The organism is Nonomuraea sp. NPDC004354 (assembly GCF_053602555.1).
In genome coordinates this window covers 224520-281096 of sequence record NZ_JBSGDV010000010.1, presented here as the reverse complement: position 1 = coordinate 281096, position 56577 = coordinate 224520, and the positions used below count along the sequence as shown (strand labels likewise).

Sequence of the window (56577 nt, the reverse complement as noted above, 5' to 3'; positions counted from 1 at the left end):
GGTGGGGGCCGCGCGGCGCGCAGGGCACGCGCCGGGACCCCCGTAGTGTATCCGCTGGTCAACGGCTTCCAAAGAGTTCGTTGACGCGCGCGTTGGCGGCGGTCAGCGCGGTGGCGGCATCCTTCTGCCCCAGCCAGACCTCCTCCAGCGCCGTCTGCACGATCTGCCCGATCTCGTCGCCGTGGTCGCTGACCGGCAGCAGGAAGGTGCCGTCCTCGGCGTCGGCGACGGAGGTGAAGGCCGACACGTCACGCCCCGCCTTCTCGTGCGCCTTCATCGCCCGCTCGGCAGAGGACGAGATGGCGGGGAAGACCACGGCGCTGTCGCCCACCAGGTCCTGGCAGCCGGTCGAGCCCAGGAACTTCACCCACTTCCAGGCCGCCTCCTGGTGCTGGGTGCCGGCGTAGATGACGTCGGCCAGGCCGTTGAAGGACGACTTCCGACCCTGGGGGCCCTCCGGCAGCGGGGCGAAGGCGAACTTCCCGTCCGCCAGATAGGTGTTGATCATCCAGGAGCCGGTGATGCCCAGCGCGGCCTTGCCCGAGGCGAGAACGGCGTCCGGGCCCAGCGAGCTGGTCTTGTCGTAGGAGGCGGTGTAGCCCTTGTCGGCCAGGCGCTTGAACCACTCGACGGTCTCGGCGAGCTTCGGGTCGTCGTAGAAGTACCTGGTGCCGAACGGGTTCTTGTCGATGAAGCCGAAGCCGTTGGAGACGGCCAGGTCGCCCCAGCCGTTCTGGCCGAGCGCGCCGTCGCGCAGCTCCGGGACGTAGCCGTGGACGGCCACCTTGCCCTTGTCGAACCCGGGCTCGTCACCGCGCCTGCCGGCCGAGTCGACGGTGAGCCGGGCGATCGCCTTCTCGAAGGTGCCGCCGTCGGCGGGGTTCCAGGTGAGGTCCTTGAGGTCGACGCCCGCCTTCCCGGCCTGCTCGACGTTGTAGACGACGGCCATCGTGTCCCAGTCCTTGGGCAGGCCGTACCGCTTGCCGTCCTTGACCCACAGCTCGGCCAGGCCCGCGCGGTACTGCGACAGGTCCACCTTGTCGGCCCGCACCATCGGCTCGATGTCGAGCAGCTGGCCGTTCTTGACGAACTGCGGGTAGTAGGAGGCCTGCATGGTGATCACGTCGGGGGCCTCGCCGGAGACCATCTGGGTGGTGAGGTTCTGCCAGTACTGGTCCCAGGCGCTCTGCTGGATCTTGATCGTGATGCCGGGGTTGGCCTGCTGGAAGGCGTCCGCGCACTTCTGGTAGGCGCCCTGCTGGACGTCGTCCCACAGGCCGTAGGTGAGTGTGACGTTCCCGCCGTCCTGCTGCCCGGAGGTGCCGCAGGCGGCCGTCAGCAACAGGACGGCCAGCGCCGCCGCTCTTCTCATGGGGAAACTCTCCTATTTGAGTCCGCTGAACTGGATGGAGTCCACGAGGCGGCGGCCGAAGAAGACCAGCAGCAACAGGACGGGGATCACCGACAGCGCCGAGCCGGCCATCAGGCCGGTCCAGTCGGGCGCGGTGTTGGGCGACTGCTTGAGGAAGATGCCGAGCGCGGCGGTCAGCACGCGCGTCTCCTCGCCCGGCGCGACCAGCAGCGGCCACAGGTAGTCGTTCCAGGCCCAGACCGCGGTGGTCAGGGCGAGGGTGAGCAGCGGACCCCTGGTCATGGGGAGCACCACCCGCCAGAACAGCGTCCACCTGCCCGCGCCGTCGATCGTCGCGGCCTGCTCCACCTCGCGGGGGAAGCCGAGGAAGAACTGCCGCAGGAAGAAGACCGCGAAAGGGGTCATCAACAGGCTGGGCGCGACCAGGCCCTGGACGGTGTTGAGCCAGCCCAGCTGCTTGACCACGGCGAAGCCGGGCAGCAGCGTGAAGATCGGCGGCACCATCAGGGCGGCGACGAACAGCCCGAACAGCGCGTTCCTGAAGGGGAAGCGGAGCCTGGCGAAGGCGTAGCCGGCCATCGCGCAGAAAAGCGTCTGCACCACCGTGATCAGGCCGGTGTAGACCAGGGAGTTGCGCAGGTAGAGGAAGAAGTCGAGGTTGGCGCCCGAGCCGCCGGCCGCCCTGGTCTCCTCGCGGGAGGCCAGGCCGAGCACGCGCTCGAAGTTGACCAGGGTCGGATGCTCGGGCAGCAGCCCGAGGTTGTCGGCGGCCAGTTCCCTGCCGGGGGTGATGGCGGTGCGCAGCATCCAGTAGAAGGGGAAGAGTGTGATCAGGATGGCCAGGGCGAGGCATGCCCACGCGAGGAGTCTTCTCATGCGGGATCCCATCACGCGAGGTCCGAGGTCGAGGCGCGGAGCATGCGCATCTGGACGAAGGTCAGCACGCCGAGGATGAGCACCAGCGTGAGGGCCATCGCCGAGGCGTAGCCCATCTTGAAGTGGGTGAAGGCCTGCTCGTAGATGTAGTAGTAGACGACTCTGGTGGCGTTGACGGGGCCGCCCTTGGTGGTCACGGCGACGGTGTCGAACAGCTGGAACGACCCGATCAGTGACACGACCAGCACGAACGCCAGGATCGGCCGCATGAGCGGCAGCGTGACCCTGAAGAAGGTGCGCAGCTCGCCGGCGCCGTCGAGCGCGGCGGCCTCGTAGACCTGCTTGGGCACCAGGCACATCCCGGCGTACAGCAGCAGGGCGGTGTAGCCGGTCGAGGTCCAGGCGTTGATCATGGACACGCTCGGCATGGCCAGCTCGGGCGAGGTCAGGAAGCCCTGGTTGTCCAGCCCCATGCCGGTCAGCAGGTGGTTGAAGAAGCCGAGGTTGGCGTCCAGCAGCCACATCCAGAGCAGGCCCACCGTCACGTTCGGCACCAGCCAGGGCACCACGAGCAGCGAGCGCAGCACGACCGAGCGGGTCAGCCGGTGCATGAGCGCGGCCAGGAACAGGCCGCCGAGCAGCTGGACGCTGATCGTCAGCACGACGTAGTAGCCGGTGACCTTGAGCGAGTTCCAGAACAGCGAGTCGTGAAGGAGCGTCACGAAGTTGTCGGCGCCCACGAAGGCGGGCTCGGACAACAGGTTCCAGTCCGTCATCGAGTACCAGGCGCCGAGCAGGGCCGGATACACGTAGAAGACGCCGAAGCCGACCAGCGCGGGGGCGAGGAAGAGCAGAGCCACCCGTCTGTCGTCGCGCCCTCGGTTCGGCAGCGAGAGTGTGGACACGGGGCCAACTCTTGGGAACTTGCGAAAACTTGTCAATACCTTCGCTTCGATTCCTATTTTGAAAGACTTGACAAGTCATCGAAGGCGCTGGGACCGTTCCTGCCCATGGCCACAACAGATTTCGACCTGCTCGTCGTGGGAGACGCCAACCCCGACGTGATCGTGGCGGGAACACCGTCCACGCTCGCCTTCGGGCAGCGCGAGCAGCTGGTCGACACGGGGGAGCTGGTCCTCGGCGGATCGGGCGCGATCACCGCCTGCGGGGCGGCCAGGCTCGGCCTGCGCACCGCCTTCGCCGGCCGGGTCGGCGCCGACGCCGCCGGCGACTTCGTGCTCGACACCCTCGCCAGGCACGGGGTGGACGTCTCCGCCTGCGTCGTCGACCCCGCCAGGCCCACCGCGCTCACCGTGGTGCTCGTGCGCGGCGCCGACCGGGCGATCCTGACCGCGCCCGGCTGCCTGTCCGACCCGTGGCAGGTCCCGCCATCGGTGCTCGCCAGGGCCGCCCACGCGCACGTCTCCTCCTTCTTCCTGCAACCCGGGCTGGACGTCGCCGCGCTGTTCGCGACGGCACGCGAGCTCGGCCTCGGCACCTCCCTCGACACCAACGACGACCCGGCCGGCCGGTGGGAGGGGCTGGAGCGGGTCATCCCCCTCACCGACGTGCTGCTCCCCAACGACGCAGAGGCCGTCGCGATCGCCGGCAGCGCCGGTCCCGCCGGCCACGCCGATAGCGCCGGTCCCGTCGGCCACGACGTGCCGGCCGCAGCGCGCGTCCTGGCCGCGACGGGGACGCTCCCGGTCGTGAAGTGCGGTGCCGACGGCGCGCTGGCCTGGACGCCCGACGGCGCCCTGCGGGTCGCCGCCGCGCCCGCTCCCACCTTCGCCGACGCGGTGGGCGCGGGCGACAGCTTCAACGCCGGATTCCTGGCCGCCAGGCTCAACGGGCTGCCGCTGGAGGACTGTCTGCGCCTGGCAGTCAGGGCGGGCACCCTGTCCACCCGAGCCGCGGGGGGCACCGCGGCGCAACCGACCTGGGAGGAAGCCACCTCATGAGAAACCCCAAGATCGTGTTCGTGGGCGCGGGAAGCGTCGTCTTCACCCAGGGACTGCTGGCCGACCTCCTGCGCCACCCCGAGCTGTCGTCCCTCCACCTGGCGCTGCACGACATCGACCCCGAGCGGCTCGAGGTCGCCGAGGCCGTCGCCCACCGCATCGCGGCCGCGAGGGGCGCCAGGCCGCGCATCACCGCGACCCTCGACCGCAGGGCCGCCCTCGACGGCGCCGACTTCGTCATCAACATGATCCAGGTCGGCGGGCACGACGCCACCGTCACCGACTTCGAGATCCCCGCCCGCTACGGCCTGCGCCAGACCATCGCCGACACCATCGGCGTCGGCGGCGTCTTCCGCGCGCTGCGCACCTTCCCCGTGCTCGACGCGCTGGCCGCCGACATGGCCGCCGTCTGCCCCGACGCGCTGCTGATGAACTACACCAACCCGATGGCCATGAACGTGTGGTACCTGTCCAGCCGGGTGCGCAACGTCGTCGGGCTGTGCCACTCGGTCTACTGGACGATGCGCGGGCTGGCCGAGCTGGTCGGCGTGCCGTACGAGGAGGTCTCCTACCGGGCGGCGGGCGTCAACCACCAGGCCTGGGTGCTCGGCTTCGAACGCGACGGCGAGGACCTGTACGGCAGGCTCGACGCCCGCATCGACGCCGACGCCGAGCTGCGGCGCAGGGTCCGGGTGGAGATGTACCGGCGCCTGGGCCACTACCCGACCGAGACCAGCGAGCACTCGGCCGAGTACGTGCCGTGGCTGCTGCGCCACGGCGGCGAGATCGAGCGGCTGCGCATCCCCGTCGGCGAGTACCTGAGGGTCAGCGAGGAGAACGTGCGCGAGTACAGGCGCACCCGCGACGCCGTCCGGCACGGGGTGGAGCTGGAGATCGCCGGCACCGACGAGTACGCGCCGCAGATCGTCCACAGCATGGTCACCGGCACGCCGCGCGTCGTCTACGGCAACGTGGTCAACGACGGGCTGATCTCCAACCTGCCCGGCGGCTGCGTGGTCGAGGTGCCGTGCGCGGTCGACGGCACCGGCGTGCGACCCACCCGCGTGGGCGCGCTGCCGCCGCAGTGCGCGGCGCTCAACCGCGCCTACGTCAGCGTCAACGAGCTGACCGTCCGTGCGGCCGAGGAGGGCAGGCCCGAGCACGTACGGCACGCCGTCATGGTCGATCCGAACGCCTCGGCCACCCTGTCGCTGGACGACATCTGGCGCATGTGCGACGAGCTGACCGCCGCCCACGGCGACCTGCTGCCCGAGCCGCTGCGGGTCAGGCCGGCGATCTGACCGGCGAGCCGGACCTCCAGCCCCTGCTGCGGGCCACGTCGGCGGCCTAACCGGCGAGCTGGACCTCCAGCCCCCGCTCGCGCAGCCGCGCCACCTCGGCGGGGTCGGCCGACTCGCCGGTGATGAGCAGGTCGACCTCCGGCAGCAGGCAGATGGGGGCCAGCTCGATCCTGCCGAGCTTGGTGGAGTCGGCCACCATGACGCGCCTGGTGGCCGACCGCAGCATGCGCTGCTTCATCTCGGCGTCCGGCAGGTTGACGTTGGTGAAGCCGCTGTCGGCGTGGACGCCGCCGCAGCCGAGGAACACCGTGCCGGCCCTGATGCCCTCGAGGAGCCGGCCCGCCATCGGGTCGACGAGGGAGTGCTGCTGGCGGCGCAGGCTGCCGCCGGTGACCACCACGGAGAAGCGGGGGATGGCGGGCTCCAGCTCCAGCGCCGTGCGCAGGCCGTTGGTGAAGACCGTCACCTCGGTCAGGTCGGCGCGGGCCACCAGCTCCCTGGCCACGTAGGCGGTCGTGGTGCCCGCGCCCATCAGCACGCTCTCGCCCGAGCTGATCAGGCGGGCGGCGGCCTTGGCGATCAGGCCCTTCTCCACGGCGGCGGCGCCGAGCGACATCTCGAACGACGGTTCGGTGAGGGTGGGCCCCGCGGCGACCGCGCCGCCGCGGACCCTGCGCACCTTGCCCTGCTCCTCCAGCGCGTCGAGGTCGGCGCGGACGGTCACGCCGGAGACGCCGAACGCCTCGGCCAGCTCGTTGACCCTGGCGAAGTCCTGCTCGCGCAGCAGGCCGAGCATGCGCTCGCGGCGCACCTCCGTCGGCATCGGCTCCTTCACCGGCGCACCTCCCACGGCCTGGCGGCCGCCCGCCCAGGCCGGCCCCGCCGGACCGGCCGGCTCATCCGCGCACCGCCTCGGGCAGCAGCTCGCCGTGAGCGGCCAGCAGTTCCTCGCACAGCGCCTCGATGGCCGGCAGCGGGAGCGTCGCCGCGGTGTTCGGGTCGAGCATCGCCGCGTGCAGGACGTGGCGCCGGTCGCCGTCGAGCACCGCCCGCACGGTCAGCTCCACCACGTTGAGGAAGGTGCGGTTGAGCGCGGCGAGCTGGATCGGCAGCTCGCCGACCGGTTGCGGACGGATCCCCGTCGCGTCGACCACCGCCGGCACCTCCACGCACGCCTCCTCCGGCAGGTTGCCGATCAGCCCGCCGTTGCGGACGTTGACGTGGACGAGCTTCTCCCGCCCGGTCAGCATGGCCAGCAGCGCCGCCGCCGCCGGCTCCTGGTGCTGCCATCTGATGAGCAGCGGCCGGCCCGCCGCCAGCGCCCGCCTGGTCTCCTCGTAGACGTGCAAGCTCATGCCGGCCCTGCGCAGGTACTCCTCGACCGGCACGCCGAGTCTCGAGGTCTCCTCCGCGTGGCGCATGATCCACGGCACGTACTCGGCGGCGTGCTCGCTGGACTCGGTGGGGAAGAAACCGAAACGGCGGTACATCTCCACCCGCACGTGGCTCTTCAGCTCGGGGTCGGCGGCAAGCGCGGCGTCCAGGTCGGAGTAGAGGCACCGGCCGGCGTCGTCGGCGAAGACGAGCACGAACGACTGGTGGTTGACGCCGGCGCTGCGCAGGGTCAGCTCGTCGAGGTCGCGGCCCACGAGGTCGGCCAGGTAGGCGTGGGTGTCGCAGACCGCGTGGCAGACCCCGGCGAACCTGGTGAAGCCCGTCGCCTCGTGCATCGCCCACCCGGTCATCGCCATCGGGTCGGTGTGGCTGAGCAGCCAGGCGTCGGGGCACAGCGCGGCCATCTCACGGCCCAGCTCGACGGCGGCCGGAATGGTGCGCAGGCCGCGGAAGATGCCGCCGATGCCGATGGTGTCGCCGATGGTCTGGCGCAGGCCGTAGCGGTGGGGGATCTGGAAGTCGCGCAGCGTGGCCTCGAAGCCGCCCACCTCGATGGTGGCGACCACGTGGTCGGCGCCGTCGAGCGCCCGGCGCCGGTCGGCGTGGGCGCTGACGCGCGCCCCCGCGCCCGCCTCCGCGTCCAGCGCCCTGGCGAGGGCCTCGGCGGTGGCCAGCCGGGCGGGGTCCTCGTCGTGCAGGACGATGTCGAGCTCGCCGCGCAGCGGCTCGGACAGGAAGAGGTCGGACAGGATCTTGCGGGTCAGCTCGACGCTGCCCGCCCCGACGAAGACGATCCGCGACATCCGCACCTCCTACCTGGGCGACCAGTATTCCACGACGCTCTTGTGCGCGAAGTTGTTGAAATTCCGGCCGACATGGGCAACTCTAGGCATGTGCTGGCGTGGGCACCCCGCCCTTCCCCCGGGCCGCGCCACCGCCTGCGTGCCGTGGGCCTGGCCGCATGAGCGGAGTGAGGAACAGCATCCCGTGCGCCCTTGCCGATCATCTGCGAGGACAAGCATGAGAGCGTGGAAAACCCTGATCGCCGTCCTGCTCACCTGGGCGGCCTGCCTCGTCGTCCCCGCCTCCGCCGAGGCGGGCACCACCGCGCCGACCCCGACCCCCTGCCCGGGCTGCTGGAAGCCGGCGCTCGACACCAGCTGGCAGTGGCAGCTGTCGTCGGTGCCGAAGGAGCCGTTCCTGAACGTCACGATGTACGACATCGACGGGTTCAACGCCACCGCGGCGACCGTCCGGCGGCTGCACGAGACCAGGGCCGGCCGCAAGGTCGTCTGCTACGTCAGCGCCGGCACCTACGAGGACTGGCGGCCCGACGCCGGCCGCTTCCCCGCCGCGATCCTCGGCGCCAACCTCGACGAGTGGCCCGGTGAACGCTGGCTGGACATCAGGCAGTACGAGGGCGAGCTCGGCACGATCATGCGGTCGCGCCTGGACATGTGCAAGGCGAAGGGCTTCGACGCGGTCGAGTTCGACAACCTCGACGCCTACACCAACGACAGCGGCTTCCCGCTGACCGCCGCCCACCAGATCGAGTACAACGCCTGGCTGGCCAACGAGGCCCACGCGCGCGGGCTGTCGGCGGGCCTGAAGAACGACATCGCGCAGATCCCGCAGCTGCTGCCGTACTTCGACTGGGCGCTGAACGAGCAGTGCTGGCAGTACGACGAGTGCACCACCGCGCAGAACGGCGGCTACGGCTACGACCAGTTCGTCCGGGCGGGCAAGGCGGTGTTCACCGTGGAGTACGAGCTGGCCGCCAAGGCCTTCTGCGCCAGGTCGAACGCGCAGAACTTCAACTCCCTGCGCAAGAAGTACGAGCTGGACGCGTACCGGGTGGCCTGCCGCTGAGGCACGCCCTGGCCGGGGGGCGATCGAGGGCCGCCCCTCGGCCGATAAACCGGGTGAGCGGACCGACACGCGTCGCTATCCTTCCGGCATGGCAGACGACCATGGGGTGACCCCGCAGAGTGAGGACTTCTCGGCCTGGTACAACGAGCTGGTCGCCAAGGCACAGCTCGTCGACCGGGGCCCGGCGAAGGGCACCATGGTCATCCGACCGTACGGCTACCGCCTGTGGGAGCTGCTCCAGGGCGAGCTCGACCGGCGGATCAAGGACACCGGCCACGAGAACGCCTACTTCCCGCTGCTGATCCCCGAGAGCTACCTGCGGCGCGAGGCCCAGCACGTCGAGGGCTTCTCGCCGGAACTCGCCGTCGTCACCCACGCCGGTGGCAAGGAGCTCGAGGAGCCGCTGGTCGTGCGCCCCACCTCGGAGACCGTCATCGGCGAGATGATGGCCAGGTGGATCTCCTCGCACCGTGACCTTCCGCTGCTGCTGAACCAGTGGGCGAACGTCGTGCGCTGGGAGCTGCGGCCCCGCATGTTCCTGCGCACCACCGAGTTCCTGTGGCAGGAGGGCCACACCGCGCACGCCGACGCGGCCGACGCGATGCGGGAGACGATGCTCGCCCTCGACCTCTACACCGAGGTGGCGCGGGACATCGCCGCCATCCCCGTGGTGGCGGGCGAGAAGACCGCGGGCGAACGGTTCGCCGGAGCGGTGCGCACCTTCACCATCGAGGGCATGATGCGCGACGGCAAGGCGCTGCAGGCCGGCACCTCCCACTACATGGGCACCAACTTCGCCGCGGCCTTCGACATCCACTACACCTCCGCGGCCGGCCGCCTCGAGCTGTGCCACACGACGTCGTGGGGCATGTCCACCCGGATGATCGGCGGCGTCATCATGACGCACGGCGACGACAAGGGGCTGGTGCTGCCGCCCAGGCTCGCGCCGTACCAGGTCGTCATCGTCCCGATCGGCCGCGGGGAGCAGGGGGAGCGGACGCTGGCGGCCGCCCGTGACCTCGCGGCGCGGCTGACGGCGGCCGGTGTGCGCGCCCACGTCGACGACCGCGCCCAGCTCTCGCCGGGCTTCCGGTTCAACGACTGGGAGCTGCGCGGGGTGCCGATCCGCCTCGAACTGGGCCCCCGCGACCTGGAGTCGGACACCGTGGTCATGGCCAGGAGGCTGGGCGAGGAGGGCAAGCAGTCGCTCCCGCTGGCCGCCGTGCCCGCGAGCATGCGGGGGATCCTCGCGGAGTTCCAGGAGTTCCTGCTGCGCCGGGCCACCGCGTTCCGCGACGAGCGCACCACGCCGGTCGGCACGTGGGAGTCCTTCGCCGCCGCGGTCGGCTCGGGGTGGGCGCTGGCGCTGCACTGTGGCAAACCCTCGTGCGAGGACGACATCAAGGCGCGCACCGCCGCCACCCCACGCTGCGTTCCGCTCGACGGCGCGGCCGAGACCGGGACCTGCGTGCGCTGCGGGGAACCCTCCGCCTACGGCAAGCGGGTCGTCTTCGGCCGCTCCTACTGAGCCCTGCCCCGGCGGGTCATGGTCAGATCGTGTCCCAGGCGACGTCCTCGTACAGGGCGAGCAGCCGGGCGGCGAACGCCTCGTCGAGCTTGAGGGCGGCCTCCTCGAGCCGGCCGACCATGACCACGCCGTGGGAGTTGGTGAGGAAGACCGCCTCGTAGGCGGGCAGGTCGGCGACCCTGACGGGGCGGCGCTCCTGCGGGATGCCGGCCGGCTCCAGCGCGCGCTCCATCAGCTGCATGGTGATGCCGTGCAGCATCGGCGCGTCGGGCCAGATGACCGCGGTCCCGTCGAAGCAGCCGAGGTTGGTGATCAGGCCTTCGGAGATCAGGCCGTCGGGACCGGTGAGCAGGCCCTCGTCGTAGCCCTCGGCGTGGAGCCGGCTTCCGTAGTACGCCTGGGGGAGGCCGCCCAGGTGCTTGATGTGCGGAAGGAAGCGCTGGTAGCCGACGGGTCTGACGCTGCGCGGCGTGGTGGCGACCGCGATGGGCGGGCGGGCGGTGACGAACACGTGCGGGCGGTCGTCGGCGTCGGCCGCCTGGACGTAGACGCGGACGCTGGCGTCGGTGAGGTCGTCGCCGAGCGCGGTCCTGATCGAGTCGATGACGAGCGCGGTGTCGAGGTCGAGGCCGAACAGCTCGCGGTTGGCCGCCCTCAGGCGGGCCAGGTGCAGGTCGAGGCCGCGGGTGCGCCGGTCGCGCACCTGCATGGCGGTGAAGTGGCCGTAGCGGGCCAGGAGCGGCAGGCCGGCCTCGGGCCCGGCGACCCGGCCGTCGATGACGGTGATCACCCGACCAGCTTACGGGCGGCCGGGACTGTCGTGTGTAGCAAGCGTTTGGTTAGATCCGGGCATGGACGAACGTGAGGTCGCCGACCGGCTGGAGATCGCCGGGCTGCTCGCCCGCTACGCCAGGGCCGTCGACGCCGGGGAGTGGGACCGGCTCGCGGAGGTGTTCACCGCCGACGCCGTGATCGACTACCGGTCGGCGGGCGGGATCGCGGGCGGGCTGGAGGAGGTCAGCGCCTGGCTGGCCGCGGCGCTGGCGCCGTGGCCCGGACGGCTGCACCTGGTCGGGGCGCCGGTCATCGACTTCACCGCCGCGGACGGCGACGCCGATGCCGCGGCTGGTACGGCGGCGGGCACCGAGGCCGTGGTGCTGGCGCCGTTCACCGACACGCTGGCGCCCTCGAGGACGATGCTGGCCGCCGGGGCCAAGGGGGTGTGCCAGGGCGGCGGCTGGTATCACCACCGCATGGTCCGCACCGCCGCGGGATGGCGCAGCAGGGAACTGGTGGAGGAACAGACCTGGCGCACGATCGGCTGACAACGTCGCGGCGGCCCGCCCCGCACGCCGGAGCGGCGTGATGGACGGGCCCCGCCCCGTGACCGCGGTGGCCTCTCGGGGGCTTGCCGTACGAGAGGGGCTGCCGGACGCGGGACTCCTCGCCGACGCGGGACTTCTCACCGACGCCGGGCTCCTCGCCGACGCCGCACTCCTCGCCGGACGGGCAGGGGAGCGAGCCGACGGGTCAGGACGTCGCGGGCGACAGGCGCGACAGCGCGAGCGAGGCGTAGAGCGCCGCGCCGTCCGGCAGGACGGCGTCGTCGAACCGCGCCTCGGGGGAGTGGTTGTACGGCGCGCTCGCCGGGTCCCGGTCGGGCGGGCACGCGCCGAGGAAGACGAAGGCTCCGGGCACGTCCTCGAGCACGTAGGAGAAGTCCTCCGAGCCCATGACCGGCTGCGGGGCCACGAAGAAGCGGCCGGGACCGAAGAGCCCGTCGATGGTCTCGCCCGCGAATGACGCCTCGTCCGGGGTGTTGACCGTGACCGGATAGCCCATGCCGAAGGACGCCTCGACCCGCAGGCCGTGCGCCGCGCCGATGCCCTCGACCAGCTGCACGGCGCGCTGCTTGACGCGGGCCCTGGTGTCCTTGTTGAAGGTCCTGATCGTGGCCGAGAAACGGGCGTCGTCGGGGATGACGTTGTCGACGGTGCCCGCGTGGAAGCTGCCGACGGTCACCACGACCGGGTCGAACACGTCGAAGGCCCTGGTCACCAGAGTCTGCAGGGCGGTGACCATCTCGCAGGCGGCCGGGATGGGGTCCAGCGCCCGCTGCGGGGTGGACCCGTGGCCGCCCCTGCCGATCACGTGCACGTCGAAGGTGTCGGCCGCGGCCATGATGGGCCCGCCGCGCGAGGAGAACGTCGCGGGCGGCAGCATCGCCGAGACCACGTGCATGCCGTAGGCGGCCACGGCCCGCGAGCCGGCCGCGTCGAGCACGCCCTCGTCGATCATGACTTTGGCGCCCTCGTAGCCTTCCTCGCCCGGCTGGAACATGAACACCACGTCGCCGGCGAGCTGCTCCCGCCGGGCGGCCAGCAGGTGGGCGGCCCCGGCGAGCATGGTGGTGTGCAGGTCGTGGCCGCAGGCGTGCATCCTGCCCTCGTGGGTGGAGATGTACGGCAGGTCGTTGCGCTCGGCGACGGGCAGCGCGTCCATGTCGCCTCTGAGCAGGACGGCGGGGCCCGGCCTGCCGCCGCGCAGCACCGCGGTGACCGAGCTGAGCGACTCGCCCGTGCTGATCTCCAGCGGCAGGCCGTCGAGCGCGGCCAGCACCTTCTCCTGCGTGACGGGCAGGTGGAGCCCGACCTCGGGCGTGGTGTGCAGCGAGTGGCGGAGCCGGACGAGCTCGTCCCGCATGTCCTGTGCTGATTCAAGAAGCGACATGGAGCACATTCTTCACACGCCCGCCACTGGCTGGACAAGTGGTCATTTGTAGGATGGCCGCGTGACTGAGCGTAAGCCCATCCAGACCTGGTTGTCCGACATGGACGGCGTCCTGGTGCACGAGGGGCATCCCGTCCCCGGCGCCGAGGTGTTCGTCAAGCGCTTGCGCGAGTCGGACAAGAGCTTCAAGCTGCTCACGAACAACTCCATCTACACCCCGCGCGACCTCGCCGTACGGCTGCGCGCGGGCGGCCTGGACGTGCCGGAGGAGGCCATCTTCACCTCGGCGATGGCGACCGCGCGCTTCCTGGACGACCAGCGTCCCGGCGGCTCCGCCTACGTGATTGGCGAGGCGGGGCTGACGACGGAGCTGCACGAGATCGGCTACGTGCTGACCGACATCGACCCGGACTACGTGGTGCTGGGCGAGACGCGCACCTACAGCTTCACCCAGATCACCAAGGCCATCAGGCTGGTCGAGGCCGGCGCCAGGTTCATCGCGACGAACCCGGATCCGGTGGGTCCGTCGAACGAGGGCTCGCTCCCGGCCTGCGGCGCCGTGGCCGCGATGATCACCAAGGCCACGGGGGTCGAGCCCTACTTCGTCGGCAAGCCCAACCCCATGATGATGCGCCACGCACTGAACGCCATCGACGGCCACAGCGAGACCACCGCGATGATCGGCGACCGGATGGACACCGACATCGTCTGCGGCATGGAGGCGGGCCTCTACACGATCCTGGTGCTGAGCGGCGTGACGCAGCGCGAGCAGGTCGACCGCTTCCCCTTCCGGCCGTCGCTGATCGTGGACTCGGTGGCCGATCTCGTCGACCGGATCTGATTCCTGACGCACCCTGTCAGGTACGGCTGGCAGGCTGGCTCTCATGCACCGCATCTACCTGGAGCTCGGCCCCAAGAAGGTGTTCGCCTGCTCGCTCGACTGGCCCGGCTGGTGCCGCGTCGACAGAAGCGAGGAGCTGGCCATCGACCGGCTGACCGACTACGCCCCGCGCTACCGCGTGATCGCCGAGCGGGCGGGCCTCGACTTCGCGCCCGGCGAACCCGTCGTGGTCGAGCGGGTCAAGGGCTCCAGCACCACAGACTTCGGCGCGCCCGACGCCGAGCCGTCCGCCGACGCCGAGCCCGCCGGCCCGGCGACGCTCGCCCGTGACGTCGCGCTGCTGCGCGCGGCCTGGGCGCTGTTCGACGAGACCGCCGCCGCCACGCCCGAGGAACTGCGCAAGGGGCCGCGCGGCGGCGGGCGCGACCGCACCAGGATGGTCGAGCACGTCACCGAGGCCGAACGCGCCTACGCCCGCCGGCTCGGCGTCAGGTACCCGCCGTACAGGTCGGTCGCCGACCGCGACGCCATGCGGGAGGAGCTGGCGGCGCTCCTGCTGGAGGGCCGTTCGGGCGCCTGGTCCACCCGCTACGCCTGCCGCCGCGTCGCCTGGCACGTCATCGATCACCTGTGGGAGATGGAGGACCGCAGGTCGTTCTCGTAGGCGAGGATGACCAGCTGGACCCTGTCCCTGACGCCCAGCTTGGTGATCGCGCGCGAGATGTGCGTCTTGACGGTGAGCGGGCTGATCACCAGGTGGTGGGCGATCTCCTCGTTCGACAGCCCGGCGGCGATCAGGCCCACGACCTCCAGCTCGCGCGCCGTCAGCGCCTCCAGCGTGCCGGAGGGCCCCGGACGGCCGGCGAAGCGCTCGACGACCTTGCGGGTGACGCCGGGCGACAGCAGCGAGTCGCCCGCGTGGACCACCGCGACCGCCCGGCGCAGCTCGGCGGGCTCCACCTCCTTGGTCAGGAAGCCGCTGGCGCCCGCGCGCAGCGCGGCGAAGACGTTCTCGTCGGTGTCGAAGGTGGTCAGGATGATGATCCGGCACTCGGGCAGCTCGGCGAGGATGCGCCTGGTGGCGGCGATGCCGTCCGAGCCGGGCATGCGGATGTCCATCAGCACCACGTCGGGCCTGAGGTGGCGCGCCTGCCGTACCGCCTCCTCGCCGGTGGCGGCCTCGCCGACCACGGCGATCTCCTCGTCCTTGGCCAGCAGGGCGCGGAAGCCGGCGCGCACCAGCGCCTGGTCGTCGGCAAGTAGCACGTTGATCGTCATACCGGCAATCCTGCCCTGACCGCGAAGCCGTCGTCGGCCTCGATCTCCAGCCAGCCGCCGAGGGCGCCGACCCGCTCGCGCATGCCGGTCAGGCCGTGGCCCTCGGTGTAGGGGACGGGGCCCGTGCCGTCGTCGACCACCTCGAGCCGCACCTGGCGGGAGGAGTAGTCCAGGTGGACGAGCAGACGGCGGGCGTCGGAGTGCTTCAGCGCGTTGGTCATCGCCTCCTGCACGATGCGGAAGGCGGCCATGGCCTGCGCGGCGGGCACCTCGGTGGGGTCGCCGCGCTCGTCGAGGGTGACGTCGAGCCCCGCCTCCCTGGCCCTGGCGACCAGGTCGGCGATCGAGGAGAGCTCGGGTTGCGGCTCGCCCGACACGTCGCGCAGCACGCCGATCAGCGACCTGAGGTCGGCCATCGCCTTCTTGCGGACATCGGCGGCGACCCCGATGGCCGCCCGCGCCTCCGGCAGCGTGTCGGCCTCGGCGGCGACGTTCAGGTGGAGGCCGACGACCGTGAGGGTGTGCGCGACGACGTCGTGCAGCTCGCGGGCGATCTGCAGCCGCTGCTCGGCCAGCCTGGTCGTGGCGGCCTCGCGCAGCCTGGCCTCGTGCTCGGCGCGCCAGCGCAGGTGCTGGCGGTAGCCCTGGGCGAGAGCCAGCACGAGAGCGAGCCACAGCAGCTCCGCCCCGCCCCTGGCCAGGTCCATCGTGGGGGCGACGCCCGCCGCGAGGGTGAGCGTGCAGATCACGCTCGCCCACGGCAGGTTCGCCAGCCCCGCGGAGAAGACCGCGACCGACATCGGCCAGATGACGCCGCCCTCGAACAGCCCGCCGTACTGGGCGCCGACCAGCACCGCGGCCGACAGCGCCAGCACGGTGACCGGCGCGTACCGCCTGCCCAGCAGCAGCAGCCCGAGCGAGATGGAGACGGGGACGGTGCCGTTCCAGGTCAGCGGGGCGCCCACGGAGGCCAGCGAGGTGAGGGCGCAGACCGTCGTCAGGACGGCGAGCGCGGCGTCGAGCCGCAGGAAGGAACGGGACATGCCCCGAACGGTAGCGAGGGCGGCGTCCGGCGGTCGTCCTCCGTCGTGAGTCACCCGGCTACTTCGATCGATGTATGAGGCGGGGCAGCGAGGTGATGTGCGCGGCCAGGTAGTCGCCCAGGGCCTCGGGAACCAGGTGCCGCGAGGTGATCTCGGCCGGGTCGAGGGGCAGCCGCTCGACGTCGTAGGCGCCGCTCGAGGGGTCCTCGCACTCGGGGCCGTGCCGCAGGGCGGGATCCATGCTGACCAGGCGGCAGCCGTACACGTGCTGGGTCTTGACCCCGCCCTGGTGGGGGTAGGTGAGCGTGGTCAGCGGGGTGACCGCGGAGACGACCGCGCCCAGCTCCTCCAGCAGCTCCCTGTGGAGCGTGTGCTCCAGGGTCTGGTCCTCCGGCTCGACATGGCCGCCGGGGACCGACCAGTACAACGCCTTTCCGGGGACCGTGCGCCGGAAGACGATCAGCCGTTCGTCGTCATCGAGCAGGACACCTCGGACACTAGGTCGCATAAAGACCCTCCAATTTCTTGGGGTAGCCTAACTTACGGTTGCGTAGCTTGAAGGAGATGAACTTTATGGTGATGAGTCAGACGGAGCTGCTGCACGAGCTCGAGCCGGTGGTGGCGAACGAGCTGGACCGCCATCTCAAGGTGGCCAAGGAGTGGTTCCCGCACGAGTACGTGCCGTGGAGCCAGGGCCGCGACTTCGACGGCGTCCTCGGCGGCGAGGCCTGGCAGCCCAGCGACTCGACCATCCCGGAGGCGGCCCGCATCTCGCTGATCGTCAACCTCCTCACCGAGGACAACCTCCCCAGCTACCACCACGAGATCGCCACCACCTTCGGCCGCGACGGCGCGTGGGGCACCTGGGTGGGTCGGTGGACCGCCGAGGAGGGCAGGCACGCCGTCGCCATCCGCGACTACCTGACCGTCACGCGTGCCGTCGACCCCGTCGCCCTCGAGCGCGCCCGCATGGTCCACATGGAGGGCGGGTTCCAGACCGAGTACACCAGCATGCTGGAGCAGCTGGCCTACGTCTCCTTCCAGGAACTGGCCACCCGCATCTCGCACCGCAACACCGGCAAGGCCGCGGGCGACCCCGACTGCGACCGCCTGCTCGCCAAGATCGCCGCTGACGAGAACCTCCACATGCTCTTCTACCGCAACCTGCTCAAGGCGGCCTTCGAGCTCGACCCCAACCAGACGATGCGCGCCATCACCGACGTCGTGACGACCTTCCAGATGCCGGGCACCACCATCGAGGGCTTCACCCGCAAGGCGATGATCATCGCCAACGAGGGGATCTACGACCTGCGCCTCCACCTCGACGACGTGCTCATGCCCGTGCTGCGCCAGTGGGGCGTCTTCGAGAAGACCGACCTGGACGGCGACGGCGCCAAGGCTCGCGACGAGCTGGCCGCCTTCCTGGCCAGGACCGAGACGACGGCCACCAGGTTCGTCGAGCGCAGGGAGGAGCGCAGGGCACGCGCCGCGGCCATGCGATGATCTGCGGGTGTACCTGCTCATCACCCCCTCGCTAGCCGTCGTCGTCCTGCTGCTGGCGACGGCTACGCAGCGCCTGCTCGACGTCAGGTTCGGCCCGGTCCGCATGGCGCTGGCCGTCCTGCTGGGGATGACGCTCGCCCCGGTGTTCCTGGCGCCGGTCTTCCAGTCGTTCGAGAAGTTCGACCCCAGCCGCGACCCCAGCCTCGGTCCGCTGTGGATCGTGATCCTGGTGTCGATGTGCGTCGTGCTCATCCCCATGGTCATCCTGGTGCTCGGCGAGGCGCTCGTGCCGCCAGGCTCCATACCGGGGCCGATCGAGCTGATCAGGTCGCTGCGCGGGCGACTGGCCCGCGCCCGCCGCTACTCTCAGATCACCAGGATCGCCTTCCGTCACGGCCTGGGCCCCTACCTGAGAGGGAGGGGCGACGACCCCGGCGACCGGAGCGGCAGGGTACGGCTGGCCGCCTCGCTGCGCGAGGCCCTCGACGAGGGCGGCGTGACGTTCGTCAAGCTCGGGCAGGTGCTGTCCACCCGGCGCGACCTGCTGCCGCCCGAGTTCGTCGACGAGCTCGGCAAGCTGCAGGACCACGTCAAACCAGCCTCGTGGGAGGAGATCGCCCAGGTCGTCGACCTCGCCGCCTTCGCCTCCTTCGACCGCACGCCGCTGGCCGCCGCCTCGATCGCCCAGGTCCACGCGGCCCGGCTGCACAGCGGCGAGGAGGTCGTCGTCAAGGTCCAGCGGCCCGGCATCGCGCCGCTCGTCGCCCGGGACCTCGACATCGTCGCGCGGCTGGCGGCCACGCTCGAGGCCAGGACGAGGTGGGGCCGCTCGCTCGGCCTCAAGGAGCTGGCCGCGGGCTTCGCCGTGGCGCTGCGCGAGGAGCTCGACTTCCGCATCGAGGCGGGCAACATGGCCGCCGTCGCGGCCACGGCCACCGGTGCGGTCACCTATCCGACCCCCTACGAGCCGCTGTGCACCGACCGGGTGCTGGTGATGCAGCGCCTGTCGGGCAAGCCGCTGGCGACCGCCTCCCCGGCCGAAGGCCCGGCGCTGGCCCGCACGCTGCTCGAGTGCCTGCTGCGCCAGATCCTGCTCGACGGTGTCTTCCACGCCGACCCGCACCCCGGCAACATCATGCTGCTGTCCGACGGCGAGGTCGGCCTGCTCGACTTCGGCTCGGTCGGGCGCCTGGACGCCTCGCTGCGCGCCTCGCTGCAGCGCTTCCTGCTGGCGATGGACCGGCAGGACCCCCTCGGGGTCACCGACGCGCTCCTCGAGGTCGTGCCCAGGCCGGAGGACATCGACGAGGCGGCGCTCGAGCGCGCCCTCGGCCAGTTCATGGCCCGGCACCTGGGCCCCGGCATGGACAGCGTCGCCATGTTCACCGACCTGTTCAAGATCGTCTCCGCGTACGGCCTGTCGATCCCGCCGGAGGTCGCGGCCGTCTTCCGCGCGCTGGCCACGCTGGAGGGCACCCTCGTCCGGCTCTCGCCGGGCTTCAACCTCATCGGCGAGGCCAGGGCGTTCGCCGGGCGCTACCTGGCCGAGCAGATCAACCCCGCCACCGTGAAGGAGGCGGTGACGCAGGAGGTCACCGCGCTGCTGCCGATGCTGCGGCGGCTGCCCCGGCGGATCGAGCGGATCGCCAGCGCGGCCGAGCACGGCAGGTTCACGATGAACGTGCGGCCGCTGGGTGACGAGCGCGACCGCGCGTTCGTCACGCACCTGCTGCACCAGACGCTGCTGACGGTGCTCGGGGCGACGGCCGGGCTGATGGCGGTGCTGCTTCTCGGCACCGAGGGCGGGCCGGTGGTGATCGCCGGGCAGATGTCGCTGTTCCAGCTGATCGGCTACAACCTGCTGGTGGTCAGCTCGGTGCTCGTGCTGCGCGTGCTCATCCTCATCTTCCGCCGCAGACCACCCGCGTAGCGCCGCGGCACCGGTTCGCGCGGGTCGCGGCGCCGGCCCGCGCGGGGCTCGGGGGTTCCGCGGGTCCGTGGATCGTCGAGTCGTGCGGGTCCGCGGGGTTCGGCGGCGAGGGGGTCGGGGGGGCAAGGGCTCGGCGGCGCGGGGCTCGGGGGCAAGGGTTCGGGGGCCCGGGGTTCGGGGGCCTGGGGTCGGGGAGGCGGGGGGTGCGCGGGTCGGCCGGGTAGCGCCTGAGAGGGACCCGCGAAGATCACGCCGAGGGGCGACGCCCGGCGACGGCCGCGATTCCTAGCGTTCGCCGCATGGTCAGGAAATCCCTCGCAGCCGGTGCGCTGCTGCTCGGCGCCGCCGCGTTCGCCGTCCCATCCTCGCCCGGCGAACGGCTGGTCAGGGTCTACGGCGATCTCGCCACCGCCGACCGCGTCGCGGTCATCGTGCCGGGCACCGACACGACCGCCGCCACCTTCGAGAACGGCACCCACCGCCCGGGAGGAGCGGCCAGGGCGCTGCTGGCCGAGGCGCGCGCGATCGACCCCGGCACGAGGCTGGCGGTCGTCGCGTGGCTCGGCTACGACAGCCCGCGCCTGTGGAGCCTGGGCGCGATCACGCGCGGGGCGGCCGAGAGCGGCGCGGAGGAGCTGCGCGCGTGGATGCGCGGCCTGCCGAAGGTGCCGGTATCGCTGCTGTGCCACAGCTACGGCTCGGTCGTCTGCGCGCGCGCCGCGGCCCGACCACAGGCCGCCGACCTCGCTGACCTCGTCGTCGTGGGCAGCCCCGGCATGGGTGGCGCGCGTACGGCGGCCGCCGTCGGGCCGCGCGTCTGGGCCGGGCGGGGCGCCCGCGACTGGGTGGCCGACGTGCCCCATCTCACGGTGGGCCCGTTCGGGTTCGGCGCCGACCCGATGGGCCCGGCGTTCGGCGCCCGGATCTTCGCCACGGGCCCCGGCGGGCACAGCGACTACTTCGACCCCGGCACCGCCTCCCTGCGCAACCTCGCCCTCATCGCGCTCGGCCGCGGCGCGGAGGTCGGCGGTGCTTGACGTCCGCGGGATCGAGGCCGCCACGCCGGTCGGCCGCGACAGGGGCGTCGACGCCCTGCGGGCGGCGGCCATCGTGGGCGTCGTGTTGGGCCACTGGCTGGTCAGCGCGTGGGAGCGGAACCCGCACCTGGCCATCTCCTCGCCGCTGGCGTACATGCCGGAGCTCGCGCCCGTCTCCTGGGTGCTCCAGACGCTCGCCCTGTTCTTCTTCGTCGGGGGCTACGCGGCCGCCCAAGGACTGCGTGCGCCCCACCGTTCGTGGATCGTGACGCGGCTGGGCCGCCTGGCCAGGCCCGTGCTGCCGCTGCTGCTGGGGTGGGCCGCCCTGGCGGTCATGGTGACGGTGCTGAACGGCCAGCCGATCACGTCGGTCCGCGCGCTGGCCAGGTCCGCCCTCGGCCCGCTGTGGTTCCTCGCCGTGTTCGCCGGGCTGAGCGCGCTCACGCCGTGGCTGGTCAGGACGCGGGCGGTGGTGGTCGGCGTGGCGGTCGCGGTCGTGGCGCTGGTGGATCTGCTGCGGTTCGGGCTGGGCGCCCCCGCCGCGGTCGGGTGGGTGAACCTCGGGGCGGCGTGGCTGGTGCCGTACCTGCTGGGCATCCTGTGGGCCCGCGGCGAGCTGCGCCCGCGCAGGGACGGGGCCTGGCTGCTGGCGGGCGGCGGCGCGGCGGCGTTCGCGCTGGTGGCCTGGGGCGGCTACCCCGCGGCCATGATCGGGATCACCGGGCGGCCGCTCTCCAACCTCAGCCCGCCCACGCTGGCCGCGGTCTGCTTCGGCCTCGCCCAGGTGGGCCTCGCGCTGCTGCTGCACGGGCCGCTGGGCGCGCTGATGCGCCGGCCGCGGCTGTGGGCGCCGGTGGCGCTGGCCAACCTGGGGGCCATGCCGATCTTCCTGTGGCACCAGACGGCGCTGGTGGTGACCGTGCTCGCCGGCGGCCTGTACGGCAGGCCCGACACGCCCGCCTGGCTGCTCGAACGGCTGGCCTGGCTGCCCGTCGTCGCGGCGGTCCTGCTTTTTATGACATGGTGTCACCAACGGCTTGACGTGAGGCGCCGATTTTGGTGACACTATGTCATGACCTTCTCCGAGACGCTGCGCAACGCCACCTGGGGCGACCACGAGTCCGCCGAGGACGAGAGCTACCTCAAGGAACTCATGGCCGGGCGGCTCAGCGCCGAGGAGTACGGCGAGATGGTCGCCCAGCACTACTTCGCCTATCTCGCCCTCGACGGCGTCGCCGAGCGCCTGGCCGACCACCCCGTGGCGGGAGCCTTCGTCTTTCCTTCCCTGTACCGGCAGGCCGCACTCGAACGCGACCTGACCGCCATCTACGGCCCCTCCTGGCGCGAGCGCATCGCCCCCTCCAAGGCGACCAGGACACTGGTGGCACGCATCGAGCAGATCGCCGACTGGCCGGGCGGCTACATCGCCCACCACTACACGCGCTACATGGGCGACCTGTCCGGCGGCCAGTTCATCAGGATGGAACTGCAGAAGATCTACGGGTACGGCAAGGGCGGCGGCGTCGACTTCTACATCTTCGACGAGGTCGGTTCGCTGCCCCGGTTCAAGAACGAGTACCGGGCCAGGCTCGACGCCCTGACCGCCGACGAGGCCGAGCAGCAGCGCATCATCCGCGAGGTGCGCCTCGCCTACCAGCTCAACACCGAGGTCCTGACCGAGCTGCTGCGCGCCATCCGGCCCGCGGCCTAACATGGGCTCATGCCCAGGATCTCCGCCGCGACGATCGGCGAGCACCGCGCCCAGACGCAGGACAGGATCCTGCAGGCGGTCTCCCGGCTGTCGCGCGTCCAGGGCATCCAGGAGATCTCGATGACGGACGTGGCGCAGGAGGCGGGCATCACCCGCACCGTGCTCTACAACTACTACCCCGACAAGGCGGCGCTGCTGCTGGCGTTCACCGAGCGGGTGACCCACTACTTCATCGAGTCCTACACCAGGGAACTGCCCGCCTCCGCCACGCCCGCCGAGCGGCTGCGCGCCTTCATCCGGCTCCAGCTGGCCGGGCTCCTCGCACACCCTCACCCGGGAGCGGCGGGGCTCAGCGCCGCCCTCGGGCCCGACGCCTACCAGCGGCTGGCCGAGCACGTGGCGCCGATGCAGCGGATCCTGGTCGAGATCCTCGACTCCGGGGCGAGCTCCGGCGACTTCCAGATGCAGGACGTGGCGGCGACGGCCCGCATGATCCTCGCGGTGATCGGCGCCGAGCGGGAGTCGTTGATCAGCGGCCGGGTGAGCGTGGAGGCGGCCGAGGAGATCGTCTCCGGGTTCGTGCTACGCGCCCTGAACAGCACCCTCTGACCTGTCCCCAGACCCTTCTCTTCACGCGGCGTTTGTGGGCCGCGTCGGGCTCCTGCGGCGCGCCGGGCGGCACCGCCTCACCCCCCGCCGTCGCGCCCAGCGGGGCTATGTCTCGTCCTCCGCCGTCGCGCCCAAGGCCGGTGTGCTGCCCGCGGTGAGCAGGTAGCAGCCGTTGACCTGGCCCCGACCCGCCCAGCACCGGCTGGTCCGTGTCTCTGGACGCCCGCCCAGTTCTGGCTCGTCCGGGACTCTGGACGCCCGGCAGGTACCGGCTGGTCCGCGGCTTCGGTCACCCGCCCCGTACTGAGGTCCCGGGCTCTGGACGCCCGCCCGGCAGCGGCTCGTCCGTGGCTTCGGCCGCCCGATAGGCGCCCGTCGAGGGCCGGACTCCCACACCTCCGAATCTGTCGGTCCCGTCGGATAGCTTCCGATCACCGATCCGACGAGGAGGTCCACGTTGTTCCGTCAGGGAGACATCCTGATCGTGCCGGTGGCGGAGGAGTCCGTGCCCGCACGGGTCAAAACCCTCCCCCCGGCCCCGCGCGACTCCCGCGGCCGCCTGGTCCTCGCGCTGGGTGAGGCGACCGGCCACGCCCACGCCATCCCCGGCCCTGGCACCCTCCTGCTCGACGACGCCTACACCGGTGCCGACTACCTCCACCTTCCCGCCGGCACCCGCCTCGTCCACGAGGAACACGACGCGATCATGCTGCCGAAGGGCTGGTTCCGGGTGGTGCGGCAGCGCGAGTACGTCCCCGGCTCCTACCGCACGGTCGCCGACTGACCGACCGGCCGGCCGACGCCCGAGACATCCCCCTCTCCCAGGAAGCCTCCGACCCTGATGACGACCCCCGCAGCACCCGCGCCCCTGCCGGCTGAGCTGGCCGGCCACCTGACCGCAGCTGCCCGCCGCTGGCGCGACATCGCCCGCACCGCGGGCCCCGCTGATCGCACCGCCGCCGAGCTCGGGGTACGGCGCGCCTACCGCAACGCCGGTCTTCCCGAGCCCGAGGCGATCGTCTGGCTCGCCTCCCCCGCGCAGGGCGCGCTCGCCGCCGCACTCCTCGTCGGCGACGCGAACACGGTCCGCACGTTCCACGAGGTCGGCCTCACCGCCCACATCGGACCGGTCCTCACCGCCCTCACACCCCGGACGCCCGGCGATCCCACATCCGAGCCGCCCTCCACCCTCACGCCGCCACACTCGTCATCGGCGTCCCCAGGAAACGCCCCGAACCCCATCGCGGCCCCAGGCACCGTTGCCGCCCCAGGCGTCATCGCCGCCCTGGAGACCGTTGCTGCTCCGGATACTGTTGCCGCTCCGGACCCCATTGCGGCCCCGGGCATCATTGCCGCCCTGGAGACCGTTGCCGCTCCGGGCACTGTTGCAGCCCTGGACCCCATTGCGGCCCCGCTCACCGTTGCCGCTCCGGGCGCCGTTGCTGCCTCGGGCGCCGTCGCTGCTCCGAACACCACTGCGGCCCCGGGCACTGTCGCTCTTGCAACCACTGCCGCTCCGGAAGCCAATGCCGCTCCTGCAACCACTGTCGCTCCCGAAACCACTGCTGACCCGGACATCCTGGTCGCGCAGCTGAACGATCTCCGCGCCATCGCTGGTGCCTCCGTGCGCCACGCCGTACGGAACCTGCCATGGGAGCGGGCCCGCGCCGCGGCCGCCACCTCCCTGGGCACGGTGGCGTGGCCGCGCGCCTGGGCGCTCACCGGCGACCTGCTGTGGCCGGAGGTGAACACTCTCGCCGCTGACCTGCGCCGCGCGATCGGCAACCTGCCCCAGTCCGCCACCACCGGCGACACCTACAGCGCCCCTCGGGTCGACGGCCGCGACACGGATGACGACGCCGCCGCGCTCCTCCGTGAGCAGGCCGGGTCGCTCCTCCGCCAGGCCACGCTCGACGCGGTCCTCGGCCAGCACGAGGCGCCTTGGCTCGCCCTGTTCGACGGTCTCACTGCCCACGCGACGGCCGGGCCGGACGGCGGGACAGGGGCGCCGGGCAGCTCGATGGGGTCGCTCGACGGCCTGGCGCAGGTGGCGAAGGCGGCCGGGTGGTGGTGGCCGTTCGAACGGCTGGCGATCGTGTGCGAGCGTCCGGCCGACCTGCACCTTGACGACCTGGGACGGTTGCACCGCGCCGACGGTCCCGCGATGGGGTTCCCCGACGGGTTCGCGCTGCACGCGTGGCACGGCATGCCGGTGCCCGCCTCGTTCGGCGTGGCCATGGCCGGGCTCGACGCCAAGCGGATCCAGGCCGAGGAGAACGCCGAGCTGCGCCGGGTGATGCTCGAGCACTACGGCTACGAACGATATCTGGCGGAGTCAGGCGCCAAACCCACACACGAGGACGAGACCGGTGTGCTGTGGCGCATCGACCTGGCGGACGACGAGCCGGTGGTGATGGTGGAGGTGGTCAACTCCACTCCCGAACCGGACGGCACCAGCCGCACGTACTTCCTGCGCGTGCCGCCGTGGGTGACTCGGGCGCGTGAGGGCGTGGCGTGGACGTTCGGGGTGTCCGAGCAGGACTACCAGCCCGAGAAGCAGACCTGACCAGGCCTGACGCGAGCCATCCGGACCTCGCGCCCCAAGACCTGCCGGGGTACGGGGCGCGCGGTCGCACGTAGCTCACCGCCGGAGCGCGCTACGAACTGTTCCGATCGCAACCGCGACTGCCCTCTCGGCCTGAGGGGTGCTCGGGCCGGGTTCCAGAAGTGCGGGGCCCGAAGTGATGGCCAGATGGCGCGGAGACAGGAACGTGGGCCGGCTCCCCGCCTGCGGGGTGGGCGGACCCGGTCCAGGGGGTCGGGCGGTGCGTGGTTGGAGGCGGCGGTCGGAATCCAGGACGGCAGGTGATCCATGGCACGTGGTCGGAATCCAAGGGGCGGGTGGTTCATAGGACGTGGTCGGAATCCAAGGGTTAGTGGGACGTGGTCGGAATCCGGGAGGGTGGGCGGCTCGCTGACCTAGGGGTGGGGGGACACACTCCAGAAGTGCGGGGCCGTGGCTCATGGAGGTGGTCTGCGGTCCAGGAACGCAGGCGGCCTTCTCGCCGAGGGACCGGCCGCGGTCTCACCGTGGGGAAGTCCATCCGTGCCGGGGGAAGAGCTGAGGGTGGGCCGGCCTCATGAGCGGCGGTTTCCGGTTCAGCGGGGCGGACCCGTCGATACCGAAGCGCGTCCGGTGGTGACCGGATCAGTGTGGGGCCACATGGCCGGGATGCGTTCCAGGATGCCGCCGCTGAACGTGTCGTACAGCCCCAGCGGCTCCAGGTGCACGTAGCCGATGTGGCAGTCGCACACCTCCAGCGGGCATCCGCGAGGAGCGAGCGCCCGCAGGGCGGTCCCGTCGTACAGGTTGCCGAGCACGGCCGGTACGAAGTGGCAGCGGCGCACGGTGCCCTCCCCGTCCACCGACACCACGCTCTCCCCGGTACGGCAGGCCAGCCCCAGGCTCCGGTGCGGGAACCTGCTGTGGCGGAACAGCGGGTCGACGCCGGTCCACGCGGCCGCCTCGTCGTCGGTGTAGGTGTGTCCCTCGGCCGCGTTGATCCACACGTAGACGGAGGGCGGCAGTGCCTCCCGCAGGGCGCGCGCCTCGGCGAGGTGTTCGGGCAGGCCGACGACGCCGACGCTGAAGCGCACGCCGAGTGCGCTCAGTTCCGCGCATCTGGCCAGGAACCGCTGCCTGGTGACCTGCCCCGGGTGGTAGGTGGTCCAGAGGGCGAGCGTCGTGAGGTCGGCGGTGGGCAGCCAGGACGTCCGGAAGCTGAGGTTGGTCTGGATGGCGACGCGTGGCACGTGCGGGAGATGGCTGAGCTCGATGAGCGCGCGCCGGTACCAGGATCGGACGGCGCCCTCGCCCCACGGCGTAAACAGCACCGACACCTGGAAGGGCTGCTCGGCGACCCATGCGGTGAAACGTTCGAGGGCGGCCCGGTCGGCACGCAGTTGCTCGGGCGTGTCGCGGCGCTTGGCGAACGGGCAGTAGGGGCAGTCGTAGTCGCAGCTGGCCAGGGGCCCGCGGTAGAGGATCGTCAGGTGTTCAACGCTGGTCATAGCTCTCCATCAGCGCCTGGACCTCGGTGGAGAACAGCGCCGGCCCGATGGTGTCGGAGTGGGCCAGCCCGTCGGCGGTCAGCCAGGCGCGTGCCGTGTCGGTCTCGATCCAGCCGCGGGTGACGAACGGCGTGAGGTCGAAGTCGTCGAGCGCCTCGGTGCCGAACTCCTGCCGGTATCCGGCCAGGGATAGCCCGGGGACCTGGAGCAGCGACTGGATGAGGTGGCGGCGGCGGCGCTCTGCGGCGTCGAGGAGGAAGCCGACGTTGGCGTGGTCGAAGCTTCCGGCTCGGACGTACTCGTCGATGATCGCGCGGACGTGTCGGACGCCGACGGCGTACTCGAAGGAGTAGTGCAGGTGCGAGGTGTAGGAGCGCGCGCCGCAGCCGAGGCCGATCATCCCGTCGGTCTGGCAGCAGTACTCGGTCGAGGCCTCCACCGGGGTCGGCGCGGCCGGCACCGGAGGACCCGCCAGGGCCGATCCGAGAGCCTCCGCCGCCGCCGTCGCGCTCCTCGCCAGGCGGAACATGCGCATCGACACCTGTTCGTACCCGCTGGCCAGCAGGTGGTCGCGTCCGATCCGGTACAGCGTGAGCCGCTGGTCGTCCCACTCCTTGCCGAGCAGCCCGAGGCCGGTCAGCGGCCGGACGTACAGCGGATACAGGTAGATCTCTTCCGGTTTCCAGTCGAGCGCGGCGTTCAGCGAGTAGAGCCACGACCGCGGGGTCTGCCCGTCGATGCCGTAGATCAGGTCGATGTTCAGCGTCGGGATCCCGGCCGCGCGGATGGTCGCCAGCGCCCGCTCGACCTCCGTACGGCGCTGCGGCCGGACCGCCGCGCGCGCCTCGGCGTCGATGAAGCTCTGCACGCCGATCGACACCCGCGTGGTGCCGCGTTCGGCGAGGACGGCCAGCCGGTCAGGGGTGGCGGTGGCGGGCGACGTTTCGACACCGAGCGGGATGGCGGTGAAGTCGGCCCCCATGGCCCGAGCCGCCAGGTCGAACAGCCTGGTGAGTTCGGCGGCCGACAGGTAGGTGGGGGTGCCGCCGCCGATGGCGGCGGTCGCGAAACGCGCGTCCGGTACGGCCCGCCGTACGGCGTGGGCCTGCCGTTCGAGCGCGGACAGGTAGGCGGCGACGAGCTCCTCGGGCGCGCCGGTCCTGGTGAACAGGTTGCAGAAGCCGCAGCGCATCTCGCAGAACGGGATGTGCAGGTAGAGGAAGAGCGCGTCGGTGCGCTCCCGCTCCCACACCGACGCCAGCGACGGCCGCGGATCGAGCGGCCGGTAGGCGGTCTTGTGTGGGTATGCGTAAACATATCCCTGGTATGGCGAACCCTGGTGCGGCGCGCTCACGCCCACGCCCCTTTCTCCAGCACGAACTCCCCGTAGGGGACGGTCCACACCACCGGATGGCCGATGCGGTGCCCCACATGTCCGTCTTCGCCGTAGGCGGTGCCGTGGTCGGAGCACACGATCGCCAGGCACGGCCGCCGCGCCGTCATCACCGCGAACAGCCTGGCCAGCTGCCGGTCGACGTACTCCAGCGCCGCCGCGTGGCTGTCGATCGAGTCGCCTGGCCCGCCGGAGTAGAACCAGTTCGGCTGGTGCAGCGCCGACACGTTGACGAACAGGAAGACGGGCCGTTCCACCCGCTCGACCGCCGCCGCCGCGCACGCGATCTGCGCCTCGAAGGACGAGGGCGACGTCACCCCGAAGGACGGGTCCCAGTGCGACTCGGCGAACAGGGACGGCAGCGCCGAACCCAGTGGCGTGAGCTTGTTGAAGAACCCGACGCCACCGACGCACACCGTGTGATAGCCGGCCGCGGCCAGCCCGGCCGGCAGGTCGGCCGCCTCGAACCGCCACGTGCCCGGCGCGGTCGTCTCGCTGCCGGGGAAGGCGGCGGCGAACAGCCGTGGGTGCGGGCCCGGCGCGACGGGGGTCGGCAGGAACCCGGCCAGGATCGCGGCGTGCGCGGCGTAGGTGAAGCTGCCCGGCGTGTGGCGCTCCTCCCACACCCCGCCGGGCAGGACGGCGGCGAGCGTCGGCAGCCGTCCCGCGGCCAGCAGGTCGGCCGCCACGTCGTAACGCAGCGTGTCGAGCGTCACCAGCAGCAGGTCGTGGCTGCCGATGACGGCGTTCATGTCACGCACGCGCGCCCGCCTCGACCTCGTCGTCACGCCCGGCGGCCACGTAGGGGAGCGTCCGCGTCTCGTAGGGGAGCGTCCGCGTCTCGTTGGGGAGGGTCCGCGTCTCGTTGGCGAGCGTCCGAGTCTCGTTGAGGAGCGTCCGAGTCTCGCCGGAGAGCGTCCGCGCCTCGTAGGCGCGCACCTGCGTCTCGTAGGTGTCGAGCCCCTCGGCGCCGCTGCCCGGCAGCCCGGTCAGGCCGGGCAGAAGGTCGCCGAACGCGTTGACCTCCGCCACCGCGAAGCGCCGCAGGCTCGCGCCCACCATCAGGTCGACGCCGACCGCCGGGCTGCGCGGGAAGCAGGCCGCCGCCCGCGCGCAGATCTCCAGCGCCCTGGCCCACCCTGCGGGGCCGAGCGCCGCCATGACCGTCTCCAGCGAGCCGCGCGCGCCGCCCAGGTGCAGGTTCGTCATCGGCGCCCGGCTGGTGCGGACGACCGCGTGAGTGGGCCGTCCGGCCACCACGACCACCCGCAGGTCGAACACCCGGCCGCCGACGGCCGCCTTGGGGAACCACTCCTCGACGTGCAGCCCGTCGGGCGCCAGCGCGTCGACGATCGCGGCGACGGTGGTCTCGTCGTGGTAGTCGCGCACCCGCAGCGAGTTGTGCAGCTCGCCCCCGGCCGGCTCGACCGACGTCGTCGCCTTCACCAGCGAGCCGTTCGTCTGGAAGGCGACGACGCCCGAGGCCGACGAGCCGTGCGCGGGTTTGACGAACACCCTGGCCATCCCGCGGTCGGCCATGAGCCGCCGCAGGTCGGCGTAGCCGCCGACGGGCGCGGGGCCGAGCGCCGCCGGGACCGGCACCCCCGCGGCGGCGAGCCGCGCGTGCGTGCGCCGTTTGTCGAACATCTCCGCGATCTCGCCCACGTCGCCCAGCACCCGCGCCCCCGCGGCCGACGCCGCGTCCGCCACCCTGGCGAGCCCGGCTACGAGGCGGGAGTGCCACAGCGCGCCGCCGCCCACCCGGGTCGGCGCGCCGGGGCCGCGCAGCAGCGCGTCGGCGGCGGTGTCCTCGCCCGGCGAGTCGATCCGCACCCGGGCACCCGGCGGGATGGCGATCTGACCCGCCAGCACGTCAGGCCAGGCGACCACCTGGGGCGGGCGCAGGCCGTACCGGGTGAGGGCGGCGGCGAACATCGTCACCCGCCGGTCCCCGGGGGTGCCGACGACGACGTAGGTCATTCCGGCACCGCGACGTGGCGGGTGCCGGGTGACCAGTCGTAGCTGCGGCCGGTGGTGCCGGCCACCGGCTCGACGCCGGGCAGCGCGGCCCGCAGCCGCGCGACGTGCGCGAAGACCGTCATTCGGACACCGCCACGTAGCGCCACTCGTCGTCCTCGTCCTGCCGGTCGGACAGGTCGACCTCGACCCCGGCCAGCGCGGCGCGTACCCGCTGCTGCATGGCGTCGCTCAGATAGTGGTGGCTCAGGTCGAGCGAGCGCAGGTGGGTCAGCGGCTGGCCGGACAGCAGCGCCTCCGCGCCGGTGTCGCTCAGCGTGCCCATCGACAGGTCGAGCGACTCCAGCCTGGCCACGATCGGTGCCGCCGCCACCGCGGCGGCGACCTCGTCCTGCAGCTCGCTGTCCTGCAACCCGAGGTGGCACAGCGCGGGCAGCCGCTCGCCGCGCAGGATCCGCGCCCAGTCGGCGGGGCGCGAGTCGCCGGAATAGTTCTCCTCGCCCAGCCACAGCTCCAGATGGCGCAGCGCGGGCAGCGAGCTGTCGCCGACCGCGCGCACCACACCGGCGGGCAGCCCGCCCGACTCGAAGCGGAGCGTCTCCAGCGACTCGTGGACCACGGGGGCGAGCTTCAGCCCGGTGCCGCCGCGCACGTCGAGCCGCCGCAGCCGGGGGAAGGCGGTCAGCAGAGGGGTGACGTCGCCGTGCTCGATCCAGGAGATCTCGCACTCCTCGGACACGATGTCGCCGACGAAGACGGCCTCGAGCGCGGTCAGGCGGTCGGCGGCGGCGGTGATTGCCGCGATGGGGATGTCGGAGCGCTGCCCCTCCCACCCCGCGCCCCACCAGCCCACGACGAGCGCCCTGATCGAGCCCGGGTCGACGGTCGCCAGCAGCCGCTCGAAGCTGTCGGCGAAGGCGGGCTTCTCCTCGTCGAACGGCGCGGCGGCCACCCGCCAGGCCACGTTCCCCGGGTCCTCGCCGGACGGCACGGCGCCGCGCAAGGCCGCGTCCCCGGGCGCGTCCTCGGCGACGTCCCGAGGATCGTCGCCCAGCTCGCGGACGGCGAGCCCATAAAAGGACTCCAGGTGCTGATAGATGCTCAACGGGTCTCCTTGAAGGGGGGAGTCCAGTCCTACCAGAGCCCTACGACAAGATTGCTGTCATGGACGTCCAGCTCAAATCCGCACGGGGGAGGTGGATCCTGGCGGCGACCGTGCTCGGTTCCGGCCTGGCCCTCCTCGACAGCACGATCGTCAACGTCGCCCTACCGGCGCTGCGCGCCGAGCTGAACGCCGACATGGCCGGCCTCCAGTGGACGGTCAACGCCTACACCCTCACCCTGGCGGCCCTGATCCTGCTCGGCGGCTCGCTCGGTGACCGCTACGGCCGCCGCAAGATCTTCCTCATCGGCACCGTCTGGTTCGCGCTGGCCTCCGCGTTGTGCGGGCTCGCGCCCAACATCGAACTGCTGGTCCTGGCCCGCGCCCTGCAAGGCATCGGCGGCGCGCTGCTCACGCCGGGCTCGCTGGCCATCATCCAGTCGAACTTCGCCCCGGGCGACCGGCCGCGGGCGGTGGGCGCGTGGTCGGGCATGACCGGCGTGGCGGCCGCGATCGGCCCGCTGGTGGGCGGCTGGCTGGTGGAGCACGCGGGCTGGCGCTGGGCGTTCCTGGTCAACCTGCCGTTCGCCGTGCTGGTGGTCGTCATGACGATCAAGCACGTGCCGGAGACGAAGGACGAGCAGGCCGCCGGCAGGTTCGACGTCCTCGGCTCGGTCCTGGCCGCGCTGGCCCTGGCCGGCATCACCTACGGGCTGACCGAGGAAGGCCAGGTGCTGCCGCTGATCGGCGGCCTGGTGGCCGGGATCGCCTTCGTGGTGCTGGAGATCCGCCGCTCGCCCGACGCGCTGGTGCCGGTGGGCCTGTTCAGGAACGCCGTCTTCAGCGCGGTGAACGTGGTCACGCTGATCATGTACGCCGCGATGGGCGTGGTCTTCTTCCTGCTCACCCTGCAGCTGATGACGGTCGCGGGCTTCGACGCCGTCGCCGCCGGTTCGGCGCTGCTGCCGGTGACGATCCTCATGCTGCTGCTGTCGGCGCGTGCCGGCGAGACGGCCAAGAGGTACGGCCCGCGGCTGCCGATGACGGTGGGCATCCTCGTGGCGGGTGCCGGGTTCCTGCTGATGAGCACGATCGACAAGGGCTCCAGCTACTGGCTGCACGTCCTGCCGGCCGTCTCGGTCTTCGGCCTCGGCCTGTCGGCGGCGGTGGCGCCGCTGACCGCGACCGTGCTGGCCACGGCCGACGACCGCTACGCCGGTACGGCGAGCGGCATCAACAACGCCGTCGCCAGGACCGGCAGCCTGCTGGCGGTGGCGGCGATCCCGCCGCTCGTCGGCCTGACGGGCGACGCGGTCAGTGATCCCCGGATGTACGCCGCGGGATTCACCAGGGCGATGCTGATCAGCGCCGGCATGATGGCCGTCGCCGCGCTGATCACCTTCGTCACTATCAGGACGAACGTGCTGGCGCCGGACAACCGCCAGCGCTCTCAGAACGTGAAGGACTGACTGCGCACGCTGTTGTCGAAGTTGGACACCAGCAGCTCCGGCTCGCCCACCGACCTGACGCCGGGCAACCTGGTCAGCAGCTCGCGGAACATCGTCCGCATCTCCTGCCTGGCCAGGTTGGCCCCGAGGCAGAAGTGCGGCCCCGGGCCGCCGAAACCGACGTGCGGCTTGGTGTCGCGGGTGATGTCGAAGGCGTCAGGGTCGGGGAAGACGTCCTCGTCGCGGTTGGCCGAGCCGTAGAACAGGACCACCCGGTCGCCCTTCCTGAGCCGCAGGCCGCGCAAGGAGTAGTCGTCGGTGACGGTCCTGCGGAACTGGATGATCGGCGAGACGTGCCTGACCATCTCCTCGATCGCCCCGTTGATGTGCCCGTCGAAGTCGCTCATCAGCAGCTCGCGCTGGTCGGGGTGGTCGGTCAGCAGCTTGATGCCGTGGGCCATCGTGTTGCGCGCCGTCTCGTTGCCGGCCACCAGCAGCAGCGCGAAGAACGAGCCGAGCTCCTTGTCGGTGAGCTTCTCGCCGTCGGGGTTGGCCGTGACCAGGGCCGAGACCAGGTCGGTGCCGGGGTCGGCGACGCGCTGGTGGCCGAGCTGGATGACCATGCGCTGCAGGGCCAGCAGCGCGACCACGTTCTTGCCGGCCAGGCGGGCGCTCTGCAGCACGCTCGGCCGCACGCCGCTGTAGGCGGTCGAGGCGTCGACGTGCTCGTGGACCTTCGCCCGGTACTCCTCGGGAATGCCCATCATGTCGCAGATGACGTGGATGGGCAGGCGGGCGGCGACCTGCGAGACGAAGTCGCGGGGCCCGGAGGCGATCACGTCGTCGACGATCCGCCGGCACGCCTTCTCGATGTCGGCCTGCAGGTTCTGCAGCATCTTGGGACTGAAGGCGCGCGAGACGATGCGCCGGAGCCTGGCGTGCCGGGGGTCGTCCATGTTGACCATCGACTCGCCGAACACGTGCTTGACCCAGCCGGGCGGCTCGGGATTGGTGACCGCGGGCTCGCTGGAGAAGATCTTCGCGTTACGGCTGGCCTCGACGACGTCGGCATGCCTGACCAGGGCGTAGAACCCGGTGCCCGACCGTAGCAGCGGGACCTTCTTCTCCGGGAAGAAGACCGGATGCTCCAGCTGCCGGAGCCTGGCGAACGCCTCCTGCCGTTCCTTGAGTGGCTTGCGCCAGAAATCCAGGTCCGCGAGGTCGATGTCCACCCGTCTATCCTGGCACGTTCCCGAGGTGTTAAGGCCGGGTTCGGCGGGCCTGGGGACCATCCGGGCATGAACGTCTCGCGCACCGCCCTGCTCGCCGCCGCCTGCCTCAGCGCTCCCTTCCTTCCCGCGAGCACCGCCACCGCGACGATCGCCACCGCGACGATCGCCACCGCGACGATCGCCCCGGCGACGATCGCCACCGCGACCGCCCCTGCGGTGATCCCCGCGGCTGTCGCCGCGACCGCCCCCGCGCCTGCCGCCGCCCCCGCGGGCTCCTGCGGCGGGCGCCCGTCGGACTTCGACGGCGACGGCCTGCCCGACCTCGCCGTCGCGGCGCCGTACGAGAGCGTGGCGGGCCACGCCCGCGCGGGCTCGGTCACGATCATGTACGGCTCCGGGCAGCAGGCCAGGCTCTCCCAGGCCACCCCCGGCGTGCCGGGCGACCCGGAGAACGGCGACTCCTTCGGATCGGCGCTCGCCGTCGGCGACTTCGACGGCGACGGCTGCGCCGATCTCGCGGTCGGCGTGTCGGAGGAGTTCTTCGGCACGCCGGTCCCCGGCTCCGACGGCCACGGCGCCGTCCAGCTCTTCCACGGCTCGCCGCGCGGGCTGGTCCCGGGCAGGCAGCTGTCGTCCTCGCGGCCCGGCTCCGACCGGTACGGCGCGGCGCTGGCGGCCGGCGACCTCGACGGCGACCGGGCCGACGAGCTGGTCATCGGCGCGCCCGCGATGGGCGCCGGCGGCACGGTCGTCGTCCACGGCTTCAAAGGCCGCGCGCGGTACCGGATCACGCAGCGCGGCCTGCGCCAGACGGGCCTGGTCACCGACCAGTTCGGCGCCGCGCTGACCACCGGCGACTTCGACGGCGACGGCAAGGACGAGATCGCGATCGGCGCCCCCGCCGACACGGTCCGCCTCGACGGCCAGGGCTCGGTGACGGTCGTCGACCCGCGCGACCGCCGTGCCGTGCAGTACACCCAGTCCTCACCCGGCGTGAAGGGCGCCGCGGAGAAGTGGGACGCCTTCGGCGCCGCGCTGGCCGCCGCCGACTTCGACGCCGACGGACGCGACGACCTGGCGATCGGCGTGCCGGGCGAGGGCCTGAGCGCCAACCAGCGGGCCATGGACTACGGCGACGGCATGGTTCACGTCCGCTACGGCACCGGCCGCTGGGAGGCCTGGACGCAGCGCCTGCTGAAGGGGACGCCGCGGTACTACGACAGGTTCGGCGCGGCACTGGCGGCGGGCGACTTCAACGGCGACGGCGACGCCGAGCTGGCGGTCGGCGTACCGGGGGAGAACTCCGTGCAGGTCCTGGTCGGCGCCAGGAAGGGCGGCCTGGCCAGGCACGGCGACGTGCTGATCAAGGGCAGGGGCCGCGACTTCGGCGCCTCCCTGTCCACGCTCGCCGTCGGCGGGCGCTACCGCACGCTGTCGGCGGCCACCGGCGGCGTCAGGGGTCTCACCGTCAAGGGACGCAGCGTCAAGGGACACAGCGTCAAGGGACACAGCATCAAGGGGCGCAGCGTCAAGGGACGCGGCGTCACGAGCGGCGGCGTCGACGGGCTGGTGGTGGCGGCGCCCGGCACGGGCGTGGTGACCTACGTGCCGGGCTCCCGCCGTCCCGGGCACTACCACGGGCTGCGGCCGAGCCGGGCGCGCACGCTGGCCAGCGGCGACGGCCTGTTCGGCTACGCCTTCGGCTGACCGGGGCTCATCCCACCTGTCGTGGCAGGGCCGCCAGGTCGCCGGGCCCCCTGAAGTGGACGCCGGTGATGCCGAGCCGCGCGGCGGCCTCGACGTTCTCCAGCCGGTCGTCGACGAACGTCACCTCGTGCGGGCGGGCGCCCAGCCCGTCGAGCACGGCGAGATAGATCTCCGGGTCGGGCTTGACCAGGCCCATCCTGGCGCTGTAGAAGCGCGGCCCGATGCCGGCCAGCCAGGGCAGGCCGTCGATCCCCTCGGCGACGCATTCGGGGGCGTTGGACAGCAGCGCGACGCGCGGCAGCCGTTCCATGACGGCCACGGTGCCGGGGTTGGGGTACGACCAGCTGGCGACGTCCAGCCCGACGAGGGTGGCCAGCTCCTCGTCGCCGACGTCGCGGCCGAGCGCGAGGGACCAGAAGGCGCGCGGGGTCAGCGTGCCCCGGTCGAAGTCCAGGCGGTGCGCCCAGTAGCCACGCTCGAAGGACTCCAGGTCGGCGCCCGCGGCGCTCGCCATGGCGGCGACGTCCGCCTGCGGCTGGGGGAGGGACAGGACGTTTCCGTAGTCGAAGAGCACCCACGTCATGACGAAGACGCTAACCCACCGATCGATCACGCGTGGGCGGGCGCCGCCGGGGCGGGTCAGCGGCCGGGCGGGGCGGCGGGGATGGTGAGCGACCTGGCGGTCCTGGCGGGGGCGCCCTTGCGGGAGATGTAGTCGAGGGTCCTGAAGTCGACCGACAGCTCCGACGCGGTGAGCCTGGCGGCGATGTAGCCGCGCCGCTGGTCGATGTAGGAGATGTGCGGGTTCTCGGCCAGCGCCTCGGCGATCCACGCCTTGTCGCGGTAGCCGTCGCCGTCGCTGGCGACGGAGGAGGTCACCAGCTCGCGGGCGACCACGGGCGAGGAGGGGTCGTCGAAGTCGAGCTTGAGCTCGCCGCGTGGTGCATGTGGGCGTCGCCGGTCAGCACCACCGGGTTGGCGCTCTCCCGCATCCACCCGAGCAGGCGGTCGCGCTCGGGCGCGTAGCCGTCCCAGGAATCCAGGTTGACCTCGCGGCCCGGCCCGACCTTGTAGTCGCGCTGCGCCATGATGATCTGCTGGCCGAGCAGGTTCCACCGGGTGGGCGACGTGCGCAGCCCCTCCGCCAGCCAGCGCCGCTGCGCATCGCCCAGGAGGGTACGGCCCGCCGACAGGCGCTCGTCGCAGGAGGCGCGCACGCCGTCGAGGCAGGCCTGGTCGTCCCTGAACTGGCGGGTGTCGAGCAGATGGAAGCGGGCCAGCGTGCCCCATGAGACCCGCCGGTTGACCCGCAGGACCGCGCCCTGGACGCTGGCGCGGCGCAGCGGCATGTTCTCGTAGTAGGCGCGGAAGGCCATCGTCCTGCGCCGGGCGAAGTCGGGGGCGCCGGTGCTGGAGACGGGCCCCGCCCAGTTGTTCTCCACCTCGTGGTCGTCGAAGGCCACCAGCCACGGCGCGACGGCGTGCGCCTTCTGCAGGTCACGGTCGCTCTTGTACTGCGCGTGGCGCAGCCGGTAGTCGGCCAGGGTCTCGCACTTGCCGGGGGTGTGGGTGCGGACCCTTCCGGCCAGCGCGGTGTAGCCGCTCGGGCCGTACTCGTACATGTAGTCGCCCAGGTGCACGACCAGGTCGGGCTCCTGCTCGGCCAGACGGCGGTAGGCGGTGTAGTAGCCGTGCTCGTAGTGGGCGCAGGCGGCCACCACGAAGTTGAGCGGCTGGGCGCCCTGCGGCGTCGTCCTGGTACGGCCGGCCCGCGACAGCCTGCCCTCGGTCCTGAACCGGTAGAAGTACTCCCGTCCCGGCTCCAGCCCCTGCGCCTCGACGTGGACGCTGTGCGCGGTGTCGGGCGTGGCGCTCGCCGTACCGGACCGGACGATCCTGGAGAAGCGCTCGTCGGCGGAGATCTGCCAGTCGACGTCGAAGGAGCGCGAGGGCATGCCGCCGCGCCCGTCTCCGCTCAGCGGGTCGAGCGCGAGCCTGGTCCACAGCACGAAACCGTCGGTGGTGGGGTCTCCCGAGGCGACGCCGAGCGTGAACGGGTCACCGGCGAGGGCCCGCGAGGGCGGCAGGAAAGGCTGCGAGGGCGGAAGGAGGAAGGAGGCGGCCGTGGCGGCGAGGAAGGTTCTGCGTTCCACGCCCCAGGTATGTCCTCCTCCGCTGACCCGGTCATGACAGCCGAGTCAAGCGGAGGTGAACATCACTCCTCCAGCCAGGTGAGCAGCTCGTTCGCCATGTCGGTCGCGCGCTCGTCGCCGAGCTCGGTGAAGCGGCCGACCGCCTCGCGGGAGCGCCGCAGCGCCTCCTCCCGCCTGCCGAGGGCGTTCAGGACGCGGGCCTCGTCGTAGGCGAGGGCGGCCAGCTGGAACGGGTCCCCGGTCAGGGACCGCGCCTCGGCCAGCGCCTCGGCGGCGTCCGCGCTCCGGCCCGACCAGTGCAGCGACATGGCGTGGCGGCGGGTCGTCCTGGCCTGGTCGTCGGTCTCGCCCGCGGCCCGGTAGCGGTCGGCCGCGACGGCGAAGCTCTCGGCGGCCTCCTCGTCGCGGTCCAGCTCGTCGAGGATGCCCGCCGCGGACTCCGCCGCCCTGGCCGACTGCAGCGGATGCGCGTACATCGCGACGAGGGCGGTGAAGTCGGCCAGCGCCGCCTCCTGCTCGCCCATCAGGCGCAGGGCGTTGGCCCGCGTCCACCTGAGGCCGGTGATGTTGTCGAGATCGTGGGCGTCCCCGCCGTCCGTGCCGCCGTCGTCGGTGCGGCCGTCGTCCGTGCGGTTGGGGGCCGGGTCGCCGGCGTCGAGTACGGCCAGGGCCTCCTCGGCCGCGATCGCCGCCTCCATGGGCCGGTCGGTCGCCAGGTAGGCGGCGGCCAGGTCGACCCTGGCGAGGGCGGCGGCGTGGGCGTCGCCGAGCGCGGTGAACAGGGCCACGGCCTCGATCAGGTCCTCGACCGCCTCCGCGGCGCGGTCCACCATGACCAGCACCTCGCCCCTGGAGGCGTGCGCGAACGCGCGCAGCCCCGCCTCCGTGCGCGGCGCCACGGCCAGCGCCTCGCCGAAGGCGCCGAGAAGCTCCTCCAGGTTGCCGCCGTGCCGCCGGATGAGCCGGCCGTGGAACAGCGCCGTCCTGGCCAGGGTGAGCACGTCGCCCTCGGCCCGCAGCGCCTGGCGTGCCGTACGCGCCGCCTCGGCCGCACGCCCGGGGTCGCCGTCGTCGGCGTGGAGGTGGGCCAGCAGCGCCAGCAGCCCGCCCTCCCGCGCCCCTTCCAGCAGCGTGATCGCCTCGCCGGCCCGGCCGGCGCCCGCGTACGCCTGGGCCAGCCGTGACCGCGCGCCCGCCCGCTGCCGCTCGTCGCCGTGGGCCGACAGCCACCGGTACGACTCCTCCACCAGCGGCAACCCGTCCTGCGTGAGCAGCCCGAGCCTGCCGAGCGCGACCTGCCTGCGCGCCTCGTCGCCGGCCTGGGCGTGGAGCTCGGCGGCGCGGACCCACAGCTCCCGCGCCCGCTCCACGTCGCCGGCCATGAGCGCGGCCAAGCCGAGCCCGTCGGTGCGCCGCCCGCCGGCCGGGCCGCCGACCTCGTCGTAACGCTCCCACGCGGCCAGGGCCGCGTCGTGGTCGCTGCGCCGCCACGCGTCCTCGGCCAGGTCGAGCAGCTCGTCGGGACCCGCGCCGGCGGGCGGCCGGGCGGGCGCTGCGGACGGGATCGTGACCCTGCGCGCGTGCGGCGTCAGCGGCAGGTGCTCGACCAGCGGCTCGGCCGCCAGCCTCGCCTCCAGCCTGCGGGTCTGCTCGCCGGTGCCGTTGCGGGCGTCGAAGCGGGCGGCCAGGTCCCGTGCGGTCGTCTCCAGCTCCTCACGCAGGCGGCCGACGGGCACGTCCGCGCCGCTCCTGCGTACGGTCAGCCCGCCGTGGCCCAGCTCTTCCAGGCGGCGCAGCAGCAACGCGGCGCACCCGGCGAAGTACATGTGGTCGCTCGGCGTGGGGGAGCGGTCCAGCAGCGGCAGCTCGCGCTGCAGGATCTCCAGGCCGCGGGTCTCGTTGCCGGTGAGGGCGCAGAACTCCAGGTGGTCGCCGAAGTCGTCGACGTAGTTGGCGTCGCCCTGGACGATCCGGTAGGCGCGCAGGTGCGCGGCGGCGGCCTGCTCCAGCCGCCCGGTCCGCACGTACGGCAGCAGCAGGTTGCCGAGAATGCCCTGCGGCTGGACGTGGCAGGTCAGGTGCCCCGCGACGACGGGCGCGGCCAGCTCGATGGCCTCCTCGTCGCGTCCCATCCAGGCCAGGTACCACACCTTGCCGCTGGGGTCGCAGCCCTCGCAGTCGGACATGTCGTCGCGCGGCGTGGTCTGCCACCGGTGGAACCACTCCTCGGCCGCGGCCCTGTCGCCGATGTGCTCGGCGACATAGGTGCGCTGGGTGTGGACGGCGTGCGGGCCGTAGCCCGCCGCGGCGTAGCGCCGCTCCATCTCCGCCAGCGCGTCGTAGGCGCGCTGCAGCGGGATCTCAGGGAAACGGCGCATGTCGCTGACGATCCACTTGTACTGCCACAGCAGGCTGTAGGTGTGCCAGGCCGACCAGCGCCCGGGATCGGCGTCGTACTCGGCGACGGAGCGGGAGAAGGTGGCGAACGACTTGGCCGGCTCGGCGCCGTACTGGTAGGCCTCGGTCAGCTCCAGCCGCACCTCGAAGGCCAGCTCCGGGTCGTGCGCGCAGGCCTTGAGCGCCTGTTCGAGCAGCACGGACCTGGCCTCGCCGTACGGCATCTGCCTGGCCTGGTCCAGCATCTCCTCAACGTCGGCCATCGGTACTCACTCCTTGCCCAGCACGGCCCAGTCGAGCAGGCCGAGGAACGAGCGGTTCAGCGCGGCGGTGTCTGCCGCGCGCAGCGGGTGGTGTCCGTGCAGCAGCGCCATGCCGTACAGCGCCTCCACCGCGGTGGCGGCCAGCGACAGGTCCTTGAGCAGCACCACGCGGCGCACGAGCGGGTTGCGGTGGTTGAGCACCAGGCGGGGGCGGTCGGCGGCGACGGTCCGCTCCATGGCGCCGAGCACGTCGGCCCACAGGTCGTCGGCGGCCTGCCGTGCCTCGCGCAGCTCGGCCTGATGCTCGGCGGCGCGGCTGGTCAGGTAGAGGGCGGGCAGCGAGGCCGGGTCGAAGTCGCGCAGCACCAGCTCGCAGCCGAGAGGGTCGAGGACCCGGGCGGCCGCGGCGACGAACGGCCTGGCGGCCAGGTCCGCGCCGGGGTCGACGGGGCCGAGGTGGGTGGCCAGCTCGCCCGGGTCGAGGCGGTCGAGACGGGCGTCCGGGTCGATCCTCGGCAGGCGCCGCAGGATGTCGCTGTCGTAGACGTAACCGCCGTTGATCAGGCCGACGCCCTGGGCGCCCGACACGGCCGACAGCTGGCGGAACTCGTCGACGCTCGCGGTGAAACGGCCCTGCGGATGGCGGGTCCTGAACTGGGCGAGCGTCATCGGGCCGTCGCTGGTCTCGAACTCCAGCCACCTGTCGACCAGGCGCAGCATGTCGTCGTCGTGCAGGGCCAGGGCCTTGACGCCCAGGTGGTGCAGGCGCAGGAAGGCGCGCAGCCGGGCCGGGTCGGTCTCGGCCAGCCGGACGAGCCATTCGCGCAGCTGGCGGCCGAGCTGCTCGCGGGTGTGCTCCAGGAGGTCGTCCTCGTAGAGGGCCTCGCGGCTGGCGGTGGGGCGTAGCTCTCCCGCGTCCACGACGCAGCGGGCGAAGAACGCCCAGTCGGGCAGCACACCCTCGGCGCGCTCGGTGAGCAGCATGCGCTTGAGGTAGACCCGGTGGCCGGCGCGGGCGGTCGGGTTGGCGGGGCTGGGCAGCACGAACGCGACACCGGTCAGCGCCGCCTCGGGGACGTCCAGGTCGACGACGTCGAAGGGGGTGAAACCGAACAGCTGCCTGCCGTACTCCAGCAGCGCGGCCCGGCGCGCGTCAGGGCTGTCGTACCGGGCCAGCCACGGCGGGTCGGTGGTCGTCACGACGCCGTCGACCGTGACGGTGATCGGCAGCAGCGAGCCGTACAGGGCGGCCAGCTCGGTGACGGTGCGGGCGTCGACCCATTCGGCGGCGTCCCTGCGGGCCCGCAGGGTGACCGTGGTGCCGGGCGCGGCCCGCTCGGCGGTCGCCGGCGCCACCCGGTAGGTGCCGTCGGACCTGCCGGTCCAGCTCACGGTGGGTGTGCCGGTCACCGACCTGGTCTCGACGTGGATCTCGTCGGCCACCAGGAAGCCCGACAGCAGCCCGATGCCGAACTGCCCGAGGAACTCGTGCCTGGCGAACCCCAGCTCGTCGCGCTTGGACGAGCGGCCGATGGTGGCCAGCAGGGTGTGCACCTCGTCCTCGGTCAGGCCGACGCCGTCGTCGTGGACGCGCACCTGCCCCTCGGCGACCTCGATCGCGACCCGGCCCCCGCCTTCCCCGCGGGCGGTGATGGCGTCGGCCGCGTTCTGCAGCAGTTCGCGCACGTAGACCCGCGGACTGGAGTACAGGTGACGGCTCAGTAGATCGACGACACCCCGCAAATCCACCTGAAAGGCATTTTCCACGCCCGACACTATGCCAGGTATGGCCGCAGATGCTCATGTAACGCGGCACAGCCGAGGTATTTCTCCGCGGTGTGGAAGTCCAGCCAGTCCAGATTCACCAGCGCCTCGACGTCCACCCCGGTGAAGCAGTCACGCAGGGCGGGTGGGATGGCCGCGATGTCGTCCTTGTCGGCGATGTTGACCCAGCGCCGCACCCCCTTCGGCCGCTCGCCCAGGCCGGCCACCGGAGCCGGCAGCAGCCGCTCGAACACCACGTTGCGCATGCCGAGCGGGCTGCCCAGGGTGACCAACAGGTCCACCTCGATGTCCGGATGGGCGTGCAGGGTCTCGTAGGCGACGACGCTGCCGAGCGAATGGGCGACCACGACCCGGGGCGCGTGCCGCCTGAGCACCTCGGCCACCGCGTCCTGGCACCGCTCGCGCCGTATCTCATCGGTGAGATAGGCGGCCACCTCGGGGCAGAACAGGGCGGCGAAGGCCGCGGCCCTGGTGTCCAGCCGGTTCAGCAACCATCCCGTGAACGCCTTCAGCGCGCCCGTGAAGGTCTCGCCCACACCCGACTGCTTGGCCCAGTCGACGAAGACCTGCTGCTCCCGGGCGCCCATCGTCTCGACCCGCTTGGCCTTGCCCTGGTCGTTGAGATGGTGGGCGTAGTAGGCCACCTCCGCGAAACCGGCCGGTCCGGCGCCGAGATAGCGGTTCCACTTCGCCCGCATCGCCTCGGCCGCGCCTTCCACCGACCGGCCGGCCTGGAGGTAGTAGTTGTACTTGCCGATGCCGTGCACACCGACGATCACCGCCATGATCACTCCCCACGTTGTGCGGGACATGGTGCCATGGCGGGCTTGCGGATGGATGACCGGAAAAACCTTGTTGCTCGGGGTATGGGCCATCCGGATACGGTTTGCAGGGGTTCCTCGCGAGTTGCTGGGGCTTTCACGAGGGGAGGTGTCCCGATGGCCGGCCTGTTGATCGTCAACGACTCGATCGCCATTCCCGGCGACGAGCTCGTCTGGCGTTTCTCCCGTTCCTCGGGCCCGGGCGGTCAGGGGGTCAACACCACCGACAGCAGGGTGGAGCTGCTGTTCGACGTGGCCGCGAGCACGGCGCTGCCGCCCACGCTCAAGGCCCGCGCGCTGGAACGGCTGCCGTCGCCGGTGATCACGGTGGTGGCGTCGGAATACCGCTCCCAGCTGCGCAACCGCGAGGCCGCCGCCCACCGGCTGGCCCAGCGCGTCCGCGAGGCGATCGCGCCGCCGCCCAAGCGACGCCGTCCGACGAAGCCCAGTAAGGGCTCCATCGAGCGCCGCCTGGCCACCAAGAAGCACCGCTCCGACGTCAAGCGCCTGCGCCGCGACATCTGAGCTTGGGCCGGCGGCCCCTCCGGCACGGCGCGTCGATCCAGGTCGACCTGACCGCGCCGCTCCTGGCGTCCCAGCGGGCGCGCCAAGACGCCGTCCGACGGGACTTCGCGATCGGACGGGCCGCGTCAGCTCCCACCTCAGCCACCCGGGGTGACGGTCGCCCGGCTACCGTCGCTTGTGTCGAACATGTGATCTAAAACTCTCCAAGTCAAGGTTACGATCTTGGTGATGGCCGGCCGTGCCGATCGGCCGGCTCTCCATGCTGAAGGGGCGTGAAGACGCCCCACGACCCGATGGGAGATCGACCTTGAGGCGTGCGCTGATCGCGTTAGGCGTCGGCTTGAGCGTGCTGGGTTCCGCTGTCGTCACCGAGCCGGCCCAGGCCGCGAGCGGGGTGGTGGTCCCGCTGGCCGCCAACGTGACGGCGGCTCAGCAGATCGCGAGATTCTGGCTCGCCGACGGAGCCGCCAACCTGAAGAACGCCACGCCGTACACCGTGCGGACCGAGGTCGGCGGGGAGCGCCTGTCCACGGACGTCGTCCCGGACGGCCTCCCTGGGGCCGTCGCACCGGTGGAGGGGCCGCCCTCGTCGAAGGGGAAGACGCCCACGACCTCGGGCAAGGTGTTCTTCATCGGCAGCGACCTCCAGCCGCACTGGTGCACCGGCACGGCTGTGCAGTCGAACTTCAAGAACCTCGTCGCCACGGCAGGTCACTGCCTGTTCGACACCGAGGCCCCGGACGGCCCTCTGGCCAAGTGGGTCTTCGTCCCCGGCTACTCCGAGGGCACGACCCCGTTCGGCCTGTACGTCGGGAAGCAGGCAAGCGCTCACTACGACTTCGACGTCTACCGGGACTACGACCGGGACTTCGCCTTCGTCAACGTGTACAACGGCGTCGTCTCCCCTTCCCCGGACGTGCTGACCAATGTCGGGAGGCTGGTCGACAACGTCGGCGGCCAGGGGTTCGCGTTCAACCAGCCGCTCGCGCCCACGGTCGACGTCTTCGGCTACCCCGCCGGCCCCCACCCCGACGGCAGGCGGCCCTACACGGGCGAGACCCTCGAATGGTCGACCGGCTCGACGTTCACGATGAAGGTCACGGGCCTGCCCGCGGACCGGCTCATCGGCGTGGACTCCCCGCTCACCGGTGAAGGCGCTCTCGGGTCCTCCTGGCTGACCCATTACGGGAGCGACAGCCGTCTCGGCTATCTCAACGGCATCACGATCAGCGTGTCCGACACCGATGGCGACAATCGGTACGACACCGGCGTCTCGCCGTACTTCGACGGTGAGGTGAAGGCGGTCTACCGGGAGGCCGCCAATTTCTGGGCCGGCCCCATCGCCTAGACAGCCGCCGTCCCCGCCGCGCCCGCCCCGAGTGGCGGGCGCTGTGGCTGTACGTGATCTTGTATTCGGCGACCGCATCATTCCCATCACCTCGGAGACCGCCGAAGAATGGGGACGCCTGAACGCCATCCGCCCGCTCCCGAGCACGGGCGGCCTGATCGCCGCGACGGCCAGAGCGAACGGGTGGACCCTGGTGAGCGGGAACGTCGAAGACTTCGAGGGGACGGGCGTATCCGTGGTCGACCCCTTCGAACCGCCGCGCTGAGATCACGCCCGCGTGTAGCGGTGCTTGGCGCCGGGCGGGAAGTACTCGGGGTCGCCGGTCTCCCGCAGCCTGATCTCCGGCGCCTGCCTCTCCCGGGGGACGTAGGCGGCGAACTCGCTGTTGAGCCTGCGCAGCTGCGTCAGGATCGAGCTTCCGACGGCCCGCGCGGTCCGCTCGTCGGGCCGTAGCCCAGGCATCAGCTCGACCGTGACCGTCAGCCGCCGGTCGCGCTGTTCGTCCTCGACCACCTCCAGCACGAACTTGCCGCTGACCATCCCGCTCACCTCCGGCTGCTCCAACCCGACGGCGATGTTCTCGGGGTAGACGTTCGCGCCGTAGTAGGACACGGTGAAGTGGCTGCGCCCGAAGACGTAGACGAACGGCCGCTCGGGGCCGGGGGCCGACGGGGTGAAGCCGTGCCCGGCGAGCAGGCCCAGCATCCTCTCGTACGGCAGCAGCCCGCCCTCGTCGGCGATGTGGTAGCGGACGAGCGGGATCCCGTTGTCGCCGGAGAACAGCAGCGTGCCCTCGTGCTCCTCGAAGAAGCGCACCTCCGGGTCGTACTGCACGAGCGTCGGCAGCCGCGACTCGCCGAAGATCTCCCTGGCGGTGCCGGGGTGGGCGGCCAGGAAGCGGCGGATCTCGATCGACAGCGGCGTCTCGTTGCCGAGGACGCCCGCGTCGGCGGTGCCGTACAGGGAGGCGGTGTCGCGGGTCGGGTCGGTCATGCCCGCGCGCTCGGCCACCAGCGACCGCCATTCCTCGCTGAAGACCTCGCCCGCGGTGACCATCTTGATCGCGTAGTCGCGCCACGGCAGGCCGCCGGTGTCGATGACGTCCTTGAGGAAGGGCGGGTAGCCGAGCAGGACGACCTGGTCGAAGTGCGGGGCCAGCTCGGGGATCACCCGGACGATCTCGCGCTTGTCGCTGCCGGGCGCGATCGAGGTGATCGGGTAGCCGCGTCCGGCCAGGTGGCGCAGGCAGGCGAGGGTGAACAGGCCGCCGACCCAGGTCCCGAGCGCGAAGCACACGACGGCGAGCGTGCGCTTGTCGCGGGCGCCGAACGCGTCCCTGAAGATCTCCTCGAACCTGGCGGCGATGACCCGCTCGTCCTCGGCCGACCGGGGCCAGAAGGACGGCGTGCCGGTCGATCCGGAGGAGACGGCGATCATGTCGCCGATCGTGCCGCCGCGGCACAGGTCGGGCAGCGGGTAGCGGCGAGTGTAGTTCTGCTTGGTGGTCATGGGCAGCCTGGCGAAGTCACGCAGGCTCGTGACCCGCGCCGGGTCGATGTCGTGCGCGGCGAGGAAGGCGCGGTAGGCGGGGACCGTCGCCGCCGTCCGCCGGAAGAGATCCACCGGGTCCATCAGCCGATGGTACGGCGCAGCGGCAGCCTGGCCCGCACCTCGAAGCCGCCGTCGGGGGCCGGCCGCGCCTCCAGCGTCCCGCCGAGCAGGTCGGCCCGCTCCCGCATGCCGGTGATCCCGTGCCCTCCCGCGCTCATGGGCGCGGAACGGCGCGGCGCCTCGTTGGCGACGGCGACCACGAGCTCGTCGCCGGTCCGGTCGACGTCGACGCGCACGGCCGCGCCGGGCGCGTGCCGCATCGTGTTGGACAGCGACTCCTGGAGGATCCGGTAGGCCGCCTCGCTGACCGGCGCGGGGACGGCGCCGGCGGCGTCGGCGGCGCCGGTCACCGTCACCGGGTGCCCCGCCGCGCGGACCGTCGCGACCAGCTCGTCGAGACGGTCGAGGCCGGGCGCTGGCGCCTGGCGCAAGGTGCCGACGATCTGCCGCATCTGCGACATCGCCTCCAGCGACATCTCCCGCACCTCGGCGAGACCGGTGTCGAGGACGGCGGGGTCGCCGCCGGCGCGCAGCCGTACCGCCTCCGACTGGATGGCGATGGCCGACATGTGATGTGCGACCACGTCGTGCAGCTCGCGCGCGATCCGCAGCCGCTCCTCGGCCACCGCCTGCGCGGCCATGGTCTGCTCGGTCTGCGCCGCCAGCTCCACCTGCGTACGGCGCCGCGCCCCGACCACCTGGCCGAGCACCAGCACCACCGGCAGGAGCAGCAGTTCCAGGCCGAACGGCTGCGGCCGGAACAGGACCTCGGCCAGCGTCGTGCCGATCCACACCGCGACGGCGCCCGCCACTCTGACCCGCGTCGCGATCGTGTAGGCGCACAGCACCAGCGCGAGCCCGCCGACCCGAGACGACCCCGATGCCGGGGTAGGGGTTGACCAGCAGCGTGGTGGTCGCCAGTGCCCACGCGGGGATGGGCGCCGGCCTGCGCAGCGCGACGGGCACCGAGGCGACGGCCGCCACCAGCGTGATGATCCCGTCGTGCGTGGGCACGTCGAGGCCGCCCGGCTGGAGCCGCATCGGCCCGCTACTGGAGATCATGTCGCCGGTGGTGAACCAGAACAGCACCAGCGCGGTCACCACGTCGAGGAGCAGCAGCATCCGCGGCGACAGGTGCCACTTCGGGTCATTCACCGGGACGGACCAGCCCCGTCTCGTAGGCGTAGACGATCGCCTGGGCCCTGTCGCGCAGGTCGAGCTTGGTCAGCACCCTGCCGACGTGCGTCTTCACCGTCTGCTCGGCGACCACGAGCCGTTCGGCGATCTCGAGGTTGGACAGCCCCTGCGCGATCAGCGTCAGCACCTCGGTCTCCCGTTCGGTCAGCTCCGCCAGCCGCTTCACCGACGGCGCCCGCGGCCCGCCCAGCCGCGCGAACTCGTGGATCAGCCGCTTGGTGACCGCGGGCGCGATCAGCGCCTCCCCGGCCGCCACGACGCGCACGGCCTCGGCCAGCTGGGCGGCGGAGGCGTCCTTCAGCAGGAAGCCGCTGGCGCCCGCCCGTAACGCCTCGTAGACGTAGTCGTCGAGGTCGAAGGTGGTCAGGATCAGCACCTTGGCGTCACCGGCGGCCATGAGCCTGCGCGTGGCCTCCAGGCCGTCCATGACCGGCATCCGGACGTCCATCAGCACGACGTCGGGCTTCAGCTCGGCCACCCGCTCGACCGCCTCCTGGCCGTTGGCCGCCTCGCCCACCACCTCGATGTCGGGCTGGCTGCTGAGGAAGACCGTGAAACCCGTGCGGACCATGCCCTGGTCGTCGGCGATCAGCACCCGGATCATGAGCCTGACTCCACCGGCAGCACGGCCTCCACCTCGAACCCGCCCCCTTCCGTGGGACCCGCCTCCAGCGACCCGCCGAGCAGGGTGGCCCGCTCGCGCATGCCGATCAGCCCGTGACCGGCGCCGGGCGCGTCGCCCGGCCCGCGCCCGGGGCCGTTGGCGACACGGACCCGCAGGCCGCCGCTCCAGGCGACCTCGACGGCGACGGCCGAGCCCGGCGCGTGCCGCATGGCGTTGCTGAGCGATTCTTGCACGATCCTGTAGGCCGAGACGGCCATGGCCGTGGGCACCTCCTCCAGCTCACCCGAACGCTTCACCCGCACGGTCAGCCCCGCCGAACGGGCGTTGCCGACCAGGTCGTCGAGCCTGTCGAGGGCGGGCGGCGGCGTGGTGTCGGCGCGGCCCTCGTGGTCGCGCAGCACGCCGAGGACCTGCCGCAACTCCTTGATGGCCTCCAGCGACAGCCCGCGGATCTCGGCGAGGCCCGCCTCCAGGCGCGCCACGTCCCCTCGGGCCTCCATGGGTACGGCCTCCGCCTGGATCGCGATGACCGACAGATGGTGGGCGACGACGTCGTGCAGTTCCCTGGCGATCCGTGCCCGCTCGGCCATGACGTATCGTTCCCCGATCGCCTCGTCCCTGCTCGCGGTGGCGCGGCGCCGTACCCGGACGTTGTAGCCGAACAGCAGGATCACCGTCATGGCGACCGAGGCCAGCGCCATCGACTTCGAGTCGACGATCCAGACGGTCAGCACCGAGGTCAGCCAGCCCACCGCAGTGACGCGCCGGTCCGACCGGGCGGCCAGGGAGTAGAGCACCAGCAGGTACATCACGATGGCCGGCTGGAGGTACGGCGGCTGCATGTCGGTGATCTGCCTGACGACGTGCAGGGACGGAAGGATCAGCACCAGTGCCAGCCGCCACGCGGCCAGGGGCCAGCGCGCCCGCATCGCGACCGGCAGCGAGAAGGCGACGGCCGTCAGGTAGACCTGCGCCATCGGCTGCCGTCCGGACGGGATGAGCTCCGTGAGCGTGATCCAGAACAGCATTCCCGCCACGACGAGGTCGGCCAGCTGCACCAGGTCGTAGTGGTCGAAGGGCACCAGTGGCCGCAGCGCCCGCGGCACCCGGCGGCGCAGGCGGGGCGAGCGGGCGGGCGGGGGATCGGCCTCGCCGCTGAAGAACGCGAGCACGAACGGCTGGAGGACGGCCGAGATCACCGCCCCAGCCTAGGTGCGGCCTGACCAGGCACGCATCACCCCTGGGAGTGATGGCCCTCAAGAGCTACTTACACAATTACGATCGCCGTGAGCGAACATCATCAAGGAAGGGAACATCGGCGGGCTCCGATGAATTGAGTGTGTATAACTCAACCCCATTGGAGTTCAGATGAGTGAGAGCTTGATCCTCCCGGTCCTGCCGCTCGACGACGAGGTGGTCCTGCCGGGCATGGTGGTCCCTCTGGACCTGTCCTCCGCGGAGGTCCGGGCTGCGATCGACGCGGCTCAGGCTTCTGGTCTCAACAAGCCGCGCGTCCTCCTCGTTCCCAGGATCGACGGCCGTTACGGGGCCGTCGGCGTGCAGGCCGTGGTCGAGCAGGTCGGCCGGCTTCCCGGCGGCGAGCCGGCCGCCGTCGTGCGCGGCGTCAACCGGGCGCGCGTCGGCAAGGGCACGACCGGCCCCGGTGCGGCCCTGTGGGTGGAGGTCCACACCGTCGACCGGGTGCCGGCGGGCGAGCGGGCGCAGGAGCTGGCCAAGGAGTACAAGGCGCTGGCCACGACCATCCTGCAGAAGCGCGGCGCGTGGCAGGTGGTCGACCAGGTCAACCAGATCGACGACCCCTCCGTCCTGGCCGACAGCTCCGGCTACACCCCCTGGCTGAGCACGGCCCAGAAGGTCGAGCTGCTGGAGGCGCCCGACCCCGCCGACCGCCTGGCCAAGCTGGTCGAGTGGTCGCGCGAGCACCTGGCCGAGCTCGACGTGGCCGAGACGATCCGCAAGGACGTCCAGGAGGGCATGGAGAAGCAGCAGCGCGAGTTCCTGCTCCGCCAGCAGCTCGCCGCGGTCCGCAAGGAGCTGAAGGAGCTCAACGGCGACACCGCCGAGACCGAGGAGGAGGACTACCGCGCCCGCGTGGAGGCGGCAGACCTGCCCGAGAAGGTGCGCGAGGCGGCGCTCAAGGAGGTCGACAAGCTGGAGCGCACCTCCGACCAGTCACCCGAGACCGGCTGGATCCGCACCTGGCTGGACACCGTCCTCGACATCCCGTGGAACACCACGAGCGACGACACCTACGACATCGCCGGCGCCCGAGCCGTGCTCGACGCCGACCACACCGGCCTCGACGACGTCAAGGACCGCATCATCGAGTACCTGGCCGTGCGCAAGCGCCGCCAGGACAAGGGCCTCGGCGTGGTGGGCGGCCGCCGCAGCGGCGCCGTTCTCGCCCTCGCCGGTCCTCCCGGGGTCGGTAAGACGTCGCTGGGCGAGTCCGTGGCGCGCGCCATGGGCAGGAAGTTCGTCCGCGTCGCCCTCGGCGGCGTCCGTGACGAGGCCGAGATCCGCGGCCACCGGCGCACCTACGTCGGCGCGCTGCCCGGCCGCATCGTTCGCGCCATCCGCGAGGCGGGCTCGATGAACCCCGTCGTGCTGCTCGACGAGATCGACAAGGTCGGCGCCGACTACCGGGGCGACCCGACCGCCGCCCTGCTCGAGGTGCTCGACCCGGCGCAGAACCACACCTTCCGCGACCACTACCTGGAGGTCGAGCTCGACCTGTCGGACGTGCTCTTCCTGGCCACGGCCAACGTCCTGGAGGCCATCCCCGGGCCGCTGCTCGACCGCATGGAGGTCGTCACCCTCGACGGCTACACCGAGGACGAGAAGGTGGCCATCGCCCGCGACCACCTGCTGCCCAAGCAGCTGGAGCTGGCGGGGCTGACCGCCGAGGAGGTCACGGTGGAGGAGGCGGCGCTGCGCAGGCTGGCCGCCGAGTACACCCGCGAGGCCGGCGTCCGCTCCCTCGAGCGCTCGATCGCCAGGATCCTGCGCAAGGTCACGGCCAAGGACGAGCTGCCCGCCACGGTGACCGCGGACGACCTGGTCGAGTACCTGGGCAGGCCGCGCTTCGTCCCCGAGGCGTCGCTGCCCGAGTCCAAGCAGCGCACCTCGGTGCCCGGCGTGGCCACCGGCCTGGCCGTCACCGGTGCGGGCGGCGACGTCCTCTACGTCGAGGCGTCGCTGGCCGACCCCGAGACCGGCGACACGGGGCTGACCCTCACCGGCCAGCTCGGCGACGTGATGAAGGAGTCGGCGCGGATCGCGCTGTCCTACCTGCGCTCCCACGGCGCGGAGCTGGAGCTGCCGGTCACCGCGCTGAAGGACCGCTCGGTGCACGTGCACTTCCCCGCGGGCGCCGTCCCCAAGGACGGGCCGTCGGCGGGCGTCACGCTCACCACGGCGCTGGCCTCGCTGCTGTCGGGACGGCTGGTCCGCAACGACGTGGCGATGACAGGGGAGATCTCGCTCACCGGGCGGGTGCTGCCCATCGGCGGCGTCAAGCAGAAGCTGCTGGCGGCGCACCGGGCGGGCATCACCACCGTCCTCATCCCGGCCCGCAACGAGCCCGACCTGGACGACCTGCCCAAGGAGGTGCGCGACGAGCTGACCATCCACGCGGTCGGCGACGTGCGTGAGGTGCTCGACATCGCCCTCACCCCGGCCAAGGTGGCCCAGACCGCCGCGGCCTGACCTCCCACCCGAAGCCGCCCCGCCATCCGTACGGCGGGGCGGCTTCGCCGTTCCCGAGGGGCTTAATGGACAAATCATTCAAGCGCCGTACCCGCTACCAGCTCGACGAGGAGCTCAGCCAGGGGCAGGCCGCTCGTGACCTGCGCGATCTCGCCGCGAAGGGGTGGCTCAAGCCGTACGGGGCGACGAAGGGAAGGTTCTACGCCCCTGGGCCGCGCATGGCGCGTATCAAGGCGGACTTCGCCGACCGGATGACTCCCCTCAAAGACCCTTACCGGCGTGTCGGGGGCGCCTGACAGGATACGGTCACTGCCCGTGATACCGACAGTGAGGCCGCCCCTGGACGTGGCGCTCGGCAAGGTGCGCCGCAGGATCCTGCCGTTGATCGTCGCCGCCTACGTCGTCTGCTACGTCGACCGCACCAACATCGGCATGGCCCAGTTGCGGATGGGCGAGGAGATCGGCCTGGGCGCGGCGGGGTTCGGGCTCGCGGCGGGGATCTTCTTCGTCGGCTACGCGCTGTTCGAGGTGCCGAGCAACCTCATGCTGCACCGGTTCGGCGCCCGGCTCTGGATCGCCCGGATCATGGTCACCTGGGGCCTGCTGTCGGCCGCGACCGGGCTGGTGACCAGCCCGGAGACGCTCTACCTGGTGCGGTTCCTGCTGGGCGTGGCGGAGGCGGGGTTCGCCCCGGGGATCATGCTCTACTTCACGTTCTGGTTCCCGCAGCGGGAGCGGGCCAGGATGGTCGCGATCTACCTGGCGGGCATCCCCGTGTCGTTCCTCATCGCCAACCCGCTGTCCGGCTGGCTGGTGGAGCACGCGGGCTGGCGCGTCATGTTCGTCGCCGAGGCGCTGCCCGCGGTGCTGCTCGGCGTCGTGGTGTGGCTGTTCCTGCCGGACGGCCCCGCGCAGGCCAGGTGGCTGACCGGTGAGGAGAAGGCGATCGTCCAGGCCGAGGTCGAGGCGGAGGCGCGGCCCGAACGGTCGGTCCGCGCGACGCTGACCGATCCGCGGGTGCTGCTGATCGCGCTGGTGTCCAGCGGTGGCATCTTCGCCGCCTACCTGCTGAGCCTCTTCCTCCCGCAGATGATCGAGCGGTTGTGGACGGGCGCGGGCGAGACCGGCATCGGGCTGATCTCCGCCGTCCCGTACGGCGTGGCCGTCGTCGCGATGCTCGCCTGGAGCCGCCGCTCGGACCTGACGGGGGAGCGGACCTGGCACACGGTCATCGCGTACCTGGTGTCGGCGGCCGGGTTCGCGGCGGCGGCGGTGGCCGGGCAGCCGCTGCTGGTGCTGGCCGCGCTGACGGTGGCGGCGGCCGGCAAGTTCGCCTCGGTGCCCGTGGTCTACGCGCTGCCCACGGAGTTCCTGTCGGGCAGGGCGGCCGCCGCGGGCATCGCGATGGTCAACTCGGTCGCGCACGTCGCGGCCGTCTTCGGCCCGGTGCTGACGGGGTGGCTGCTGCAGCGCACCGGCGGGTTCGACGCCCCGATGCTCGTGGCGGCCGGCTATCTCGTGCTCAGCGCGTTCGTCGCGGGACTGCTGGGCCAGGCCGGGCGGCGCGACCGTGAGCCACTTCACATCGGCGGCAGGGAATAGGCCCGTACCGGGCGATCGTTGGCCAGAGCGTGAACGAGATGCGAATGCGCATGTGTATGGGCTGTCCGGCCCGCTAGAGCGCACCCTTCCGCCCCCTCTCGTTCAAAGGTATGCCCCGATGATCCGACCCAGCTTCGTGCTGCGCCGCCTGAGTCACCTGCCGTTCCACCCCGGCAGCCGCTGACGTCTCCCCCGACGCTGACCTTCCGTTACCGAATCCGTTGTGGGGAAATTTCGTGATCCAGGCTGCAGGCCTGCGCAAGACGTACGGTGACACCGTCGCGCTGGACGGTGTCGACCTGCACGTGCGCCAGGGTGAGATCTTCGGCGTGCTCGGCCAGAGCGGCGCGGGCAAGAGCACGCTGCTGCGCTGCGTCAACCTCCTCGAGCGCCCGGACCGGGGCACCGTCGCGGTCGCCGGGCAGGAGCTGACCACGCTCGGCGAGCGTGACCTGCGCGCCGCCCGGCAGCACATCGGCATGATCCACCAGCATTTCGCGCTGCTGTCCTCGCGCACGGTCGCGGGCAACGTCGCCTTCCCCCTCGAGGTCATGGGCATGGGCCGGGCCGAGCGGTCGGCCAGGGTCGCCGAACTGCTGGAGCTCGTCGGCATCGCCGACAAGGCCGACGCGCGCCCCTCGCAGCTGTCCGGCGGGCAGAAGCAGCGGGTGGGCATCGCCAGGGCGCTGGCCGGCAACCCCAAGGTGCTGCTGGCCGACGAGGCCACCTCGGCGCTCGACCCCGCCACGACCTCCTCCATCCTGGCCCTGCTCAAGCGGCTCAACGCCGAGCTCGGGCTGACGATCCTGCTCATCACGCACGAGATGAACGTCGTCAAGAGCATCTGCGACTCGGTGGCCATCATGGCCGGCGGGGCGATCCTGGAGTCGGGGCCGATCAGGCAGCTGCTGACCACGCCCGGGTCCAGGCTGGCGGCCGAGCTGTTCCCGCTGCCCGCTCCCGAGGCGGGCAACGTCACGATCACGTTCACCGGAGCGGCGGACGAGCCGGTCATCTCGACGGTCGTGCGCAAGTTCGACGTGGACGTCAGCATCCTCGGCGGCGCGCTGGAGGAGGTCGCCGGCGGCTCGGTCGGCCGCCTGCGCGTCTCGCTGGACGGGGCCGACACCTCGGCCGCCCTCGCGTACCTGCGTGAGCGCGGCCTGATCGTGGAGGTGGCCGCGTGACCTGGGAAGAGATGGTCCCGCTCCTCGGGCAGGCGACGTGGGAGACGGTCCAGATGGTGTTCTGGTCCACGCTCTTCACCGTCGTGTTCGGGCTGCCGCTCGGCGTCGCCCTCGTCGGCACCTCACGTGCCGGCCTGTTCCCCTCGCGGGTGGCCAACCAGCTGCTCAGCCTGATCGTCAACATCGGCAGGTCGCTGCCGTTCATCATCCTGATGATCGCGGTGATCCCCTTCACCCGGCTAGTGGTCGGCACCACGATCGGCCTGTACGCGGCCATCGTGCCGCTGACCATCGGCGCCGTGCCGTTCTTCGCCCGGCTGGTGGAGATCGCGCTGCGCGGCGTCAGCCCCGACGTCGTGCAGGCCGCGCATGCCATGGGCGTCAGCCGTACGTCGATCGTGGCCAAGGTGCTGCTGCCGGAGGCCAGGTCGGCGCTGGTGGCGGGCATCACGGTCACCGTCATCACGCTCGTGTCCTACTCCGCGATGGCGGGCGTCATCGGCGCGGGCGGCCTGGGTGACCTGGCCATCAGGTACGGCTACCAGCGGTTCGAGACGCCGCTCATGATCGCCACCTGTGTGGTCATCATCGTCCTCGTCCAGCTGGCCCAGACCCTCGGCGACGCGCTCGCCGACCGTCTGGCCAAGCGCTAGACACTCCCACCCCTTTTCCGCCCGGGTCCGCCACGAGCGGGTCCTGCTTCCTCATACCCAGACGCTTCCTCATACCCAGACAAGGAGCACAGCCGTGCGCAAGTTGTTCGGTCTCGTGACCGCCGCCGTCCTGGCCGTGACGCTGGCCGCCTGCGGGTCGTCCGCGGCCGGCTCGTCGGCCTCCGGCGCGCCCAGCGACACCCTCAAGGTCGGCGCCACCCCCACGCCGCACGCCGAGATCCTCAAGTACATCTCGGACAACCTGGCCGCCAAGGAGGGCCTCAAGCTGGAGATCGTCGAGTTCAGCGACTACGTGCCGCTGAACCCGCAGCTCCAGGAGGGCCAGCTGGACGCCAACTACTTCCAGCACCAGCCGTACCTCGCCGACTACAACAAGGAGAAGGGCGCCAAGCTCACCTGGGTGCAGAACGTGCACCTGGAGCCGCTCGGCCTCTACTCCACCAAGGTGAAGGACGTGGCCGCCCTTCCCTCCGGCGCCACCGTGGCGGTGCCCAACGACGCCACCAACCTCGGCCGCGCGCTGAAGCTGCTGGCCGACAACGGCGTCATCACCCTGAAGGACGGCGTCGGCACCGCGGCCACCGAGCGCGACGTCACCGCCAACCCGAAGAACATCACCTTCAAGGCGCTCGACGCCGCCCAGCTGCCCCGCTCGCTCGCCGACGTCGACGCCGCGGTCATCAACGGCAACTACGCCCTGGAGGCCAAGCTCAACCCGGCCACCGACGCGCTCGTCGCGGAGAAGG

Annotated in this window: 53 protein-coding genes (1 of these 53 cut by a window edge); 26 read left to right on the top strand and 27 right to left on the bottom strand. The window is 71.9% G+C overall.

From position 1 onward, the window contains the following. Positions 1–58: 58 nt before the first annotated feature. The 3 genes from ACWENQ_RS27005 to ACWENQ_RS26995 are packed head-to-tail and all read right to left on the bottom strand — an operon-like array spanning position 59 to position 3108. Positions 59–1372, bottom strand: a complete 1314-nt coding sequence (locus ACWENQ_RS27005; protein ID WP_452416765.1) for an ABC transporter substrate-binding protein — start codon at positions 1370–1372, stop codon at positions 59–61. 12 nt (positions 1373–1384) lie between these two features. Next, positions 1385–2248 (bottom strand): carbohydrate ABC transporter permease, encoded by an 864-nt coding sequence (locus tag ACWENQ_RS27000; RefSeq protein WP_449925853.1) that lies wholly within the window; start codon positions 2246–2248, stop codon positions 1385–1387. An 11-nt stretch (positions 2249–2259) separates the two neighbouring features. Then, entirely contained in the window at positions 2260–3108 is an 849-nt protein-coding gene (locus ACWENQ_RS26995) for a carbohydrate ABC transporter permease (protein ID WP_449925856.1), read from the bottom strand. A gap of 150 nt (positions 3109–3258) precedes the next feature. Here ACWENQ_RS26995 and ACWENQ_RS26990 point away from each other — a divergent pair, with 150 nt between their 5' ends. Continuing rightward, positions 3259–4209 carry a carbohydrate kinase family protein gene (locus ACWENQ_RS26990; RefSeq protein WP_452416764.1) on the top strand — a complete coding sequence of 317 codons (951 nt, stop codon included), beginning with the start codon at positions 3259–3261 and terminating at the stop codon, positions 4207–4209. Then, complete coding sequence (gene melA, locus ACWENQ_RS26985; protein ID WP_452416763.1) at positions 4206–5510, top strand: alpha-galactosidase; 1305 nt, start codon at positions 4206–4208, stop codon at positions 5508–5510. Before ACWENQ_RS26990 ends, melA begins: the two co-directional genes overlap by 4 nt. Before the next feature lie 46 nt (positions 5511–5556). Here the strand turns inward: melA and ACWENQ_RS26980 are convergent, their stop codons facing one another. Both ACWENQ_RS26980 and ACWENQ_RS26975 read right to left on the bottom strand, forming a co-directional pair. Then, entirely contained in the window at positions 5557–6345 is a 789-nt protein-coding gene (locus tag ACWENQ_RS26980) for a DeoR/GlpR family DNA-binding transcription regulator (protein WP_449925864.1), read from the bottom strand. Between the two features lie 61 nt (positions 6346–6406). Further along, positions 6407–7708: a family 4 glycosyl hydrolase gene (locus tag ACWENQ_RS26975; protein WP_452416762.1), complete on the bottom strand. Its 1302-nt coding sequence runs from the start codon at positions 7706–7708 to the stop codon at positions 6407–6409. 217 nt (positions 7709–7925) lie between these two features. Between ACWENQ_RS26975 and ACWENQ_RS26970 the strand changes: the two genes are divergently transcribed. Both ACWENQ_RS26970 and proS read left to right on the top strand, forming a co-directional pair. Next, on the top strand, positions 7926–8774 hold the full coding sequence (locus ACWENQ_RS26970; RefSeq protein ID WP_452416760.1) for an endo alpha-1,4 polygalactosaminidase: 849 nt from the start codon (positions 7926–7928) through the stop codon (positions 8772–8774). Positions 8775–8862: 88 nt separating this feature from the next. Then, positions 8863–10302 (top strand): proline--tRNA ligase, encoded by a 1440-nt coding sequence (gene proS, locus ACWENQ_RS26965; RefSeq protein ID WP_452416758.1) that lies wholly within the window; start codon positions 8863–8865, stop codon positions 10300–10302. Between the two features lie 22 nt (positions 10303–10324). Here the strand turns inward: proS and ACWENQ_RS26960 are convergent, their stop codons facing one another. Beyond that, positions 10325–11092: an aminotransferase class IV gene (locus tag ACWENQ_RS26960; protein ID WP_452416757.1), complete on the bottom strand. Its 768-nt coding sequence runs from the start codon at positions 11090–11092 to the stop codon at positions 10325–10327. A 61-nt stretch (positions 11093–11153) separates the two neighbouring features. Here ACWENQ_RS26960 and ACWENQ_RS26955 point away from each other — a divergent pair, with 61 nt between their 5' ends. After that, a complete protein-coding gene (locus tag ACWENQ_RS26955; RefSeq protein ID WP_452416755.1) occupies positions 11154–11627 on the top strand; it encodes a nuclear transport factor 2 family protein in 474 nt (157 codons plus the stop codon). A gap of 205 nt (positions 11628–11832) precedes the next feature. Here the strand turns inward: ACWENQ_RS26955 and ACWENQ_RS26950 are convergent, their stop codons facing one another. After that, positions 11833–13032: a M20 metallopeptidase family protein gene (locus ACWENQ_RS26950; RefSeq protein WP_452416754.1), complete on the bottom strand. Its 1200-nt coding sequence runs from the start codon at positions 13030–13032 to the stop codon at positions 11833–11835. Positions 13033–13093: 61 nt separating this feature from the next. Here ACWENQ_RS26950 and ACWENQ_RS26945 point away from each other — a divergent pair, with 61 nt between their 5' ends. Together ACWENQ_RS26945 and ACWENQ_RS26940 are read left to right on the top strand one after the other, a co-directional pair. Then, on the top strand, positions 13094–13873 hold the full coding sequence (locus ACWENQ_RS26945) for an HAD-IIA family hydrolase (RefSeq protein WP_452416752.1): 780 nt from the start codon (positions 13094–13096) through the stop codon (positions 13871–13873). Between the two features lie 43 nt (positions 13874–13916). Beyond that, positions 13917–14537, top strand: coding sequence for a hypothetical protein (locus tag ACWENQ_RS26940; RefSeq protein WP_452416750.1), 621 nt, complete (start codon positions 13917–13919; stop codon positions 14535–14537). Here the strand turns inward: ACWENQ_RS26940 and ACWENQ_RS26935 are convergent. Genes ACWENQ_RS26935 through ACWENQ_RS26925 form a run of 3 tightly spaced genes read right to left on the bottom strand, consistent with a single transcriptional unit; the run spans position 14498 to position 16702 of the window. Continuing rightward, positions 14498–15151: a response regulator transcription factor gene (locus ACWENQ_RS26935; RefSeq protein ID WP_354920895.1), complete on the bottom strand. Its 654-nt coding sequence runs from the start codon at positions 15149–15151 to the stop codon at positions 14498–14500. The two genes, ACWENQ_RS26940 and ACWENQ_RS26935, sit on opposite strands and share 40 nt — an antisense overlap. Continuing rightward, positions 15148–16194 carry a sensor histidine kinase gene (locus ACWENQ_RS26930; protein ID WP_452416749.1) on the bottom strand — a complete coding sequence of 349 codons (1047 nt, stop codon included), beginning with the start codon at positions 16192–16194 and terminating at the stop codon, positions 15148–15150. Before ACWENQ_RS26930 ends, ACWENQ_RS26935 begins: the two co-directional genes overlap by 4 nt. Before the next feature lie 58 nt (positions 16195–16252). After that, entirely contained in the window at positions 16253–16702 is a 450-nt protein-coding gene (locus ACWENQ_RS26925; RefSeq protein ID WP_452416747.1) for an NUDIX domain-containing protein, read from the bottom strand. A gap of 71 nt (positions 16703–16773) precedes the next feature. Here ACWENQ_RS26925 and ACWENQ_RS26920 point away from each other — a divergent pair, with 71 nt between their 5' ends. The 8 genes from ACWENQ_RS26920 to ACWENQ_RS26885 all read left to right on the top strand — a co-directional run bounded on the left by ACWENQ_RS26920 (position 16774) and on the right by ACWENQ_RS26885 (position 25550). Then, positions 16774–17697 carry an acyl-ACP desaturase gene (locus ACWENQ_RS26920; RefSeq protein WP_449925895.1) on the top strand — a complete coding sequence of 308 codons (924 nt, stop codon included), beginning with the start codon at positions 16774–16776 and terminating at the stop codon, positions 17695–17697. A gap of 7 nt (positions 17698–17704) precedes the next feature. Further along, a complete protein-coding gene (locus ACWENQ_RS26915) occupies positions 17705–19627 on the top strand; it encodes an ABC1 kinase family protein (RefSeq protein ID WP_449925898.1) in 1923 nt (640 codons plus the stop codon). Positions 19628–19926: 299 nt separating this feature from the next. Beyond that, a complete protein-coding gene (locus tag ACWENQ_RS26910) occupies positions 19927–20664 on the top strand; it encodes an alpha/beta hydrolase (RefSeq protein ID WP_449925901.1) in 738 nt (245 codons plus the stop codon). Further along, positions 20657–21727, top strand: coding sequence for an acyltransferase family protein (locus tag ACWENQ_RS26905; protein ID WP_452416745.1), 1071 nt, complete (start codon positions 20657–20659; stop codon positions 21725–21727). The genes ACWENQ_RS26910 and ACWENQ_RS26905 overlap by 8 nt, the downstream gene beginning before the upstream one ends. Before the next feature lie 9 nt (positions 21728–21736). Beyond that, on the top strand, positions 21737–22375 hold the full coding sequence (locus ACWENQ_RS26900; RefSeq protein ID WP_452416744.1) for a biliverdin-producing heme oxygenase: 639 nt from the start codon (positions 21737–21739) through the stop codon (positions 22373–22375). Positions 22376–22384: 9 nt separating this feature from the next. Further along, positions 22385–22984, top strand: a complete 600-nt coding sequence (locus ACWENQ_RS26895; protein WP_354920872.1) for a TetR/AcrR family transcriptional regulator — start codon at positions 22385–22387, stop codon at positions 22982–22984. A 457-nt stretch (positions 22985–23441) separates the two neighbouring features. Further along, entirely contained in the window at positions 23442–23768 is a 327-nt protein-coding gene (locus tag ACWENQ_RS26890) for a hypothetical protein (protein ID WP_449925909.1), read from the top strand. An 840-nt stretch (positions 23769–24608) separates the two neighbouring features. Continuing rightward, positions 24609–25550 carry a DUF6745 domain-containing protein gene (locus tag ACWENQ_RS26885; RefSeq protein ID WP_452416743.1) on the top strand — a complete coding sequence of 314 codons (942 nt, stop codon included), beginning with the start codon at positions 24609–24611 and terminating at the stop codon, positions 25548–25550. 593 nt (positions 25551–26143) lie between these two features. Here the strand turns inward: ACWENQ_RS26885 and ACWENQ_RS26880 are convergent. The 6 genes from ACWENQ_RS26880 to ACWENQ_RS26855 are packed head-to-tail and all read right to left on the bottom strand — an operon-like array spanning position 26144 to position 31530. Then, positions 26144–27055 carry an STM4011 family radical SAM protein gene (locus ACWENQ_RS26880; protein WP_452416741.1) on the bottom strand — a complete coding sequence of 304 codons (912 nt, stop codon included), beginning with the start codon at positions 27053–27055 and terminating at the stop codon, positions 26144–26146. Further along, complete coding sequence (locus ACWENQ_RS26875) at positions 27042–28409, bottom strand: STM4012 family radical SAM protein (protein WP_452416740.1); 1368 nt, start codon at positions 28407–28409, stop codon at positions 27042–27044. The genes ACWENQ_RS26880 and ACWENQ_RS26875 overlap by 14 nt, the downstream gene beginning before the upstream one ends. Then, positions 28406–29200: an STM4013/SEN3800 family hydrolase gene (locus ACWENQ_RS26870; RefSeq protein WP_449926435.1), complete on the bottom strand. Its 795-nt coding sequence runs from the start codon at positions 29198–29200 to the stop codon at positions 28406–28408. The genes ACWENQ_RS26875 and ACWENQ_RS26870 overlap by 4 nt, the downstream gene beginning before the upstream one ends. A 1-nt stretch (position 29201) precedes the next feature. Further along, entirely contained in the window at positions 29202–30428 is a 1227-nt protein-coding gene (locus ACWENQ_RS26865) for an STM4014 family protein (RefSeq protein WP_452416738.1), read from the bottom strand. After that, positions 30425–30550, bottom strand: coding sequence for a hypothetical protein (locus ACWENQ_RS26860; RefSeq protein ID WP_354920854.1), 126 nt, complete (start codon positions 30548–30550; stop codon positions 30425–30427). The genes ACWENQ_RS26865 and ACWENQ_RS26860 overlap by 4 nt, the downstream gene beginning before the upstream one ends. After that, positions 30547–31530 (bottom strand): STM4015 family protein, encoded by a 984-nt coding sequence (locus ACWENQ_RS26855; protein WP_452416737.1) that lies wholly within the window; start codon positions 31528–31530, stop codon positions 30547–30549. Before ACWENQ_RS26855 ends, ACWENQ_RS26860 begins: the two co-directional genes overlap by 4 nt. Before the next feature lie 59 nt (positions 31531–31589). On the opposite strand from ACWENQ_RS26855, the gene ACWENQ_RS26850 reads away from it, so the two are divergent. Further along, a complete protein-coding gene (locus ACWENQ_RS26850) occupies positions 31590–32996 on the top strand; it encodes an MFS transporter (RefSeq protein ID WP_452416736.1) in 1407 nt (468 codons plus the stop codon). On the opposite strand, the gene ACWENQ_RS26845 is transcribed toward ACWENQ_RS26850, so the two are convergent. After that, positions 32978–34207, bottom strand: coding sequence for a cytochrome P450 (locus ACWENQ_RS26845; protein ID WP_449925926.1), 1230 nt, complete (start codon positions 34205–34207; stop codon positions 32978–32980). The two genes, ACWENQ_RS26850 and ACWENQ_RS26845, sit on opposite strands and share 19 nt — an antisense overlap. 66 nt (positions 34208–34273) lie before the next feature. On the opposite strand from ACWENQ_RS26845, the gene ACWENQ_RS26840 reads away from it, so the two are divergent. Beyond that, on the top strand, positions 34274–35914 hold the full coding sequence (locus ACWENQ_RS26840; protein ID WP_452416735.1) for an FG-GAP and VCBS repeat-containing protein: 1641 nt from the start codon (positions 34274–34276) through the stop codon (positions 35912–35914). A gap of 7 nt (positions 35915–35921) precedes the next feature. On the opposite strand, the gene ACWENQ_RS26835 is transcribed toward ACWENQ_RS26840, so the two are convergent. The 6 genes from ACWENQ_RS26835 to ACWENQ_RS26810 form a co-directional block, all read right to left on the bottom strand. Then, entirely contained in the window at positions 35922–36497 is a 576-nt protein-coding gene (locus ACWENQ_RS26835; RefSeq protein ID WP_449925932.1) for an HAD family hydrolase, read from the bottom strand. A gap of 56 nt (positions 36498–36553) precedes the next feature. Continuing rightward, positions 36554–36811, bottom strand: coding sequence for a hypothetical protein (locus ACWENQ_RS26830; RefSeq protein WP_452416734.1), 258 nt, complete (start codon positions 36809–36811; stop codon positions 36554–36556). Next, entirely contained in the window at positions 36790–38067 is a 1278-nt protein-coding gene (locus tag ACWENQ_RS26825) for an alkaline phosphatase D family protein (protein ID WP_452416733.1), read from the bottom strand. Before ACWENQ_RS26825 ends, ACWENQ_RS26830 begins: the two co-directional genes overlap by 22 nt. Positions 38068–38129: 62 nt before the next feature. Continuing rightward, the gene (locus ACWENQ_RS26820) at positions 38130–40727 is read right to left on the bottom strand and encodes a hypothetical protein (RefSeq protein ID WP_452416731.1); all 2598 of its coding nucleotides are present in this window, start codon (positions 40725–40727) and stop codon (positions 38130–38132) included. 6 nt (positions 40728–40733) lie between these two features. Beyond that, a complete protein-coding gene (locus ACWENQ_RS26815; RefSeq protein ID WP_449925938.1) occupies positions 40734–42494 on the bottom strand; it encodes an HSP90 family protein in 1761 nt (586 codons plus the stop codon). Between the two features lie 8 nt (positions 42495–42502). After that, positions 42503–43297, bottom strand: coding sequence for a hypothetical protein (locus tag ACWENQ_RS26810; protein WP_452416729.1), 795 nt, complete (start codon positions 43295–43297; stop codon positions 42503–42505). Positions 43298–43450: 153 nt separating this feature from the next. On the opposite strand from ACWENQ_RS26810, the gene arfB reads away from it, so the two are divergent. From arfB to ACWENQ_RS26795, 3 genes are all read left to right on the top strand, one after another. After that, the gene (arfB, locus tag ACWENQ_RS26805; RefSeq protein ID WP_354920825.1) at positions 43451–43858 is read left to right on the top strand and encodes an alternative ribosome rescue aminoacyl-tRNA hydrolase ArfB; all 408 of its coding nucleotides are present in this window, start codon (positions 43451–43453) and stop codon (positions 43856–43858) included. A 307-nt stretch (positions 43859–44165) separates the two neighbouring features. After that, on the top strand, positions 44166–45206 hold the full coding sequence (locus tag ACWENQ_RS26800; RefSeq protein WP_452416728.1) for a trypsin-like serine peptidase: 1041 nt from the start codon (positions 44166–44168) through the stop codon (positions 45204–45206). A 43-nt stretch (positions 45207–45249) separates the two neighbouring features. Then, a complete protein-coding gene (locus tag ACWENQ_RS26795; RefSeq protein ID WP_452416726.1) occupies positions 45250–45471 on the top strand; it encodes a hypothetical protein in 222 nt (73 codons plus the stop codon). 2 nt (positions 45472–45473) lie between these two features. Here the strand turns inward: ACWENQ_RS26795 and ACWENQ_RS26790 are convergent, their stop codons facing one another. From ACWENQ_RS26790 to ACWENQ_RS26775, 4 genes are all read right to left on the bottom strand, one after another. Further along, the gene (locus ACWENQ_RS26790) at positions 45474–46838 is read right to left on the bottom strand and encodes a phenylacetate--CoA ligase family protein (protein ID WP_452416725.1); all 1365 of its coding nucleotides are present in this window, start codon (positions 46836–46838) and stop codon (positions 45474–45476) included. Further along, positions 46838–47665, bottom strand: a complete 828-nt coding sequence (locus ACWENQ_RS26785; RefSeq protein WP_452416723.1) for a sensor histidine kinase — start codon at positions 47663–47665, stop codon at positions 46838–46840. The genes ACWENQ_RS26790 and ACWENQ_RS26785 overlap by 1 nt, the downstream gene beginning before the upstream one ends. Before the next feature lie 299 nt (positions 47666–47964). Continuing rightward, the gene (locus ACWENQ_RS26780) at positions 47965–48618 is read right to left on the bottom strand and encodes a response regulator (protein WP_449925955.1); all 654 of its coding nucleotides are present in this window, start codon (positions 48616–48618) and stop codon (positions 47965–47967) included. Further along, the gene (locus ACWENQ_RS26775) at positions 48615–49838 is read right to left on the bottom strand and encodes a sensor histidine kinase (RefSeq protein WP_452416722.1); all 1224 of its coding nucleotides are present in this window, start codon (positions 49836–49838) and stop codon (positions 48615–48617) included. Before ACWENQ_RS26775 ends, ACWENQ_RS26780 begins: the two co-directional genes overlap by 4 nt. Positions 49839–50007: 169 nt before the next feature. On the opposite strand from ACWENQ_RS26775, the gene lon reads away from it, so the two are divergent. The 6 genes from lon to ACWENQ_RS26745 form a co-directional block, all read left to right on the top strand. Continuing rightward, entirely contained in the window at positions 50008–52368 is a 2361-nt protein-coding gene (gene lon / locus ACWENQ_RS26770) for an endopeptidase La (protein WP_354920801.1), read from the top strand. A 65-nt stretch (positions 52369–52433) separates the two neighbouring features. After that, on the top strand, positions 52434–52664 hold the full coding sequence (locus tag ACWENQ_RS26765; RefSeq protein ID WP_449925963.1) for a hypothetical protein: 231 nt from the start codon (positions 52434–52436) through the stop codon (positions 52662–52664). Positions 52665–52683: 19 nt separating this feature from the next. Beyond that, a complete protein-coding gene (locus ACWENQ_RS26760) occupies positions 52684–53970 on the top strand; it encodes an MFS transporter (RefSeq protein WP_452416720.1) in 1287 nt (428 codons plus the stop codon). A 236-nt stretch (positions 53971–54206) separates the two neighbouring features. Beyond that, a complete protein-coding gene (locus ACWENQ_RS26755; protein ID WP_452416718.1) occupies positions 54207–55157 on the top strand; it encodes a methionine ABC transporter ATP-binding protein in 951 nt (316 codons plus the stop codon). Then, on the top strand, positions 55154–55810 hold the full coding sequence (locus tag ACWENQ_RS26750; RefSeq protein ID WP_449925969.1) for a methionine ABC transporter permease: 657 nt from the start codon (positions 55154–55156) through the stop codon (positions 55808–55810). Before ACWENQ_RS26755 ends, ACWENQ_RS26750 begins: the two co-directional genes overlap by 4 nt. A 94-nt stretch (positions 55811–55904) precedes the next feature. After that, positions 55905–56577, top strand: partial view of a MetQ/NlpA family ABC transporter substrate-binding protein gene (locus ACWENQ_RS26745; protein ID WP_452416717.1) — the 5' portion only. The gene runs 149 nt beyond the window's last position; 673 of the gene's 822 nt are visible here — the first part of the coding sequence; it begins with the start codon at positions 55905–55907; the stop codon falls past the right edge of the window.

What these genes read in the sequence shown, in the direction of transcription:
- ACWENQ_RS26840 (WP_452416735.1), top strand. Translation starts at nt 34,274, where the DNA reads ATGAACGTCTCGCGCACCGCCCTGCTCGCCGCCGCCTGCCTCAGCGCT.
- ACWENQ_RS26970 (WP_452416760.1), top strand. Translation starts at nt 7,926, where the DNA reads ATGAGAGCGTGGAAAACCCTGATCGCCGTCCTGCTCACCTGGGCGGCC.
- ACWENQ_RS26850 (WP_452416736.1), top strand. Translation starts at nt 31,590, where the DNA reads ATGGACGTCCAGCTCAAATCCGCACGGGGGAGGTGGATCCTGGCGGCG.
- ACWENQ_RS26900 (WP_452416744.1), top strand. Translation starts at nt 21,737, where the DNA reads ATGACCTTCTCCGAGACGCTGCGCAACGCCACCTGGGGCGACCACGAG.
- ACWENQ_RS26930 (WP_452416749.1), bottom strand. Translation starts at nt 16,194, where the DNA reads ATGTCCCGTTCCTTCCTGCGGCTCGACGCCGCGCTCGCCGTCCTGACG.
- ACWENQ_RS26925 (WP_452416747.1), bottom strand. Translation starts at nt 16,702, where the DNA reads ATGCGACCTAGTGTCCGAGGTGTCCTGCTCGATGACGACGAACGGCTG.
- ACWENQ_RS26880 (WP_452416741.1), bottom strand. Translation starts at nt 27,055, where the DNA reads ATGACCAGCGTTGAACACCTGACGATCCTCTACCGCGGGCCCCTGGCC.
- ACWENQ_RS26950 (WP_452416754.1), bottom strand. Translation starts at nt 13,032, where the DNA reads ATGTCGCTTCTTGAATCAGCACAGGACATGCGGGACGAGCTCGTCCGG.
- ACWENQ_RS27005 (WP_452416765.1), bottom strand. Translation starts at nt 1,372, where the DNA reads ATGAGAAGAGCGGCGGCGCTGGCCGTCCTGTTGCTGACGGCCGCCTGC.
- ACWENQ_RS26955 (WP_452416755.1), top strand. Translation starts at nt 11,154, where the DNA reads ATGGACGAACGTGAGGTCGCCGACCGGCTGGAGATCGCCGGGCTGCTC.
- ACWENQ_RS26780 (WP_449925955.1), bottom strand. Translation starts at nt 48,618, where the DNA reads ATGATCCGGGTGCTGATCGCCGACGACCAGGGCATGGTCCGCACGGGT.
- ACWENQ_RS26895 (WP_354920872.1), top strand. Translation starts at nt 22,385, where the DNA reads ATGCCCAGGATCTCCGCCGCGACGATCGGCGAGCACCGCGCCCAGACG.
- ACWENQ_RS26790 (WP_452416725.1), bottom strand. Translation starts at nt 46,838, where the DNA reads ATGGACCCGGTGGATCTCTTCCGGCGGACGGCGGCGACGGTCCCCGCC.
- ACWENQ_RS26940 (WP_452416750.1), top strand. Translation starts at nt 13,917, where the DNA reads ATGCACCGCATCTACCTGGAGCTCGGCCCCAAGAAGGTGTTCGCCTGC.
- proS (WP_452416758.1), top strand. Translation starts at nt 8,863, where the DNA reads ATGGCAGACGACCATGGGGTGACCCCGCAGAGTGAGGACTTCTCGGCC.
- ACWENQ_RS26920 (WP_449925895.1), top strand. Translation starts at nt 16,774, where the DNA reads ATGAGTCAGACGGAGCTGCTGCACGAGCTCGAGCCGGTGGTGGCGAAC.
- ACWENQ_RS26910 (WP_449925901.1), top strand. Translation starts at nt 19,927, where the DNA reads ATGGTCAGGAAATCCCTCGCAGCCGGTGCGCTGCTGCTCGGCGCCGCC.
- ACWENQ_RS26860 (WP_354920854.1), bottom strand. Translation starts at nt 30,550, where the DNA reads ATGACGGTCTTCGCGCACGTCGCGCGGCTGCGGGCCGCGCTGCCCGGC.
- ACWENQ_RS26935 (WP_354920895.1), bottom strand. Translation starts at nt 15,151, where the DNA reads ATGACGATCAACGTGCTACTTGCCGACGACCAGGCGCTGGTGCGCGCC.
- ACWENQ_RS27000 (WP_449925853.1), bottom strand. Translation starts at nt 2,248, where the DNA reads ATGAGAAGACTCCTCGCGTGGGCATGCCTCGCCCTGGCCATCCTGATC.
- ACWENQ_RS26820 (WP_452416731.1), bottom strand. Translation starts at nt 40,727, where the DNA reads ATGGCCGACGTTGAGGAGATGCTGGACCAGGCCAGGCAGATGCCGTAC.
- ACWENQ_RS26865 (WP_452416738.1), bottom strand. Translation starts at nt 30,428, where the DNA reads ATGACCTACGTCGTCGTCGGCACCCCCGGGGACCGGCGGGTGACGATG.
- ACWENQ_RS26870 (WP_449926435.1), bottom strand. Translation starts at nt 29,200, where the DNA reads ATGAACGCCGTCATCGGCAGCCACGACCTGCTGCTGGTGACGCTCGAC.
- lon (WP_354920801.1), top strand. Translation starts at nt 50,008, where the DNA reads ATGAGTGAGAGCTTGATCCTCCCGGTCCTGCCGCTCGACGACGAGGTG.
- melA (WP_452416763.1), top strand. Translation starts at nt 4,206, where the DNA reads ATGAGAAACCCCAAGATCGTGTTCGTGGGCGCGGGAAGCGTCGTCTTC.
- ACWENQ_RS26835 (WP_449925932.1), bottom strand. Translation starts at nt 36,497, where the DNA reads ATGACGTGGGTGCTCTTCGACTACGGAAACGTCCTGTCCCTCCCCCAG.
- ACWENQ_RS26810 (WP_452416729.1), bottom strand. Translation starts at nt 43,297, where the DNA reads ATGGCGGTGATCGTCGGTGTGCACGGCATCGGCAAGTACAACTACTAC.
- ACWENQ_RS26975 (WP_452416762.1), bottom strand. Translation starts at nt 7,708, where the DNA reads ATGTCGCGGATCGTCTTCGTCGGGGCGGGCAGCGTCGAGCTGACCCGC.
- ACWENQ_RS26765 (WP_449925963.1), top strand. Translation starts at nt 52,434, where the DNA reads ATGGACAAATCATTCAAGCGCCGTACCCGCTACCAGCTCGACGAGGAG.
- arfB (WP_354920825.1), top strand. Translation starts at nt 43,451, where the DNA reads ATGGCCGGCCTGTTGATCGTCAACGACTCGATCGCCATTCCCGGCGAC.
- ACWENQ_RS26990 (WP_452416764.1), top strand. Translation starts at nt 3,259, where the DNA reads ATGGCCACAACAGATTTCGACCTGCTCGTCGTGGGAGACGCCAACCCC.